The sequence below is a fragment of the Mesorhizobium sp. L103C105A0 genome (assembly GCF_000502215.1).
GTDB lineage: Bacteria > Pseudomonadota > Alphaproteobacteria > Rhizobiales > Rhizobiaceae > Mesorhizobium.
This window is the reverse complement of sequence record NZ_AYXF01000007.1, coordinates 57436-113699: the sequence shown is the minus strand read 5'-3', so window position 1 is coordinate 113699 and position 56264 is coordinate 57436. Positions and strand designations below refer to the sequence as shown.

The following is a 56264-nucleotide window of genomic DNA, read 5'->3' as shown; positions in this document are numbered from 1 at the left end:
TATCCGAGACGTTGGTGGGACAGCACCCCCCTCTGGCCTGCCGGCCATCTCCCCCTCAAGTGGGGAGATCAGATGTCACGCCGGCCTTCGCCAATCACGAACGTCGAAAGAAAGTGCCAGCTACCGAGCTTCCAATCTCCCCGGGAGATGCCCGGCAGGGCAGAGGGGGGCGCGAAGAATCGCTACCCCGGGCAAAATCGGCGGATCACCCCAGCTTCGCGTCGAGCGACACTGCGATGGCCCCCAGTGCCTTCGAAACCGGGCACTCCGCCTTGGCCTTCTCGGCCAGTTCCTTGAACTTCGCCGCATCAATGCCCGGCACCTTGCCGATCAGGGTGATGGCGCTGCCGGTGATGCCGGTGCCGGGCACCAGCGTCACCACCGCCTTGGCGTCGAGCTCGGTGGCGGGCGTGCCGTTCTCGGCCAGGAAATGCGACAGCTGCATGGCGTAGCAGCCGGCGTGTGCCGCCGCGATCAACTCTTCGGGATTGGTGCCGGATTTGCCGCTCTCGTCCTCGAAGCGAGCCTTGAACGAATAGGGCGTGCCCTTCAAGGTGCCGCTCTGGCTGTCGAGCGTGCCCGTGCCCTCCTTCAGATTGCCTTTCCAGACGGCGTTTGCGGTGCGGTCCATAAGATTATCCTTGATTACAGCGACAGCGCCGGCCACGCGGCGTTCCCTCCAACTATAGCGCGGCGGCAGGGGAAGACCACCGCGCTGTTTCGGCCGGATGCGACGCCGGCGAGCCCTGCAAATCTTTTCTGAAAAATGTGCGTGCAAAAATGTCGACTTGCATCGGCGCCGGCCGTCCTGCGAGCGTCCACGGATTCTCGTGGCGGATGGAGATCCAAGATGAACAATCTGTTTTCTGCCCATTGGAACGACGCCGACAAAAGCGCGCGTCTACACGAGATCGAGTGCTCGCGACCTTCCGGCTTCGGCCGGCTGCTTGCTGCGGTCGCTGTGATCGGCATTGCGGTCTGCGTGCTCGACCACGCTGCTGCCGGCAGGGATGCCGCCGGCGCCGTGATCGCATATGCTTCGTCACAGCAAGGGAGCTGGAAATGAAATATGTCTGTCTGGTCTACGGCGAGGAAAAGGACCTCCATGCCATGACGCCGGAGCGTTTGGCCAAGCTCGACGCCGATTCGATGGCCTATGATCGGTCATTGGACCAGCAAGGCAAGCTGATCATCGCGCAGGCGCTGCAATCGGTGAAGACGTCGAAGACGGTGCGGCGGCGCCAAGGCAAGCGGCTGATCACTGACGGTCCGTTTGCCGAAACCAAGGAGCAGTTGCTTGGTTTCGTCATGATCGAAGCCGACACTCTCGAACAGGCGCTGGAGATCGCCGGCAAAATTCCGCTGGCCGAAATCGGCACCGTCGAAGTCAGGGCGATCTACGACGTGCCGGGGTCTTAAACTAGCCCCCGCTCCCTCACACATCTATGCAGGCCGGCGGATCATATCCGCCGCCTTCTCGGCGATCATCACCACTGGCGAGGCGGTGTTGCCGGAGACGATGCGCGGCATGATCGAGGCGTCGACGACGCGCAGGCCCTCGACACCGGTCACGCGCAGGTCCGGGCTGACGACGGCGCGGCCGTCGACACCCATCCTACAGGTGCCGACCGGATGAAAGATGGTCGTCGCGATCGAGCCGATCTGGTGCAGCAGGTCCTCGTCCGACTGGTGGGCGAGACCAGGCAGGATTTCTTCCGGATGGAAGCCGGCAAGAGCCTTGGCGGTCATGATGCCGCGCGCCTGGCGCACCGAACGCAGCGCGATCTCGCGGTCGCGCACCGTCGAGAGATAGTTCAGCCGGATTTCCGGCTGCACCGCCAGGTCGCGGGTCGTGGCGTGCACCGAGCCGACGCTCTCGGGCCGCAGATTGCAGACCGACATGGTGATTGCCGGGAACGGGTGCAGCGGGTCGCCCAGCCGGTCGGTAGACAAGGGCTGGACGTGGTACTCCAGGTCCGGCGTCGCCATCGACGGACCGGATTTCGAGAACATGCCGAACTGGCTCGGCGCCATCGACATCGGTCCCGAGCGGCCAAAGGCATATTGCAGCGCGATCTTCGCCTTGCCGCTCAGGCTGTTGGCTAGCGTGTTGAGCGTCAGCGCCGACGACACTTTGTAGGCAGTGCGGATCTGCAGATGGTCCTGAAGGTTCTCGCCGACATCGGGGCTGGCGTGAACCACATCGATGCCGAGCGCGGCGAGGCGATCCGGCTCGCCGACCCCGGAAAGCTCCAGCAGTTTCGGCGTGTTGATCGAACCGGCGGTCAGCAGCACCTCGCTCCTGGCCTTTGCCTCTATGGCTTGGCCGCCGGCGCGGTAGCGGACGCCGATAGCACGCTTGCCCTCGAGCAGCACTGTCTCGACATGCGCGTTGACGACCAGCCGAAGGTTGGGCCGTCGCAGCGCCGGGCGCAAGAATGCCTTGGCTGTGTTCCAGCGTACGCCCTTGCTCTGGTTGACTTCGAAGAAGCCGGACCCCTCATTGTCGCCGTCATTGAAATCCTCGCGCGGCATGATGCCGAATTCCTTGGCCGCCTCCTGCACCGTGTTCAGGATCGGCCAGGACAGGCGTTGCCGCGCCACTTTCCATTCGCCGCCGGAGCCATGCAGCTTGGTCTTGCCGCCATGATGGTCCTCGGATTTGAGGAAGTAGGGCAGCACATCGTCCCAGCCCCAGCCGACATTGCCCATCTGCCGCCAGCCATCGTAGTCCGCCGCCTGGCCGCGCATGTAGATCATGCCGTTGACCGAGGTGCAGCCGCCCAGCACCTTGCCGCGGGGATAGACCAGCGAGCGGCCGTTCAGGCCGGCTTCGGGGGCAGTCTTCATCATCCAGTCGGTGCGCGGATTGCCGATGCAATAGAGATAGCCGACCGGGATATGCACCCAGTGATAATTGTCGCTGCCGCCGGCCTCAAGCAGCAGCACGCGCGTCGCCGGGTTTTCGCTCAGCCGATTGGCCAGCACGCAGCCCGCCGTGCCTGCGCCGACGATGATGTAGTCGTAGTCGCCATCGAGCCGTTGGGTCATTGCGGTGGTTTACTCGGCGGTGTTCTACTCGGTTCTGCCGCCTGTTCGGCCCAGAACGATCGCAGCGTATCGGCAAGGCCGCAATAGGCGCGATAACGCCTGTTGTAATGGTCCTGCATGGCCGGGTTCGGACGATAGGCGGCGCTTGACCGGGTCATGGCGTCGACGCCGGCCTCATAGTCGGCGAACAGGCCGGCCGCGACCCCGGCGCCGATTGCCGCGCCAAGCGCGCCGGTCTCGCGCGCCTCAGGCACGGTGATCGGCACCCCAAGCCCGTCGGCGAAGATTTGCGGCCAGTGCTCGCTGCGCGAGCCGCCGCCGGATAGCACGGCTCTTTCGAAGCCGACGCCGGCTTTTTTCAAGACTTCGATGTGGCGCCGGTGCTCGAACATCACGCCCTCGAACAATGCGCGCAACAAATGGCCTTCCCCGTGCCAGCCGGCGAGGCCGTAGAAGCCGGCGCGAAACTCCGCCCCTTGCCCGGAGCCGTAGAGAAACGGGTGGAAAATCGGATCGTCCCAGGCCGGCGTCACCGCGCCGACAGCCGCGTTGCAGTGGCCGAACGGATCGTCATGATGGGCACCGCGCTCGACGAATTCGCGCACATACCATTCGAGATTGGCGGCCGATGTAGCGCTGGATTCGATATTGACGAAACGGCTGGGGCCGAAGCGCGCCGCCATGAAAACATCTGGGTCGCCAACCGGCGTAGTGGAGAAGACCTGATTGACCGACCAGGTGCCGGCGATAACAGAGGCTTCGCCGGGGCGCACGACGCCCGCCCCCATGGCGCTGGCGACGACGTCGAAATAGCCTGCGATGACCGGCATGCCTTCCGCCAGTCCGGTCTCTTCAGCCGCTTGCGGGGTGACCGCGCCGGCGATGTCGGCGCTGTCGAGCAATCGAGGCAGTTTGGCCTGCGCATCCTCAATGCCGTAGAGCGCGAGAAGCTCGGAATCATAGACGCCTTCGGGCATGCGGACGAGGCCGCAGCCGGACATGTCGGAGACATCGCTGACACGCTCGCCCGTCAAGCGGAAAGTGATGAAATCCTTGCACAGCATCGCCGTGCCGGTTGCGGCATAAAGGTCGGGCGCATGCTGCTTGACCCAGGCCAGCAAGGTCGGCGTCTGCGCCGGCCACGGCTTTTGCAGGCAGATCGCGTGCAGCGCTTCGGCATTGCGCGCCGCCAGCGTCGACGCCATGCCGGCGGCGCGCGTGTCGAGCGACTGGATGCCGATCAGCGGTTCGCCGGCACGGTCGACCAGATAAAGGCCGTTGCCATGGCCGGCGCAGCCGACGGCGGCGATCTCGCGGGCATCGATGCCGGCCTGCGCAATGCAGGCGCGTATGGCGTCGCGCGCAGCGGCCCACATGCCGCCGAGGTCGCGCTCGACATAGCCCGGCTGCGGCGTGTGCGAACGGCCGGCGACCGCATGCATGGCGAGCTGCCGCCCGGTATGATCGAACAGCACCGCCTTGATGATGGTGTTGCCGGCGTCGAGGCCGAGCAGATAGGCGGCTTGATCAGCCATTGTTGTAGATGTCCCAAGCCTCTTCGCCGCCGGCGTCGTTGTGGATCATCGCCATCAACGCACTCACTACCGCCTTCGGATTGGCATGCTGATAGATGTTGCGGCCATAGACCAGCCCCTTGGCGCCTTGTCTGAGCAGGGCTGACGATTTTGCCAGCACCGTCTTGAGATCGTCCTTGCCGCCGCCACGCACCAGCACCGGCACGCGTGCCGCCTCGACGACGCGGTGGAAATCTTCCGCGTGCTCGGTGGGGTCGGCCTTGATGATGTCGGCGCCCATTTCGGCGGCGAGCCGCACCAGCGTCACGATCTTTTCCGCATCGCCGTCGACCTGATAGCCGCCTCTGATATCGTTGGGCAGCATAACCAGCGGCTCGATCATCAAGGGCATGCCGTATCGCTGGCAGGCGGCGCGGACCTTGGCGATGTTTTCGACGCATTGGCGAAACAGTTCCGGCTCGTCGGGCAGCATGAACAGATTGACGACGACGCAGGCCGCATCCATCTCCAGCGCGCCGATGATCGGCTCGTCATAATTCTGCAGCATCGACCACATCACCCGGTGGCGCTGGGCATTGTAGGGGTTGCCCATGTCGATGCGCATGACCAGCGCCGGCTTGTCCTTGTCTTTCCGCGACTGCAAGAGGTCGGCCTGGCCATAGGTCAGCTGCAACGCGTCGGGCCCTGCCGCGATCAGTGTGTCGATGACCTTCGCCATGTCCTCCAGGCCAACGAGAAACCCCGGTTCATTGCAGACGCCGTGATCGAGCGCCACGTCGAGGCAATTGCCGTTGGTGAACATCCGGTTCATCCGGGCCTTGGTGCTGACTTTCATGTTCTGCTCCTGGGATCGTGCGTTGGTCGAGCATCTCTTGCGAGACGCCGTGATAGGTGTCGAGTTCGGCGATGAGACTTTTTATCTCCTCGTCGCGGTGCGGATCGCTCCAGCCGCGCTCGGCGGCCAGCGCATCGGCGATCCCTTCGATTGATACCATCGAGATGTCGCCGGCAATGGCAAGCGACGTGCGGCGCAAGACAACATCCGAGAGGCAGGTCACGAACTCATGCCGGGCGAGATAGACGATCTCGGCCGCCGTGGTCTCGGTCCTGTCATCGAGCCTGATATCGTCGGGACGCCCGAGGCAGAACAGGATGATGGCGCGCGCGCCGTTGCCGTAGCGATCGGCGAGATAGGCGGCGCGGTTGGCGCTGATCGCGAACTCACCCGCCAGCTCGGCCGCCAACGATGCCGGGGCCGTGGGGAATCCAAGGCCGCCGCCGATCGGTAGCGCCAGCGTGCCGCGGATGCGCTCGCGGCCAAGCTCGGCCAGCACGTCATCGGCCGCCTGTTCGGCGAAGGCGCGGAAGGTCGTCCACTTGCCGCCGATCATGCAGAATTGCGGGATGTCGCCGGCAATGCGGTGTACGGAATGGCCGCGCGATATTCGGCCGGTGAAGGCATGGTCGCTCTTCGGCAGTGGCCGGATGCCGCTATAGGTGAAGACGACGTCGGCGGCATGGACCGGAATGGACGGGAATACCAACCGCGCCGCCGCCAATATGTAGTCGGTCTCGGCCGGTTCGCAGCGCACGCGCCCGGCCTCGCTGACGCGGATGTCCGTCGAGCCGACCAGCACCTTGCCGAGATAGGGAAACATGATGCAGACGCGGCCGTCGGCATTCTCGAAGAAAATCATGTGGCCACTGAGCGCCTGGTACAGCGGCTCGTTGTCGAGGATGAGGTGCGAGCCCTTGGTGCCCTCGACCAGGGGCGCCGCGGGCTTTTCGGAGGCGTCGAGCCGGGCGATCGCCGAATCCAGCCATGCGCCGGTCGCATTGACGATCGCCTTGGCGGTCACGGTGAAGCCTTCACCACCCACCGTATCGGTGAGCTCGAAGGAGGAGCCCGCGCGCGCGATCTCGGCGCGATTGAGCGCGAGGCTGTCGGGCGCCAGGCGTGCGGTATCGAGCAGCAATTCGATGCCGAGCCGTTCGGGGTAGCTGATCCAGGCGTCGTAATAGGTAGCGGAAAAGCGCAGTTTGGGATCGAGCGCCGGCCATTGCGCGAAGGTCGCCCTGGCGCCACGGAAACTGTGGCGCGGCAGCACCCGGCGCTTGCGCGTCGTCCAGTCGTAGAGCGCGAGGCCTGCCTTGATCGCCAGCGCGCCGCGGCTGGAAGGCGTTTCCGAAAAGCCGAGAAAGCCTGCCGCGCCGTTCATCAGCCCGGAGAAGACGGAGCGGATCGGAATTGTCGTCGGCAGCGGCCGCACCATATGCGGCGCATTGGCCAGCAGCGCGTCGCGTTCGCGCAACGATTCCTGCACCAGGCCGAACTCGCCATTCTCGAGATAGCGCAGGCCGCCATGGATCATGCGCGAGGGTGCCGCACTGCAGCCCGAACAGAAATCGTTGCGTTCGACCAGCAGAACTCGGAGACCCTGCAGCGCCAGTTCGCGGAAAACGCCGATGCCGTTTATGCCGCCGCCCATGACGACGACATCGAACGCGCCGTTGCGGCGGATCGTGTCGAGGATGACGGTTCTCTGATCAGGCATGGCTTTGCCGGGCAAGGTTGGGCCGTTCTGCCGTCCGGTGGACGGCAGCTCAACTTGGTTCGGGTTACTGGTGGCGGTCAGGCGTCGAGATTGGTCAGATGGCGGCTGGCGGCCTCACTGATCTGGTTGATCTCCTGTCCCGACAATTTGATGCGGCCGGCCTGCGCGTTTTCCCTGGCTTGCTGCGGGCTGCGCGCGCCGCAGAGTGAGAAGGTGATGCCGGGCTGCTGCAGCGTCCAGGCGATGACCACCTGCGCCTCGCTGGCGCCGTGCGCCTCGGCACTCGGCCTGATCGCTTCCATCAGCGCTGCCACCTTGCGGCGGTTGGCGAGCGAGAAGCGCGGATTGTCCTTGCGCTGGTCGTCGCCGGTAAAGACGCGGTCGGGACCGATCTTGCCCGAGAGCAGACCGAGCGCCAGGGAGGAATAGCTGAGCACCGACACGTTGTTCCCGGCGCAGAAGGGCAAGAGATCCTGTTCCATGTCACGCGCAACCATGCTGTATTCCTGCTGGACCGCATCGAGTTGGCCGGCCGCGAGATAGGCCTTCACATCGGCGACGCTGACATTGCTGGCGCCGATGGAGCGGATCTTGCCCTGGGTCTTGAGGCGGTCGAGCGCTTCCATCGTTTCAGTGACCGGCGTGGTCGGATCCTGCCAGTGGGTGATGTAGTGGTCGATATGGTCGGTGCCGAGGCGGCGCAGGCTCTGCTCGACTTCGTAGACGACAGAGTCGGCACCGAGATAGCGATGCACCGGCGCGCCGTCATAGTCGAAGAAGTGGTTGCCCTTCTTGGTATGCCAGACCAGCCCAAGCTTGGTGGCAAGGACGACCTTGTCACGGCGACCCTTTATCGCCTTGCCGACGATTTCCTCGGACAGCCCCTTGCCGTAGGCCGGCGCGGTGTCGATCAGCGAAACGCCTTCGTCGATCGAGGCGCGGATGGTGTCGATCGACTGCGCCTCGTCGGTGCCGCCCCACATCCAGCCGCCAATGGCCCAGGTGCCAAGGCCGATTGCGGAGGCGGATATTCCCGACGCGCCAATGGTGCGCGTCAACATTTCAGGCGACATTGCGTATGCTCCCCGCATTGCTCAGGACTGCATTGGCCGTCTCTTCGTCGACGACCAGTGATTTGAGATAGTTGCCGCGAAGCGCTGCGCGGATCGGCCAGACCTTTTCGGCGCCGCTAGCGACGCCCATCACCGACCGGCAACGACCGAGCTCCGAAGGCGCCAGCGCCACCAGGCGGTCGTTGGGCGGATAGTCGGCCAGCGTGCCGTCGTCGCGGATCAGATGCGCAAGGAACTCGCCGACTGCGCCGCTGGCGGCGAGTTTTTCGCGGTCGGGATCGAGGCCCGGGTGGAGGTCGTAATAGCTCGACCCCGGCGTCTGGATCGAGCCGACGCCGACCAGCGCGATCGCCGCCTTGCGCGCCAGATCGAAGATTTCGCGCACCGAGGCCATGTCCAGCAGGAGATCGCGCTGCTCGCGGCTTTCGGCAAAGAGCGGCGCATGCAAGAGCATGCTGGTGCCGCCGAGGCGTTCGGCCAGCCGCGTCGCCAGATGGTTGACGTCGGTATAGTGCTTGCCCTGGACGCCGCCGGTCAGCGGCACGACGGTGACGTCGAAGGCGCGCTCGGGCTGCAGGTTTTCGACCAGCGCGCTGATCGCCTTGCCGCCGGTAATGGCGATGACGTCGCCGTCGCGCAAAGTCTCGAGCAACTGGTTGGCCGCCGCGCGCCCCACCTGCTGCAGCGTGCTGTCGGGACTGCCGGCCACGGTCGGCGTCACGATCGCGGCTGCCAGTTGCGCGACCTCGATCAGCTGCTTTTCGATGTCGACGAGGCGCTGGAACGGGCTCTCGACCGCGATCCTCAGCATGCCGAGCTTGCGCCCTTGCGCGATCAGCCGATTGACTTTCGACGCCGAAAGGTTGAGCGCCGCCGCAATGTCGTTCTGCTTCATGCCGTCGACGAAGTGCAGCACCAGAACGGTGTGGATCTGCCGGATCGCCTCGAAATCTTCCCTGCCGTCCGCCATCTCAGCCCCGCGGCTTGTTGAAGTAGTAATCGGCGGTGACCGCCGTCAGCAGAATGGACCCGCGGATGATGTCCTGCCAATAGACGGACACGTCGAGCAGAGCGAGCGAGCTTGAAACGACGGAGAGCAGGATGGTGCCGAGGATGGCGCCGAGAATGGTGCCGGAGCCGCCGGTCAGGCTGGCGCCGCCGATCACCGCGGCGGCGATGACGTTTAGTTCCATGCCGGAGCCGAAGGTCGGCTGGGCCGAGCCGAAACGGGCCATGTAGATCACGCCGGCAAAGCCGCACAGGGTCGAGCAGAGCGTCGTCGTCAGGAACACGACCTTCTTGGTACGGATGCCGGAATAGGCGGCCGCCTTCTCATTGCTGCCGGTGTAGAAGACTTTGCGGAACATCGTCGTGCGGCGCAGCATGAAGTCGGACAGGATGACGAAGACGATGAAGATGATGATGACGACCGGAATGCCGCCAATGGCGCCCTGGCCGATGAATTTGAACTCGGGCGGCAGTGTGTAGAGCCCGAGCGGCCGGCCGCCGGTGCCAAGCAAGCAGAGCCCGCGCGCGATCACCATTACCGCCAGCGAGACGATGAAGTGGTGCAGTCCCACTCGGGTGACGAAGAAGCCCATGAAGGCGCCGATGCCTGCACAGGCCGCTATTGCAATCAATGATGCCAGCCAGGGGTCGACGCCGCCGAGGAAGAGCAGGCCGGCAATGACCATGGCGAGTGCGGTGACCGAGCCGACCGAGAGGTCGATGCCGCCGGAGATCAGCAGGATCGTCATGCCGACCACGACAATGCCTTCGACCGCGAAGGCCATCGCCATCGCCCGCATATTGTCCCAGGTCAGGAAATAGGGCGATGCGAACGACATAATGATAAACAGCACGGCGATGATGAGGATCAGGCCGGTCTCGCGCATCCTGATCAGGCCGCCGAGCCTTTCACCGAACCCGATGCGGGCCGGCGGCGTCACGCTGTCCATGCTTTCCCCCACGATGCTCATGCGGCGCTCCGTTGCCGGCCGTCATCGGCAAGCGATGCCAGGACCATGATGTTTTCTTCGGTCATTTCCGCGCCGGTGACCTCGCCGGTGATGCGTCCCTCGCGTATGATCAGCACCCGGTCGCAGACACCGATCAGTTCCGGCAGTTCCGACGAGATGACCACGATGCCGACGCCGTCGCGCGCCAGCTTGCGCAGGATCCGGTGGATTTCGGCCTTGGCGCCGACATCGACGCCGCGCGTCGGCTCGTCGAGGAAGATCACTTTCGGGTCGACCGACAGCATCTTGGCGATCGCCACCTTCTGCTGGTTGCCACCCGAGAGCGTCGAAACCGGCTGGCCGACATGGCCGCATTTCAGCGACAGCTGCCTGCCGATGGTTTCCGCCCGCTGCTTCTCGCGGCGGTCGTTGATGAGGCCGAAGCGCGTCGAGATCCGATCCACCGCCAGCGCCGAGATGTTGGCGGCGATCGACATGTCGAGGAACAGCCCGTCACCCTTGCGGTCCTCGGAGAGGTAGACGATGCCGGCGGCGATGCTGTCGCCATAATGGGTCAGCGACAGCGGCTTGCCATGCAGGCTGACATTGCCGGTCACCTGACCCTCCAGCCGGCAGATACCCCGAACGATCTCGCTGCGACCGGCGCCGATCAGGCCGCCAATGCCGAGGATTTCGCCCTTGCGCAACTGGAAGCTGATGTCGCGGAAGGTGGTTGCTTCCGAGAGCTTGTTAACCTCGAGCAGGATCTCCTCAGACCGCTCGTCGTCGCGCAGCTTCTCGGGATAGAGGCTGTCGATGACGCGGCCGACCATGGACGCCACCACCTGTTCGGGCGTCGTCGCCGATATGTCGAGCGTGGTGATGTACCGGCCGTCGCGCAGCACCGTGACGCGATCGCAGTATTCGAAGATTTCGGCCATGCGGTGCGAGATGTAGATGACGCCGATGCCTTCGCCGGCAAGCTGGTGGATGATCTCGAACAGTTTCTTGGCCTCGCGCTCGGTCAGCGCTGCCGTCGGCTCGTCGAAGATGAGGATGCGGCAATCGAGCGTCAGCGCCTTGGCGATTTCGACCAGCTGCTGCTGGGAGATCGACAGGCTCCGCGCCATCGCGGTCGGATCGAGGTTGCCAAGTCGCGCCAGGATGGCTGTCGCGCGTTTCTCGAGGTCACGGTAATTCATCAGCAAAGCCTTGCTGGCGTTGGTGATCGACATGAAGATGTTTTCCGCCACCGAGACATCGGGGCAGAGCGCGATCTCCTGATGCACGAAGCCGATGCCGAGCTTTTGCGCCGCCAGCGGCGAGGGGACCGAAACGGAGCGGCCGTCGATCTGGATGTCGCCGCTGTCGGGCGGCAGTATGCCGTCGATCACCTTCATCAACGTCGACTTGCCGGCGCCGTTCTCGCCGGCAATGGCGTGAATTTCGCCGGCGCGCAGCTCGAACCCGACATCGCGCAACGCACGGACAGGGCCGAACGATTTGCTGAGGCCGGATATTTTGAGGAGGGCCGGGATTTCCACTTGTGTGCTCACCTGCTCAGGGAGGGATAAGGCAACCGCGCCGGATGGCGCGATTGCCTGATGGACGCGATTAGCTGGGATCGCGGCCCTGCATGTACTTGTTCAGGTCGAACGAGTCGGCATTCTCCTTGGTGATGACGGCAAAGCCGTTATCGGCGAAGGGGATGCTCATCGGGTTGTGGCCCGACGTCTTGTAGTCGTTGAACGGGTCGATCAGCTCCGGATGCGCCGCCATGAAGGTGGCGACGAAGCCGAGATAACCCTGCATGCCCTGGTTCGGGCTCAGCGCCATGTGGATGTTGCCGGCCTTGATCTGCTCCAGCGTCGCCGGGGTGATGTCGGCGTGCATGATCAGCACCTTGGCCTTGGCTTCGAGAACGGCCGCGACCGCGCCTTCGGCCGAACCGGCTTCCGGAATCCAAAGCGCCTTGAGGTTCGGGTTGGCTTGCAGCATCGAGGCCACCGCCTTGTTGGCGACATTGGCGTCCTGATTGGAGGCCTGGCGTCCGACCAGCTTCATCTTCGGATAGTTCTTGGCGAGATAGTCGATGAAGGCGGTGACGCGCAGATCGTGGTTGCTCTGGCCGGGGTTCTCAAGCACGCCATATTCGGCATCGTCGCCGACCTGCTTGACGATCTCCTCGGCGGCAAACTTGGCTTCCGCCAGATTGTCCGAGGTGATGTAGGAGACGCGCTTGGATTTTGGCGAGTCGGCGGCGAAGGTGACGACGGTGGTGCCGTTCTCGATGGCGCGGTTGATCGGCTCGATGAACGGATCGGCCTGCATCGGGTGAAGCAGCACGCCGGCCGGCTTCTTGATCAGATCCTGTTCGAAGGAAGCGATCTGCTTGGCGATGTCATAGTCCGGCGTGCCCGAAAACACTGTCTTGCAGCCCATCGCCGCAGCCGCCTGCTTGAAGCCCTGATAGACCGGCACCCAATAGGGATGCGCGGAGACCATGACGTTCATTACGTAGGTCTCATCCGGCTTGCACTGAAACTTGCTCTCTGCCGACGCTGGCATCGCCAGGGTCAACGTCATCACGGCGGCGCTCAGCGCGCCCACCAGCCCAATCCTGTTCATTCTCTCCTCCGGGTTCCCCGACGATGAAAGCCTCGTCGCATCAGCTTTGCAAGAAATTTCATAAGATGAAATCTCTGGCGGGGTTGAATACGGCGGGATTTGTGGCATGTCAATGATGGCGAACGAAATATCAGTATGTGAAATATCTTGCAGGTGGAGTGGGGTGGATGCGAAGTCGGCGTTATCGCCAAGCGGTTGCATCATTAGCGCCCGTGACGAGCGACCTGAACACAGGACGTCCGATCTCGGCGTCTGGATGATTAGGGGGCCAGCTCTGTTTTCTCATCAGATACAATTCTTGCGTGTTGAAGCAACGCCGGAGTTCTCCTATCGTCGCCGCAATTTTCGGGGGAATTCGACATGCCTTTCCTGATTGCTATTCTCGGCGTGCTGGGAGCCGGGGCGTTCTGGTGGTATCGCATGAAGGCCATGAACGAAGCTGCGCGCGAGGTCGCCGACGTCGTCGGCCGCGTCCAGGGCAACATAAGGCGCAAGAAGCTGCGCAAGCAGGCGGCGCTGTCGCCGCTGACGGCGATCGACGATCCGGTGGTGGCGGCGGCAACGCTGATCACCGCACTGGCAGCGGAGCACGGCCCGATCCTGCCGAAGCGCGAAACGGTCATCCGCGAGGTGATCTCGCAGATTGCGGACAACCAGAAGAAGACCGATGAAGCCGTCGTCTACGCCAAATGGGCCGCGGCGCAGATCGACGACACGACGATCGTCATCGACAAGCTGGCGCCCTTCCTGCGCGAGCGCCTCGATCCGCATGAGCGCGAAGATCTGCTGCAGATGCTGGATCGTGTTGCCAAGAGCGGCGAGCAGAGTTTCAAGGTCGCCGACCAGCGCATGCTGCGGCTGCGGCAGAAGCTGGGGTTTGAGGTCAACTGAGAACAGCCCGGGCGCATGTCATTCTGGATAGCGAGCGCGGTAGGATCGGCTGCCGCTTACCTTATCGGCTCTACGCCTGCCGGCTATCTGGCGGGGAAACTGCTTAAGGGCATCGATATCCGGGAGCACGGCTCCAAGTCCACCGGTGCGACAAATGTATTGCGCACACTCGGGAAATGGCCAGCATTGGTGGTGCTTCTGGTGGACGTGCTGAAAGGGGCGGCAGCGGTCATCTTTGCCCGTTGGTTTTGTTTCTGGTCTTCCGCAACGCCGCCGTCGGCAATATCTGATATGCCCGTTTGGGCTCCTTGGGTTGTATGCCTGGCCGGACTCGCTGTTTTGCTTGGGCATAGCCGTTCGATCTGGCTGAATTTCACCGGCGGCAAATCGGCTGCGACGGGGTTGGGTGTTTTGTTGGCGATGTCCTGGCCTGTGGGTCTAGGCGCGGCGACGGCATTTGCCGTGGTGTTGGCAGTTTCCCGAATTGTGTCCCTGAGTTCGATGCTGGCGGCGCTCACCGCGATCGCCCTCGTCGGCGGCATGGAACAACCATTGCCCTACCGGTTGCTGGTCATTGCCGGCGGCATCTACGTGATCGTGCGCCACCGCGCCAACATTGCGCGGCTGATGTCAGGAGCCGAGCCGCGTCTATGACAAAGCGGCACTCATTCCCGGCCTAAATCGCCTCACCCTTGAGCAGCCGTGGTGTGCCGTTGGACAACCCCGATGCCTGCCGGATGAAGAACTCCTTCAGCCTGGGCATCCGTTCGACGAGGCCGAGGCCTACGTCGCGGAGCTGGCGCAGCGCGCCGATGTCGTTGGAAAACAGCCGGTTCAGCACATCTGTGGTGACGCCCATCTGCACCGTGTCGAAGCGGCGCCATTGCTGGTAGCGCTCGAGCACGTCGAGCGCGCCGATATCCTGTCCCAAGCGATCGGCCTCGACCACCACTTCGGCAAGGGCCGCCACATCCTTGAAGCCGAGATTGAGGCCCTGGCCGGCGATCGGGTGGATGCCGTGCGCGGCGTCGCCGGCAAGCGCGATGCGCGGGGCGACGAAGGCGCGCGCGATGGTCAGGCCGAGCGGCCAGGCGCGCGGCTTGTCGGTGACGCGGATTTCGCCGAGCTTCAGGCCGAAGCGCAATTCAAGCTCCTGCTCGAAGGCGAGGTCGTCGCCCGAGACCAGCTTTTCGGCATCCTCGGAACGTTCGACCCAGACCAGCGACGAACGGTTGGTGCCGTCCTCGGTCGGCTTGAGCGGCAGCGTTGCAAACGGGCCGGCCGGCAGAAAATGCTCTTCGGCGCGGCCATTGTGCGGGCGCTCATGCGCCACCGTGCAGACGATGCCGGACTGGCCATATTCCCATTTCACCGTCTTGATGCCGGCCATGTCGCGCAATTTGGAATTGACGCCGTCGGCGGCGACCAGCAGCCGCGCCTCAATCGCCGCGCCGTCGGCCAGATGCACGGTGATGCCGGCGCCATTGCCGTCGAACGATGCGACCGCGACACCTTCGATGATGTCGATGCCGAGCTTTTGCGCGCGGCGGCGCAAGGCGCTGTTCAGGTCCTTGTTGGCGACCATGTGGGCGAACGGTTCGCCCGGCGCGACCTCGCCATCGAAGGTGAGAAACACCGGACGCACCGGATCGGCGGTGCGCGAATCGGTGACGATCATCTCGGTGATCGCCTGCGATTGCCCGACGATTTCCTGCCAGACGCCGAGCTGGTCGAGCATGCGGCAGGCGGCGGCGGCGATCGCCGAGGCGCGGCGGTCCTTTTGCCAGACGCCGGCGGGGGCAGCATCAACGACCGCCACGGCGAGGCCCGGCCGCGCCTGTTTCAGCGACACGGCGGCGGCGAGGCCGACATAGCCGGCGCCAGCGACCAGCACGTCGAGCGGGGTTTTTGCGTCCGGGTTGCGGTTCGCCATGTCAATTCCTTTCGAAGTCTCGACCATCCCCGCCCACTGGGGCATTCCGGCCTTGACTGCCCGCCATTCCTGTCGGAAACCGCCATAGCATCTTACGGCGAGGTCACGAAGCATGACGGCGGCCATGGACGAGCTTCTCAGCATTCTCGACCTCGAGCAGCTGGAACACAATCTGTACCGTGGTCGCAGCCCCAAGCTCGACTGGCAGCGCGTTTTCGGCGGCCAGACCATCGCCCAGGCGCTGGTCGCCGCGCAGCGCACCGTCGAGCCCGAGCGCCACGTGCATTCGCTGCACGGCTATTTCATGCGGCCCGGCGACACCAAGGTGCCGATCGTCTACGAGGTCGACCGCATCCGCGATGGCGGCTCCTTCGCCACGCGGCGCGTGGTGGCGATCCAGCACGGCCAGGCGATCTTTTCGCTGGAAGCCTCGTTCCAGCAGGACGAGGTTGGCCTTGAGCATCAGCTGCCGATGCCGCGCGACGTGCCGCCGCCCGACAGCCTGTTGTCGCAGCGCGAATTGCTGGGCAAGTTCGGCGAGGCGGTGCCGGACGGCATCAAGCGCTACTGGGAGCGTGACCGGCCGATCGAGATGAAGCCGGTGATGCTGAAGCATTACACCAGCCGCGAAAAGCTGGAGCCGCAGCAGAACATCTGGATCCGCACCACCGGCCCGGTGCCGGCCGACCGCGGCATCCAGGCGGCGGTGCTTGCCTACCTCTCCGACATGACGCTGCTCGACACCTCGACCTTTGCGCACGGCCGCGCCATTTTCGACCGCGACATCCAGGCGGCGAGCCTCGACCATGCGATGTGGTTCCATCGCAGCCATCCGCTCGATGACTGGATCCTGTACACGCAGGACAGCCCGTCGACGCAGGGGTCGCGCGGCTTCACCCGCGGCTCGCTGTTTGCCCGCGACGGCACGCTGATCGCCTCGGTTGCCCAAGAAGGCCTGATCCGGCTGAAGCGGCCGCCTGCGGAATAGGCATTTTCGAAAGATTGCCTACTTTTTAATCAGTGACTGTCCGTTGACAGTGCGCACCGTGGCGCCGGGAGTCGAGCGATCCGTTTGTTTACAATGAGTTAACACCCTGCTTCGGCAACTGGCACGGAGCTTGAATCCTGTTGGGCACTCTCCGGGCTTTTTGGGATCGGTGAAGGTGTGCAAACGCGGGGGACCGCAACAGCAAAGGGTGAAACCTTATGAAAATCGTGATGGCAATCATCAAGCCGTTCAAGCTCGACGAGGTGCGCGAAGCGCTCACCGCCGTCGGCATCCAGGGCCTGACCGTCACCGAAGTCAAAGGCTACGGGCGTCAGAAGGGACACACGGAAATCTATCGCGGGGCGGAATACGCGGTCAGTTTCCTGCCGAAAATCAAGATCGAAGTCGCGGTTAGCACAGACCTGGTCGACAAGGCCGTCGAAGCCATCACGGCGGCGGCCAAGACCGGCCAGATCGGCGACGGCAAGATCTTCGTCTTCGGCATCGATCAGGCGGTGCGCATCCGTACCGGCGAAACAGACACCGACGCACTTTGAGCGGCGAGCACGTATTCCAATGGAGAGTTCAATGAATATACCTTCCACCTTGAAGTCAGTGGCGCGCTCCGCGCTGCTGGGCTCCTTAGCGCTCGGAGCATTGGGCACGGTTGCTGCCTTCGCGCAGGAGGCGGCTCCCGCCGTCGCGGCGGCAGCGCCAGCAGCGCCGGCTTTTACCGTCGACAAGGGCGACACCACGTGGATGATGATTTCCACCGTGCTGGTGCTGTTGATGACCATTCCCGGCCTTGCGCTTTTCTACGGCGGCCTGGTTCGTACCAAGAACATGCTGTCGGTGCTGATGCAGGTCTTCACCATCACCAGCGTGGTCATGATCATCTGGGTCTTCTACGGCTACAGCCTCGCCTTCACCCCGGGCAACGCCTTCGTCGGCGGCCTTTCGAAGATGTTTCTCTCCGGCGTCAACGTATCGACGCTTTCGGAAACCTTCAGCAAGGGCGTCGCCATTCCTGAACTGGTGTTCGTCGTCTTCCAGATGACCTTCGCCTGCATCACGCCCGCCCTGATCGTCGGCGCATTCGCCGAACGCGTCAAATTCTCCGCCTTGATCCTTTTCGTTATCCTATGGGTGACGTTAATCTACTTCCCGATCGCGCACATGGTCTGGTTCTGGGGCGGCCCGAGCGCCTATGCCGACCCGTCCGGCCTGATCTTCAGCTTCGGCGCCATCGACTTCGCCGGCGGCACGGTCGTTCACATCAATGCGGGCATTGCCGGTCTCGTCGGCGCGCTGATGATCGGCAAGCGCATCGGCTACAAGAAGGACATCATGGCGCCGCACTCGATGACCCTGACCATGGTCGGCGCTTCATTGCTGTGGGTCGGCTGGTTCGGCTTCAACGCCGGTTCGAACCTCGAAGCGAACGCCTATGCGGTGCTGGCGATGATCAACACCTTCGTCGCCACGGCGGCGGCGGCAGTGGCCTGGATCGTGCTTGAATCGCTGCTGCGCGGCAAAGCCTCCATGCTCGGCGCTGTTTCGGGCGCGGTCACCGGCCTCGTCGCGATTACGCCGGCTGCAGGTTTTGCCGGCCCGATGGGCGCTATCGTGCTTGGCATCGTTGCCACCTTCGTCTGCTACTTCTTCGTCTCGGTGGTGAAGAACACGTTCGACTATGATGACAGCCTCGATGTCTTCGGCGTCCACTGCGTCGGTGGCATCATCGGTGCGCTAGGCACTGGCATTCTGGTCAATCCCGCCCTCGGCGGCGCCGGCATCGTCGACTATTCGACGGCCGACTTCGCCGCCGGCTATGCCGGCACGGCCACGCAGCTCCTGGCGCAGGGCAAGGGCGTCCTGGTAACCCTGCTGTGGTCGGGCATCGGCAGCGCCATCCTCTACAAGGTCGTCGACTTGATCATCGGTCTGCGTCCGACAGCCGACGCCGAGCGCGAAGGCCTCGACCTGACTTCGCATGGCGAAGCGGCCTACCACTCGTAAGCCTTGCGGGGCGGCCTCGGCCGCCCCGCATTCTCCCATCCCGTCGTGACGCTCCCGAAAGGAGTTCACGCTTTGAGGCCCGGGTCATTCCGGGCCTTTCTTTTTGGCAACCGTGCTGGCAGGCCACGGTCCCTGCGCAATCACGTTCTAGTGATGGCCGCCGGCGGGGAGACGTCGACCGGATTGGTTCCGAACTGTTGAGACTGCCTACAGTGGAGTGAGCAAGATCGTGGCTCTGGGTGCGTATAGTTAATGCGGCCTTAACCTTCCCCCCGATAGTCTGACATCCGAATCTGCCGGAGTGCGTCATGCGCCCGGCCAGTCCATGACAGACGGGGAACGAAGCATGCGTTCAGGGGCTTCAGCACCGCTCGCGCTGACCGATACGGGGCACGGCATCCAGGCATTCGCGCGGCGCCAGGTCGGGCGGCTGGTCGGCGCCGGCCTGTTTGCGCTGGTCGCCTTTGGCGTCGCGGCGCTGGCGACCTGGAACGTCGCCGATCCCAGCTTCTCGCACGCCACCGCCAACATCGTCACCAACGCCATGGGTTATGCGGGCGCGGTATTCTCCGACCTCGCCATGCAGTTCTTCGGCCTTGCCGCGGTCGCCGCCCTGGTGCCGGCGGTGATCTGGGGCTTTCTCCTGTTTTCGGCGCGCGGCGTCGACAGGCTGCCGAAGCGCGGCCTTGCGTGGTTCGGCTTCGCGCTGCTCGCGGCGGCGATGGCCGGCTGCGTGGTGCCGCCCAAGACGTGGCCGTTGCCGACCGGCCTCGGCGGTGTGTTCGGCGACATGGTGCTCAATATTCCGGGCGTGGTCATTGGCGGCTACCCGACCGGCATCGTTGCCAGCATCATTGCCATTGTGCTCATTGCGCCGGCGCTGTGGCTGTTTGCCTATGGCTCGGCGCTGATTGCGCGCAAGAACGGCTTTGCCGTCATGGAGCGCACCGCGGAGCCCGATCCCCGAGAGGACGACCTGCTCTTCGACGAAGACGAGGACGAGGGCGACGAGGGGATACTGGCGCTCGGCGCCGTTACCCACTGGTGGCTGTCTTTCCGCGCCTGGATGCATCGCCGGGCTGTGCGCCGCCAGCAGGAGCGCGACGAGTTCGAGCCGGAGATGGAGCAGCGCTCCACCGCATGGCGCCGCGCCGCCGAACGGGTCGAATCGGCGGAATTCGCCGAAGCGCGGATGAGCCCGGATGGCCGCGCCCGCGTCGAGCCGGAATTCTTCGCCGCCATGGTCAATGACCGCAGCGTTTCCGTCGATCCGGACGATGACGACGTCCTCGATGCCGGTTTCGACAATGGCGACGAGGAGGTCGAACTCGACGACGAGCCGGTCCCGCGCCGTGCCGCGCCGAACGCCAAGGTGCAAAACTTCCGGTCAGATGCGGCGACCCGCGTCGCCGCACCTGCGCCGCGTCCCGCTCCCGGCGCGCGCGTCCAGCGCGAGGCGCAGACCTCGCTGATCGGCTCGGAAACATTCGAAATGCCGTCGCTGCATTTCCTGTCGGAGCCGAAGAACGTGGTGCGCGACGCCAGCCTGTCCAAGGACGCGCTGGAGCAGAATGCGCGCCTGCTCGAAGGCGTTCTGGAGGATTTCGGCGTCAAGGGCGAGATTATCGCGGTACGGCCCGGCCCGGTGGTCACGCTCTATGAGTTGGAGCCGGCGCCCGGCATCAAATCGTCGCGCGTCATCGGCCTGTCCGACGACATCGCCCGCTCGATGAGCGCCATTGCCTGCCGCGTCGCCGTGGTGCCCGGCCGCAACGCCATCGGCATCGAATTGCCGAATGCCAAGCGCGAGACCGTCTATCTCCGGGAGATCCTGGCCAGCCGCGATTTCGAGACGACCAAGTCCAAGCTGGCGCTGGCGCTGGGCAAGACCATCAATGGCGAGGCGGTGATCGTCGACATCGCCAAGATGCCGCATGTGCTGGTCGCCGGCACCACCGGCTCCGGCAAGTCCGTCGCCATCAACACCATGATCCTGTCGCTGCTCTACAAGCTGACGCCGCAGGACTGCCGGCTGATCATGATCGACCCGAAGATGCTCGAACTCTCCGTCTATGACGGCATCCCGCACCTGCTGACCCCGGTGGTCACCGACCCGAAGAAGGCCGTGGTGGCGTTGAAGTGGACGGTGCGCGAGATGGAGGACCGCTACCGCAAGATGTCCAAGGTCGGCGTGCGCAACATCGACGGCTTCAACGCGCGCGTGCAGTTGGCTGAAAAGAAGGGCGAAAAAATCTCGCGCACCGTGCAGACCGGCTTCGACCGCCAGACCGGCGAGGCGATCTACGAGACCGAGAACCTCGATCTCGAGCCGATGCCCTACATCGTCGTCATCATCGACGAGATGGCCGATTTGATGATGGTCGCCGGCAAGGACATCGAAGGCGCGGTGCAGCGCCTGGCACAGATGGCGCGCGCGGCCGGCATCCATGTCATCATGGCGACGCAGCGTCCGTCGGTCGACGTCATCACCGGCACCATCAAGGCCAATTTCCCGACCCGTATCTCCTTTCAGGTGACGTCGAAGATCGACAGCCGCACCATTCTGGGCGAGCAGGGCGCCGAGCAGCTGCTCGGCATGGGCGACATGCTGTACATGGCCGGCGGCGGCCGCATCCAGCGCGTGCACGGCCCGTTCGTCGCCGACGACGAGGTCGAGAAGATCGTCGCCCATCTGAAGCTGCAGGGCGTGCCCGAATATCTCGACGCCATCACCGAGGATGACGGCGAGGACGATGACGAGCCGTCGGGCAAGGGCGGCGCTGGTGGTGGCGGCAACAGCAATTTCGAGGATTCCGACGATCCCTACGACCAGGCGGTCTCGGTCGTGCTGCGCGACGGCAAGGCGTCGACCAGCTATATCCAGCGCCGGCTCGGCATCGGCTACAACCGCGCCGCCTCGATCATCGAGAAGATGGAGAAGGAAGGCATTGTCGGCCCGGCCAACCATGCCGGCAAACGCGAAATCCTGGTGCCGACCGAGGACGACAAGTTCTGATCAGCCGATACGGCCCGGCGGCAACCTTGAACCTTTTGGCGCGTTACAGCGACTGAGCGCTGTCCGGCCCGCCAAACTTAAGTCTAACTGGGGGTCCACGGACTGCAACGAGACACACACCACACGAGAGTGACCGGCATGAAAAACGATCTTTCCGCGATCAGCGATTTCGCTCCAAACCGTCGCCGGTTGCTCGGCCTTGGCCTGATGCTTGCCGGCGCCGCGGCCATCAACGTCGTGCCGGGGTTCCAGCTCTTGGCCTCGGCGCAGGCGGCGGTGCCGCCGACGGCGCAAAAGATCGCCGACCATTTCTCCTCGGTCAAATCGATGAGCGGCGAGTTCGTCCAGTTCGGCCCCAACAACCAGCAGACCGGCGGCAAGTTCTTCCTTGAGCGGCCAGGCAAGATTCGCTTCAATTATGACGGCAAGTCGAATTTCCGGGTGATTTCCGACGGCAAGTCGGTGGTCATCCTTAACAAGCGGCTGAAAACGTCCGATCTCTATCCGTTGTCGAAGACACCGCTGAAGCTGTTGCTCGACACCAAGATCGACCTCTCGGGCGGTCGCGTCAAATCGATCAAGGAAGAGAGCGACCTCACCACCATCCAGCTTGCCGACAAGTCGGTGTTCGGCAATTCGAAGATCACCATGATGTTCGATCCGAAATCCTATGATCTGCGCCAGTGGACCATCACCGACGCGCAGGGCAAGGACACCACGGTGATGATCTACAACACCAAGGAAGGCGTCAGCTTCCCTGCGGATACGTTCGCCATCGACTATACGGCGAACCGCGAGCTGAACACCAACCACCGCTAGATCCGGTGAGGCCGGCCTGCAAATGGCGATCTCCTGCGCTTCCGGTGCTCACGTGGTTTAAGTACGCTCCGCTCCGGTTCTCGGAGACCGCCATTCGACTCGGCCTGACCTGAATCAGGGCCGCCGCCCGCAAAGGCTGGCTTGTTTTTGTGGCGCTCGGCTGGCAGTAGATCGGCGACCTTGTTCGGATCGCCGCATGCCCTTCTCCATCGCCACCTGGAACATCAATTCCGTGCGCCTGCGCATGCCGATCGTCGAGCGGCTGCTGACGGAGCAGGCGCCCGATGTGCTTTGCCTGCAGGAGACGAAGGTTCCCGACGAGCTGTTTCCGGAAAAGGCGTTCCGCAAGGCCGGCTACGAGCACATCGCATTCCATGGCCAGAAGGGCTATCACGGCGTTGCGACGGTGGCGCGGCGGCCGATCGAGATTGTCGAGAAACGGCGCTTCTGCGAGATCGATGACAGCCGGCATCTGTCGGTCAAGGTGCAGGCCGGCGGCAAGGCAATCCTGGTCCACAATTTCTATGTGCCGGCCGGCGGCGACGAGCCCGATCCGGAGATCAACCGCAAGTTCCGCCACAAGCTCGATTTCGTTGCCGAGATGAACGCCATCCACGCCGCGCATGACGAGGTGTCGGCTTCGATCCTGGTCGGCGACCTCAACATCGCGCCGCAGGAGCACGATGTCTGGTCGCACAAGCAATTGCTCAACGTCGTCAGCCACACGCCGGTCGAGACGCAAAATTTCGACGCGATGCGGATCGCCGGCGACTGGGTCGACCTGATGCGGCTCGACGTGCCGCCAGAGCAGAAGCTCTACACCTGGTGGAGCTATCGCGCGCGGGACTGGGAAGCCTCGAACCGCGGCCGCCGGCTCGACCATGTCTGGTCGTCACCGAACCTGGTGCCGAGCTTTGCCGGCTATGAGATCCTGCGAGAGGCGCGTGGCTGGGAGCGGCCCTCGGACCATGTGCCGGTGATTGCGCGGTTCGACCTGGATTAGGCGTGCCGATATTCAGGTGAGGCCGGCCTGCAATGGCCGATACCTGCGCTTCCGGTGCGTACTTTGAGTACGCTCCGCTCCGGTTCTCGGTATCAGCCATTTTCGACTCGGCCTGACCTGAATCTCGACACACCCAAGCGTGAGCGCGGTCGCGGGGACCTACCCGCCAAACCTTGGGGCCAACTTCTCGATGCGGGCGATCATGGCCTGAAAATCATCGAGGATTCGCTGGTGCAGTTTCACCGCCACTTCGGGATATTCCTCCAGGATGCGGCGAAACATCTTGCGGCTCAACCTTATCACTTCCGAATCGGTCTCGGCCGAGGCGCTGGTCAGCCGTCTTGAGTCGGCGATCAGCGCCAGTTCGCTGAGGATCGTGCCGGGGCCGGCGGTGCCGATCGGGATGCGGTCGCCGTCATGCTCGCGGTAGAGCACGATGCGGCCACTGACCACGATATAGGCTGAGTCGGCTTCGTCATCCTCGCGGTACAGCTTGCGGTCGGCCTGCAGATGGGTGGCTTCGGCGCCGAAGGCGAGCAGGCGCAGCTGTTCCTGCGTGAAACCCTCAAAGAGCTTCACGGCGGACAGGATGCGGATGTCGTCATCCAGCGCCATCTCTAGCTGCGTCCCCGAACGGTCAGTCCAATCCCTCCCTTAGAGCGCCGCGTGTCCAATTGGAGGCGCAAAGGACGCTCTAACACTTCAATCTGCGCAGCGGGCCGATCCAGGCTCCCCCAGCCGGATCCTCCCCGAAACAGTCCCGCCCCGACCGCTTATTGAACAATGAAAAGTTTAAGGAACCAGCTTGTAGCCGCCGCTTTCTGTCACAAGAATTTCAGCATTGGAAGGATCGCGCTCGATCTTCTGGCGCAGCCGGTAGACGTGAGTTTCCAGCGTGTGCGTGGTGACGCCGGAATTGTAGCCCCACACTTCCTCGAGCAGGACGTCGCGCGTCACCACCTTCTGGTCGGCTCGATAGAGATATTTGATGATCGAGGCTTCCTTCTCGGTCAGCCGCACCTTGCCGCCGCGCTGGTCGATCAGAAGCTTCTGGCTGGGCTTGAACGTGTAGGGCCCGACCGAAAAGGTGGCGTCCTCGCTCTGCTCGTGCTGGCGCAGTTGTGCGCGTATGCGGGCGAGCAGCACGGCGAAGCGGAACGGCTTGGTGACATAGTCGTTGGCGCCGGCCTCGAGGCCCAGAATTGTGTCGGAATCGGTATCGTGGCCGGTCAGCATGATGATCGGCGCCTTGTAGCCGCCCTTGCGCAGGATCTTCACCGCCTCGCGGCCATCCATGTCGGGCAGCCCGACGTCCATGATGAGCAGGTCGATGAGCCCGCCGCGCGCCGCGGCGACGCCTTTGGCGGCGGTCGCTTCCTGCAAGACGTCGAATTCTTCGTAAAGGGCCAGTTGCTCGACGAGGGTTCCGCGCAGGTCGTCATCGTCGTCAACGATCAGAATGGTACGTGATGTCATGGATCAATCCATTGTTTTGAAAAGAATTTTCAGTTGACCGCCCCCCATTTATGCGGAAGCTGACCGGCGCAACAGTCCGATCACAGTGATTTGTTCCGTGACACGATCATACAAGAAAAAACGCGATCGCAATGCAGCCGGCGCAATTTTGCCGAAAGGGCTGCGTGTGCTGGTGGTTCGGGCGAGGCCGGGCAACCCCAGCCAGGGGATATTGCAGGCCGGCAGCAAGGTGTTTGCCTGCGCGCTCGGACGCGGCGGCATCTCAGCCAACAAGCGCGAAGGCGACGGTGCGACGCCGCTTGGCGAGATGCGGATTTTGTCAGGATATTTTCGGGGCGATCATTTCGCGGCCGGCCGCAAAACCCGGCTGGCGATGGCGCCGATCGGCGCCGATCTCGGCTGGTGCGAGGTGCCGGACGACCGCAACTACAACCGGCCGGTGAAAATCCCCTATGGCGCCAGCCATGAGCGAATGCGGCGCGACGACCGCCTCTATGACGCCTGCCTGGTGCTCGACTGGAACATGGCGCCGCGCCGGCGCGGCCGTGGCAGCGCCATCTTCTTCCATCTGGCGCGCCCAGGCTTCAGACCGACGCAAGGCTGCGTGGCGGTGACAGCGCGGACAATGGCGCGGCTGTTGCCGCTGGTGTCGGACCGGACGGTGGTGAGGGTGGTGAGGTAGGGAGTAGGGAGTAGGGAGTAGGGAGTAGGGAGTAGGGAGTAGGGAGTAGGGAGTAGGGAGTAGGGAGTAGGGAGTAGGGAGTAGGGAGTAGGATGGTCTCGGCGTCGTTTCAATCCTTCACTACTCACTACTCACTACTCACTACTCACTACTCCCTACTCACCATTGCCTAACGCCTTCTCGGCTTCTGCCACCCAGTGTCCAGCAATCCAAGCCGGCCGAGTTCCCGGTCCACGGCCCGCGTCACGTCCTTGCGCTGCGCGCCGACGTCGCGCAGTTGGCGATCCGACAGATCCTCCACGTCCTGGCGCGGCAGGTTGATGGCGACTTTCGCCTGGCGAAGCCAGTCCGTTACGGCATGCAACCAGTTCGAGCGAGCTGCTGGCGAGTTCAAAACGAAGATGGACATGATGCGCTCCCGTGTTCCGCCGGATATCAAATCCGGCTTGATGGTGTTTCGATGGATGCATCATGCCGCATTGAAATCCATGAGAGAAACGAGTAGTTCTTTTCGGATCGTCAAGTTTTATTTGAGGATACCTTGATGTCCCGTCTGTTGCCCGGAACGCGCGCGCTGAGGACTCTGGAAGCCGCCGCCCGCCACCTCAATTTCACCCGCGCTGCCGACGAGCTCGGGCTGACGCCGGCGGCGGTCAGCCACCAGATCAAGGAAATCGAGGATCAGCTCGGGCTGGTGCTGTTCACGCGAACCAGTCGTACCATCCGGTTGACCGAGGCAGGTACGGTGCTGTTCGAGGCCTCGATCGATGCGCTCGACCTGCTCAACCGGGCGGTGTCGCGGGCGCGCAAGCTGACGCGCGGCACGGCATTGCTGAAGGTAACGCTCGACGCGCAGTTCGCGTCAAAATGGCTGATGCGGCGCGTCGACGATTTTCGCAAACTTCAGCCCAGTATCGAGCTGAGGTTCGACATCGGCTACGAAGTGCGCGATTTCGAACTCGACGACGTCGATGTCGGCATCCGGTTCGGGATCGGCAAGTATCCGGGGCTTCGCGCCCATCGCCTGTTCGACAACATCCTCATTCCGGTGTGCAGCCCGAGCCTGCTGACCTCCGGCCCGCCGCTGCGCGAACCGCGCGACCTCTTCAACCACACGCTTGCCCATATCGAATGGTCGCGCCAAGGCGTGACATGGCCGAACTGGCGCATGTGGATGGCGGCGGCCGGCATCAACGATTTCGACGACAGCCGGACTATCGTGTTTGGAACCTCTACCGATGCCGTGCAGGCGGCGCTCGACGGCAATGCCGTGGCGCTCGCCGAGTTCGCCATGGTGGCAAACGACCTTTCCCAGGGAAGGCTGGTGCAGCCCTTTGAACTCGGTCTGCGCGTGGGGCCGGAGTTCGGCTACTTCCTGGTCTATCCCGAGAGCACTGCCAACGATCCGCGCATCATCGCTTTCCGCGAATGGATCCTCGACGAAGTCGCCAGGACGCAGACCTGACGACTTCTGCAGGCCTCAGCCGGCGACCGGCGTCCCGAACCAGCCGATCACCGCGCCGATGATCAACAGCACGCCGAGCCAGTGGCCGCCGTCGATCAGGGTCAGGTCCCAGCCGAAATTCTCATAGCGATGGTTGGCCGTCAGCGTCGTGGCGACGAAACCCAGCCAGAGGACGAAGCCGAAGACCAGCCCTGCGACAAGGACCGGCTCGCCGCCCGTCATCGCGCCGACGACCAAGGCCAAGACCAGCGCCATGATCAGCTCGGCGATGAAGGAGATGATGAAGGGCAATATTGATTTCTTTGACGTTGACGGATCGATCCTGGCCGCCCTCATCCAAGGCTTGCTGAGGACCGTGTACCAGACCGCGCCAAACAGCCACGCCGCGACGGCCGCGACAACCACCGCCAGCCAGTTCACCACTGAAAAATCCATAAAGTCCTCCCCTCAAGCAAGCCGCCCAAAGCCTGACGGTTCTGGGATAACGACATGCGTATTCTTCAAATCAATGCGCGATGGAACGCCTGTTCGGCAATGCCGTCAAGCGAAGCGCCACACCGTGGTGCGCTTGACCAGGGCGTCCTCCAGCGCCCGCGTCACCGCCACTTCGTAGACTGCGAGCGGCTCCAGTCCCGCCTTCGGCATGTAGGAGCGGCCCGGATCGCCGACGAGGATGTCAGCGCCGCGCGCCTTCAGTGTCGAAAACCACGGCATCAGCGTGTCGGCGAAGGATTTTTCGTAGAAGACGTCGCCCGCCAGTACCACGTCCCAGCCGGCGTCGGTGCCGATGCAGTCCGTGCCGCAAAAGTCGATGGCAACGCCATTGGCCTCTGCGTTGAGGCGGATCGCCGTTTCGCAGAACGGGTCGATGTCGGCGGCGATCACGTGCGCCGCACCCGCCTTGGCGGCGGCGACGGCGACAAGGCCGGAGCCGGAGGCGAAGTCGAGCACGCGTTTGCCCCGCACATCCGACGAATTGTCCAGCACGTAACGGGCAAGGCCCTGACCGCCGGCCCAGGCAAAGGCCCAGAACGGCGGCGGCAGGCCGATTTCGATCAGCTCGTTCTCCGTGCGCTGCCAGAGGTCATGCGCTTCGTCGGCAAGATTGAGGACAATCTCCGGCACATGCGGCGGCGACATAAGCGCCGTGTTGTCGAGAATGAACTTTTTCGCGCTGTTCGGCGTGAGGGCCGTCACGGAGCCGGCGTCAGGCCGCCCATGCGGCAGACTTCCTTCCATTCGGCCGGCGTCACCGGCTGTACGGAAAGCCGTCCAAGCCGCACCAGAGCCATCTCGGCGAGTTTCGGATTGGCCTTGACCTGTTCCAGCGTCGGCGGGTTCGGCACATCCTTGAAGGCTCGGATGTCGACGCATTCCCAGCGCGGATCGTCGGTGCTGGTATCCTGATGGGCAAGCGCGCAGACCTCGGCAATGCCGACGACGTTCAGCCCCTCATTGGAGTGATAGAAGAAGCCGAGATCGCCGATCTGCATCGCCTTCATGTTGTTGCGCGCTGCATAGTTGCGCACGCCGTCCCACTGCGTGCCGGCCTTGCCCTTGGCCTTCAGCGCCTCGAAGGAGAAGACCGAAGGTTCGGATTTGAACAGCCAGTAGTTCATGTCTTTGCTCCAACTACTATTTTTGCGCAATTCCGGACGGAAAACCGTTACACACTTTTCCTGGGATCGCTCTAGGCGCCGCCGGAACTAACTAGCCGCCGGCTTGTTGAAGGTCCAGTTCCACTGGCGGATTTCGACACTTTCGAACAGCCCGGCCTTGGCGTAGGGGTCGGCAGCCGACAGCGCCTGCGCACCGGCGAGGTCGGGCGCTTCCACGACGACGAGGCTGCCATTGGGCTTGCCCTCGGCGTCGAGGAACGGGCCGGCAAAGGCCAGTTTGTTGTCGGCGTTCAGGCGTTCGAGAAAGGCGACGTGGACCGGCCGCGTATCGACCCGCACCTGCAGGCTGCCCGGCTTGTCCTTGCAAATCAACGCAAACAGCATTTTTAAAACTCCGTTTTGGGATTGCGACAACAGCTCGCTTGAACTGCCGAAATCGCGGTTTTGCTTTTATGCTGGCTTCGGGTCAATGCCAAATGACGATCTCTCGACGCATTGAATCTCCGCTATGGCTCAAGCCAAGGCGTTGAAATAGTTGACAGTCCTGGGTTGATGAAAATCACAAACGCAACCCGCTTCGCCGAAAGAGTGGACGAAGGCGACAGGCTGCGTCGCGCACCACAACAGCGCACCAGCTTTGCTTGCCGCCGCCTATAAATCCACTACCGAGTATTTCGTAAATTCAAAAATAATCAATTTTCGATACGCAACACTCCAGCAAGTCAATTGTGAAATGGGCTGGTCTGCTCAGAACGCCTGAATAGAGGTCGCAATGGAGAGCATCGCGCGCAACACGACGGTTCGGATCGACGACGTCGCGCTTGCTTTCACGGCCGGCATGGGGACCGAGCGTGTTCTCGTCTCTGCAATCATTCCTTGCCTGAACGAGGAACTGACGCTCGGCATTTGCATTCGCAAAGCCTTCAATGCCTTCTCGATGCGCGGCATCAAGGGGGAAGTCGTCGTTGGCGACAATGGATCCGCGGACAAGTCGGTGGAGATTGCGCAAAAGCTGGGAGCGCGGGTCGTTCATCAGCCGGTAAAGGGCTATGGCGCGGCAATCAGTGCCGCGGTCGAAGCGGCCGAAGGCAAATATCTCATCATGGCGGATGCCGATGATTCCTACGATTGGAGCCAGCTCGGCGATTTCGTCGATGCGTTGGAACAGGGTGCGGAACTTGTGATGGGCGACCGGTTCGCCGGCGGGATCCAGCCGGGCGCCATGCCATCGTTGCATCGCTACCTCGGCAATCCTGTCCTTTCCACCATCGCTCGCTGTTTGCACAACTCTCCGGTCCGCGACTTCCATTGCGGCATGCGCGGTTTCACGCGCGAGGCATTTCTAAAAATCGGCGCGCGCTCGCCAGGGATGGAATTCGCTTCGGAAATGATCATCAATGCGCATCGCGCCGGGCTCGCCATTCGTGAAGTGCCGATCAAGCTCTACCCCGACAAGCGCAACCGCGCGCCGCATCTGCGTTCCTTCCGGGACGGTTGGCGACATCTGCGGCTGATCATAGCCCATGCGCCCGATACCATGTATCTCGTGCCTGGGCTGACCTTGTTGATCGCTGGCATTGCCGGCCTTGCCGTTCTCGCGGCTGGGCCTGTTCGCATCGGCGGATGGTACTTTGGAATTCACTTCGTCGCGCTTTCGGCCATGGCGACGTTGATTGGCCTTTCAGCGATCCTGTTCGGTATGCTGGCAAAGGTGGCAATCGCCATCTACCACCCGGTCTACAGCGGTCGAATTGTGCCATGGCTGACGCGCGGCCGGCCTTTGGAATGGCTGGTTTTTTCCGGTGGCGTACTCGCGGCAACCGGCTTCGCGGCCGATGGTTCACTCGCGCTACATTGGATTCTTATTGGCGGCCCCATGGAGCAATCGGTGCACCTGACCTTTGTAGTCACCACCATCTGCGTGGCCGGCATGTCGATGGTGCTGTCCGGCTTCGTGCTCAAATTGCTGCTTGATACGTTGAGTAGCAGACGTGAGCTCTAGCCCTCCAGCAGCCTTGCGAGCGGAAATTCAAGCGGCAAGCGGCTCGGCCGCAAAGCCTTTTCTGTCGGTTGTCATGCCGGTCCATGACGGGGCGGCATGGATTGGAGCGACACTTGACTCGCTTGCTGCAGAGCCGAGCGATGGCCTGGAGATAATCATCATCGACAGCAGCCCGACAAACGCTACTTCCGCCATTGTCGAGCGATTTCTCCACCGGTCGGCCTTCCGGCTGCTGCGGCGAAAGGATCTAGCGCCCTGGCAGGCGAAGACCAATCTGGGCGTTGAGCTGGCCGCCGCCGACTATGTCTGCATACTCCACCAAGACGACCTTTGGTTGCCCGGGCGCATCGAGGCCACGCGACGCTGGCTCGAGGACCTGCCCGAAGCAGCGCTTCACTTGGCCCCGACTGCGATCGTCGACCGCCACGGCCGGGGAATGGGATGCTGGAACTGTCCCTTGCCGAGCGACAAGGTGCTCGAATCCGACTTCTTGCTGGAACGGCTTCTCGTACAGAATTTCGTGTCCGTGCCTGCTCCGATATTTCGTCGGAATGCGTGGCTGGCATGCGGGGGTATGGATGAGAGGCTCTGGTATACAGCTGATTGGGATATATGGGCGAAGCTCGCCGTTGCCGGACCCGTCATTTATCACCAGGAGATAACCACGGCCTTCCGGGTTCATGGCGATTCGCTGACCGTAACCGGATCGCGCGATGCGAACGAATTCCGTTCGCAAATGCAGACTGTCCTGGAGCGCCATTTGGACCGGCTTTCGGCGCGCAGCCGGCGCCGGATCGAATCTGCTGCTCGGGCATCGATCAGCGTTAATGTGTCGCTGGCGGCTGCGTCAGCCGGCGACTTGAAGGCCTTGCTTCGAGCCGCTCGTATTATGCTGTCGCTCGGGCCGACGGGATTGAGGCGCTATTTGCGCGATTCGCGGCTGCGTGAGCGTGTCATGTGCCGGCTTCGCGCGAAACTGACAGGAGCTTTCTGAGGCAATGTCCAGCTCTGTCAGGATCGCCGACATCCCAGTGGACCAGAGCGAAAGACCGCTTCTGGAACGGGGATGGCGGTACATTGTGGTGGGAGCGATATGCGCAATTGCGCACAATGTCATCATGATTACGGTCGATCAGCTGGGCAGGCACTACCTGCTGGGCATCATGATTTCATTCCTGGCGGTGACGCCGACCGGCTACGCTCTGCACAGCTGGTTCACCTTCGGCAAACCGCTACGCTTCAAGGCATTTGCGCGTTTTGCGGCAGGCGTGGCTGCGGCCTACCCGATCTCGGTAGCCATGATGGTGCTTCTCTGTTCCTGGCTTGGCCTTGGTGTTGCGATTGCGTCTCCGATCGCCACCGTCGCATTGCTCATCTGGAACGTTGTCGTTGCGCACCTGGCGATCTTGTCACGGTTCAATCTGCGGCCCGCCACCGCGCCGACGGCATCGTCTCGCCCAGCCACACAGCAATTTGCGGGAAACGAGGAATAAGAATGTTACCGCCAGGTCAGATCATACGCAGGGCTCTTGGCCGCCATTTCAAGCCGGTCGGAGACGTCTACCGTCGTGTTTTCGTCAATCTCAATGTAATCGCGGATTTTCTCGATCGCGAATTGCCGAACGGCGCGAAGGTTTTGGATATCGGCGGCGGCGATGGAGCGCTCGTCGACCGGCTGCTCGATCAGCGCCCCGACCTGAGGATTACGATGTGCGATCTCGCCCCTTCGATCGGTGCGTTTCTAAGCAACGCAAATCGGGCGAAGGTCGAACTTCTGCCCGCGACGGACCTTTCCAGCGTGCAAGGGTCTTACGATGTCGTCACGATTTCCGACGTCATTCATCATGTACCGGTGGATCGGCGCGAGGCGTTCTTCAAATCGCTGGCCAACAGTTGCGAACGCTGGGCCTGCCGGAAGATCATCCTCAAGGACATCGAGCCTGGTGGAATACGCGCCACCTTGTCGCTTCTTGCGGACCGGCACATTACCGGAGACAAGCATGTCGTCTTGTTTTCGCGTTCGGACTTCGCGGCCATGGCAAAGCGGCATTTCCCGACGGCAAAGAGAGTATCGGCATCACCGGACCGGCCGAATTATTGTGAACTGCTCAGCTGGTAGCAGATGGGTGGATCCCGGCGTGTCACGGGCGGTAAGCGCGGATCAACGACACGCTATTTGGTCGCGATGGTGCTGAGCATGCTGGCGATCCGGTGACTCTCCGGGCGATCGACCAGAAATTTATCGATAAACTTCAACGGGAATGTCAGCGTCAGGATTGCGGCTTTCGCTATCATGTAGCGGGTTCGGTTCTCTCGACCGATAACGACGCCGATATATTCCGAAAGGATGTTGACGATCGCGCTTGTCGGTCCTTGATGCGTCTGGACCTCCACCCTTGCGAACCGCTGCAGAAGCTGCTCGATCCCATCCTTTGTGAAGTTGCAGTAGTGGGCGGGATAGCCGTGATAGGGGAACAAGAAAGGGTTGATGCAGAGCAGCGTTCCGCCCGGCTTCAGGACACGGAACACTTCATCGACGACCGCTGCCGGATTGGGAACATGCTCGATCACGCTGTCCAGAATGACGACGTCAATGGAATCGCTCGCAAGCGGCGTGTGCTCGACATTAGCAACCAGATCGACGTTCGGGGTGGGGAACAGGTCAATGTTGAGGACATCGGGGCGGACGCGCCGTGCGCCGGAGCCGAACTCCACGACCATCGAGCCCTGAGGTATCGACGCAAGAAACGAATTCAGCGTGTCGTGAGGTGAATATTCGCTGGTGATGACCTGCTTCAGCGAATTGTACATTCGGGCGCGCGTGCTGGTACCGTCATACGCCTCTTCATGGAAGCTAGCGTCGAAGCCCTCCCTCACCGGCGACTCGACAAAGAACGGAACGCCTTTGTGCACGGGATAGGCGGCAGGGCAAGATTCGCAGGTCAGGGCAGCCGGGCTTGTGCCAAGCCTGGAATAGCAGACTGGGCAGACGAGGCCCGATGCCATCTTGGGTTGTAGCACGCGATGTCCTTTCAAGCCTCCGCATTGTCGCAGAGGCAGGTTGCCGTGTCTGAACGTAACGCTTCTTAGCAAGCAAAAGGCTAACAGCGGCTAAAGTCCGCTACGTATAGACAGGCTGGAGCGGAGCGCTGCAAGAATCCGAAGCGCGACGGCTTCAGTTCCGCACAGTGTCGGAAAATTAACTGCGGTGGAACCATGCTTCGCCAAGCGGCCTGCCGGCCTCGAAGTTGTTGTCTGAGGATGAAGGGCGTTGTGCCCAGCGAGGCAGCACGCCTGGCGTTGGTCTGCCTGGGCACGATCGAGGGGGTTGTCTTGAATACGCAGGAGCCGGGACCAAACAAGCTGTTCGCTCTCGGGCAGCGCCCAACAACAACTTTTCTGCATATCCTGATCGCACTCAAGATCATCTTGCTGTTCGTTCTGGCTTGGAACATCCGCTTCGTCATGGATGAATTCGTCCAACTCGGATGGGCGAAATATTTCTCCAACGGCCTGTTCGATACGATCTGGCATCCCAAGGCGGTCGGCTATGCGGCTTTTTATGAGATTGCTCATCTGATCGGCTGGAGTGCCACGTCGATTCTGCTTGCTGGCCGCATGCAGACTGCATTGCTGGCCTGCGGGACGATCTCTTTGATCTACGCATGCGCTCGCGCTCTGGGCGAGGATCGCGTGCGCGCTTTGACGATCGTCCTCGTTCTCCTGTGCTTTTCGAATTTCATGGAGCGCATCTTTCGTACCATCGCCGAACCGCCGGCAGTGTTCTTCGCCGTGGCGGCGTTGCTGGTTGTCCTGCGCGCACCTGGGTTGAGGGCAAGGCAGCTTGTTGCCGCCGGCATGCTAAGTGGCCTTGCCTTCGTCATCACTCAGAAATCGGTCTACTTCAACGTTGCGCTCGGCATCGGCCTTGTTGCTGACGCAGCCTTGATGAGACGCTACGCAACAGGGGCGGTTCGCGGAGGGTGGCTCGTGCTTGGATGGGCCGTTCCGATAATCGTCTATTGCTTGATCTTCGGTGGAGGAGCCCCTGTTCTCGCGGCCAAAAACCTTATACTTGGCCCGGTCGAGATTGCGACGCGTGGAGGCGGTGACTATGGGGGACTGAGGCAGTTCGTGTTACAGACACTGGCGCGGAACGCCCTTCTTTACGGGATCTGTTTCTCCGGTATGGCCCTGTCACTGATGCGGATCATGAAACTCGATGGTCGAAGGCGAATTGCGCTGATCTTTTCACTCGTCATCACGGTGCTGGTATTCACGCACGACCAGCCCTGGCCTTATGTCTTCATCATGGCGTTGCCGTTCGTTGCGCTCTGGTCGTTGGAGCTTCTCGACAGCACCGCAACCCACGCGCGCTACCGGGTTCCTGTCCTCGCGGTGCTGATCACAGCCATCGCCATGAGCTACGCGAGCAATGTCGTTTACCTACGCCTCAACAATCAGACCCAGCTTGAACTGGTCTCGCGCGCGGAATCTTTGCTCGCACCGGATGAGAAGTATTTCGACGGCATCGCCATGCTGCCCAATCGACAGGAGCCCTCCACACTCTGGCTCGACCAGCATTATGTCTTGAAAACATTGCAGGAAGGCAGGCAATCGGAAGCCTACAAAGTTCTCTCGGATTCCCCGCCCAAGATGGTCCTCTGGTCATATCGCATGGATTTGATCGATACCGTCATCGCGCCTCTCATCCGCGACAGCTACGTCCAGATCGCTCCCAACATCAGAATGGCTGGTCGTCGCCTCTATTCCGGTCGTCCGGTCGTTTTCAAGGTGCCTGTCGCCGGACGATACAGCCTGTACACGACCAGCGGGGAGCTTGCAGACGGCGAGGTCGAGATAAACGGCACCTCGCATTCTTCGCCCCTATCCTTGGAGGCAGGTACCAGCGACGTTGTCCTGCGCAACGGTCCAGCCGAGGCACTGCTGCTGCCGGAAGGTGACTATGAAAACCGCATCGTGCCTGGCGGGGACAATGCCGAGCTGTTCACGGGAGTTTACAATTAAATACCGGTTTCGGTCTTCAGCGGCCGGGTCATCAATGCCGTGACAGCCTGCCGAATGGTGATCGTGCCGTCCAGTATCGCCGACACCGCAGCGATGATCGGCGCGTCGATGTCGCGCTCGGTGGCGATGCGGGCGGCGATCGCCGCCGTCGGCACGCCTTCGGCGAGCGGCAGTCCGGCCAAGGGCTTGCCTTGCCCCAGCGCCAGCCCATAGGCGAAATTGCGCGACTGGGCCGAAGAGCAGGTGAGCAAAAGGTCGCCGAGGCCGGAAAGCCCCATCAGCGTCTCCGGCTTGGCGCCGAAGGATGCCCCGATGCGGCGCAGTTCGACGAAGCCGCGTGTCACCATGGCGGCCTGCGCGCTGGCGCCGAGCCCAGCGCCGGTGACGGCGCCAGCGGCAATGGCGAAGACATTCTTCAAAGCGCCACCAATCTCGACGCCGATCAAATCGTCGCTGGAATAGCAGCGCAGATTCTGCGCCGAAAAGCGCGCGGCAAGCTCGGCCGCCAAGGCGTCGTCGGGGGCAGCAACCACGACAGCGGTCGGCAGACCCCTGGCCACATCGGCGGCAAAGCTCGGACCGGACAAGGCCGAAACCGGAGTTTCGGGCAGGATCTCACCAACGATCGCCGACAGCAGCGCGCCGGTGTCGCGCTCGATGCCTTTGGCGCAGAGAACCAGCGGGATGCCTTTCGGCATATGGGGCTTTGCCGTCGTCAGCATGGCGCGCAGCGCCTGCGCCGGCGCCACGGCCAGCGCGCAATCGGCATCGGTCAGGGCCGTGCCGATATCGCTCGTCGCCGCAATGCCTGTTTCAATGGCGATGCCGGGGAGATAACGCGGGTTCTCGCCGCGGCGGATCGCGGAAACAGTCTCTTCGTCGCGGGCGTAGAGCCGGACATCGTGACCGGCGCGCAGCATCGCCAGCGCCAGCGCCGTGCCCCAGGCGCCGCCGCCGAGCACGGCGACGCGCCAGCCGGTTCTGTCCCTGCCGCTTGTGTTGCCGGCGCTCATGCTTTTGCTCCGCGCCGGCCGGAGCCGACCATCGGGGCCGAAATGCTGTCCAGCGGCCAGCGCGAACGCGGCACGAAATCGAAGCCGTTCTCTTGAGACAGGCCTGCCCGCAACCGCTCGATGCCGGCCCAGGCGATCATCGCCGCGTTGTCGGTGCACAGTTTGAGCGGCGGCGCGACAAAGGCGAAGCCGGCCTCGGCGCACTGCTTCTGCAGCGTCGCCTTGATCGCTCTGTTGGCGGCGACGCCACCGGCAACGACCAGCGCCGGCTCGGCCTTGTCCGGAAATTCGTCGCGGAAGCGGGCCAGCGCGCGGGCCACGCGGTCGCCAAGTACGTCGGCTACCGCCGCCTGGAACGAAGCGCAGATGTCGGCGACATCCTGCTCGCTTAGCGGCTGGATGGCGGTCGCCGCCTGGCGCACGGCGGTCTTGAGGCCGGAGAAGGAGAAATCGGGCTGCGCCGAGCCCCTCATCGGCCGCGGAAAGGCAAAGCGCGTCGCATCGCCCGACATTGCCGCCTTTTCGACGTTCGGGCCGCCGGGATAGGGCAGGCCGAGCATTTTGGCCGTCTTGTCGAAAGCTTCGCCGAGCGCGTCGTCGATGGTCGTAGCCCAGCGCTGGTAGTCGCCGACGCCGCGCACGGCGACGATCTGGGTGTGGCCGCCGGAAACCAGCAGCAGCAAATAGGGAAAGTCGAGCCCGTCGGTCAGCCTTGCGGTCAGTGCGTGGCCTTCGAGATGGTTGATGGCGATCAGCGGCTTGCCGGCGGCCGCTGCAATCGCCTTGGCCGTCATCAGGCCGACGATCAGCCCGCCGACCAGGCCGGGGCCCGCAGTGGCGGCAATGGCGTCGATGTCGGCCAGGGCTACGCCCGAATCCGCAAGAGCGGCCTCGACAATGCCGTCCAGCGCCTCGACATGGGCGCGCGCGGCGATCTCCGGCACGACGCCGCCGAAGGCGGCGTGCTCCTCGATCTGGCTGAGCACGATGTTGGACGCAATCACCGGCACGGAATCGCCGTCCAGCGTCACCACGCTGGCGGCGGTCTCGTCGCAACTCGTCTCAATGCCCAGAACGCGGATCAATTCGTCGCTATCTCCAGAGATTGTGTCGCCGGACTTTCCTAGTTAGTAGAGGCGGGCCTCGCTAGGGAGAGCGCCGGCAACGCAAAGCCAGCCGGGGGTTATCACGGACCGCGCGCCATGCAAACTTTGAAAATCGGAACACGCGGCAGCCCGCTGGCGCTCGCCCAGGCGCATGAAACGCAGGCGCGGCTGATGGAAGCGCACGGCATGCCGGCGGAAGCCTTCGAGGTCGTCGTCATTTCGACCAGCGGCGACCGCATCCAGGACCGGCCGCTGTCGGAAGCCGGCGGCAAGGGCCTGTTCACCAAGGAAATCGAAGAGGCGCTGCTGGCCGGCACGATCGATATCGCCGTGCATTCCTCCAAGGATATGCCGACAGTGCTGCCGGACGGGCTGGAGCTGTCCGCCTTCCTGCCGCGCGAGGATGCGCGGGACGCCTTCATCGGAAAGGCGGTGAAGCGCATTGTTGATTTGCCGCAAGGCGCCAAGGTCGGGTCGTCTTCGCTCAGGCGCCAGGCGCTGATCCGGCGCATGCGGCCGGACCTAGACGTGGTCATGTTCCGCGGCAATGTGCAGACCAGGCTGCGCAAGCTGGAGGAAGGCGTCGCCGAAGGCACGATCCTCGCCTATGCCGGGCTGAAGCGGCTCGGGCTCGGCCATGTCGTCACCGATCTGATGCCGCTCGATGCCTTTCCGCCGGCGCCGGGACAAGGCGCAATCGGCATCGAAACCCGCATCGGCGACGGCGAGGTCGAAAAGATGCTGGTGGCCATCCATGATGTGCCGACAGGCCAGGCGCTGGCCTGTGAGCGCGCCTTCCTGGCGGCGCTCGACGGCTCCTGCCGCACGCCGATCGCCGGCTATGCGACGATCTCGGGCGGCAGGCTGGTTTTCGCCGGGCTGATCATTTCGCCCGATGGCACGCAATCGCATGAGGTCAAAGCCGAAGGCTTGGCGCTGGATGCCGCTGACATCGGCACGGACGCGGCCAGGATGGTGCGGGTCAAAGCGGGCGAAACCTTCTTCGACGGCTGGGTCTGATATGCGTGTCCTGGTGACGCGGCCGCAACCTGGGGCGTCGCGAACCATGCGGCGGCTGCAGGAATTGGGATTTGAGCCGCTCCTTCTGCCGCTGACCGAAACGGTGACACTGCGGGTTGGCGCCGATGCTGCGAGCGACAATGCCGTGGCCGTCGCTGTGACCAGCGCAAATGCGGTGCGGCATGCGCCGAAAGAACTCATTCGTGCGCTCGCCGCCTTGCCTTGCCATGCCGTCGGACGCAGGACGGCTGAAGCGGCACGTTCGACAGGGTTCTTGTCGGTCAGCGAAGGGGCGGGCGACGCCGAGCGGCTGGCCGAGGCGATTGCTGCCGGCCTTTCCGGCAAGGCGGTCGTCTATCTCACAGGGCGCGTGCGGTTTCCGGCATTCGAGGCGCGGCTGCGAAAGGCCGGCGTCGAGGTCCGCACCGTCGAAACCTACGACACGATTTCGCTCGATTATTCCGATGCTGAAATCCGTACACGCCTGTCCGATCAGGCGGTCGACGCGGTGCTGCTCTATTCAGCCAAGGCGGCGGCAGCGTTGCAGGCCTTGGCCCGCCGGGCGGAACTGCGCGATCTCTTTGAAAACATGCAGGCTTTTGCGCTCTCCGAGCGCGTGGCAGCGGCGTTTGACAATGCCGCCGGCAAAAAAATACGCATTGCGCGGGAACCGCAGGAGGAGGCGCTGCTTGAGCTGTTGCACCGCGGCGACTGAGCGCCGTGTCATCACGCCGCCCCTTTTCACCTGATGATGATGTGCTAGACCATTTTTCAAACCATCACGCGCCGTCGGGCGCCCAGACGAAGCAGGATTGCGGAGCCCAGGCATGGTCAAGACGCCGAAGATGCGACATTCGAAAAGCCGCCGCGAGCCGGTGACCATCGAACTCGAACCCGGCGCTGTCTCGCGCATTGCCGATGCGGATGCCGCCAAGACGGATGTCGCCAACTCGGACGACGTTGGGGCCCCGGCAGAATCGGTTGCGGCCGAGGATGCGGCTGCCATGGCCAATGCGCAGCCGGAGACGCCTGACGAGCCCGTTCATGCCGATCAAGCCGATCTCGAGCCGTGGGAGCACTCCGACGCCGCGGCGCAGGCCGCTCCCGAAAGCGCCGATGCCAAGGCGTCCACCCAGGCGGAGCAGCCTTACCCCACCGCTTCGGATGCGCCACCGCGCGCCAGAACCTCCGACTACAGTTTCGAGGATGCCTCGCCCAAGCCGGGTGCACCCAAGGAAACCCCAAGGACAGCCGGGAACCAGCCCATGGCCGCGCAACCGAAGCGCACGAGCGGCATTGCCGCCGGCATCATCGGCGGTGTCATCGCGCTGGCTGCCGCCGGCGGGCTGCAGTTTGCCGGCGTGCTTGGCGCTCCGGGCTCAGGGGCGGGCACGGTCTCGCTCGACGGCGTCAATGGCGAGATCGCTTCGCTGAAGCGCGAAATCGCCGACCTCAGGGAAGCCAGCGGCAATGGCGCCGCAACGGCCAAGGTCGACGGGCTGTCTTCGGCGCTGGATCAGGTCAAGGCCGATGTCGCATCGCTGAAATCGGCGGTCGAAAGGGGCGGCGCCGGCGACAATGCCGGGCTTGCCTCGCTTGGCGACAAGGTCAAGCAGATCGAGACCGCGGTCGCCGCCCTTGGCCAGGCCGGTGGTGCAGCGCCCGTCGATCTCGCGCCGCTCAATGAAAGACTGGCGGGCCTCGACGCGCTGGTGAAATCGGCCGGCGAGGCAGCCAAGGCGCAGGAAGGCAAGATCGCCGCGCTGGAGCAGTCGGTGACGCAACTCGCCGGCAAGGTCGATGCGCAGGCCTCGCAGCCAAAGATCGCGATGGCCATCGCCGCTTCGGCCTTGAAGGCGGCGCTTGACCGCGGCGCGCCGTTCGCCGCCGAGTTGGAGACCTTCGCAGCGATCTCGCCCGATGCACCGCAGATTGCGGCGCTGCGCCCCTACGCTGAAAAGGGCGTCCCAACCCGCACCGAGATCGCCGGCGAGGCCGACGCCGCGGCCAATGCGATGGTCGCGGCGGCGACGCCGGTCGATGAAAATGCCGGCTTCTTCCAGAACCTTTTGTCGAGCGCCGAATCGCTGGTCAAGGTTCGGCCGATCGGCGCCGTCGAAGGCGCCGGCGCGCCGGAAACCGTGGCGCGCATCGAAGTGGCGGTCAATCAGGGCGACTACGCCAAGGCGCTCAGCGAATACGCAACGCTGCCGGATGCGGTCAAGGCCGCCGGCGCCGACTTTGCCGGCAAACTGAAGGCGCGCATCGACGTCGAGACGCAGGTCGACGCGCTGATTGCAGGTGCGATGAAGGCATGAGGACGACACGATGATCCGCATTCTCATCTTTCTCGGCGCCGTCTTCGCGCTCGGTCTTGGCTTTGCCTGGCTGGCCGATCGTCCCGGCGAGATGGTCGTCACCTTCAACGGTTACCAATACCAGGTCAGCCTGATGGTGGCTGCGGTGGCGATCGTTGCCGTCGTCGCAGCGGTGATGATCGTCTGGTGGCTGATCAAGTCGCTTTGGAACAGCCCATACACGATCTCGCGCTATTTCCGCGTCCGCCGCCGCGACCGTGGCTATCAGGCGCTGTCGACCGGCATGATCGCAGCCGGCGCCGGCGATGGCGCGCTGGCCCGCAAGAAGTCCAAGGAAGCCGCCAAACTGATCCGCTCCGACCAGGAGCCGCTGATCCAGCTGCTCGAAGCGCAAGCCTCGCTGCTCGAAGGCGACCATGAGGGCGCGCGCGAAAAATTCGAGGCGATGCTCGACGATCCCGAAATGCGGCTGCTTGGCCTGCGCGGGCTCTATCTCGAAGCCGAGCGGCTCGGCGACCGCAACGCGGCGCGTCACTATGCCGGGCGCGCCGCTTCCGTCGCGCCGCAACTGGCTTGGGCCGCCGAATCGACGCTGGAGGATCTGACCGGGCGCGGCGACTGGGACGGCGCGCTGAAGCTGGTGGAGGCGCAGAAGTCGACCAGGCAGATCGAACGCGACGCCGCCAATCGCCGCCGCGCCGTGCTGTTGACCGCCAAGGCGCAGGCGCTGACCGACAGCGACCCCAATGCAGCCAAGACAGCGGCACTCGAGGCCAACAAGCTCGCGCCCGATTTCGCACCGGCCGCGGTTGCAGCCGCCAATCTTCTGTTCAAACAGAACGATGTGCGCAAAGGCTCGAAGATCCTTGAGGCAGCCTGGAAGGCGGAGCCGCATCCCGAGATCGCCGAGCTCTACACCCATGCAAGGCCGGGAGATGCCGTGGTCGATCGTCTCAACCGGGCGAAGAAGCTGCAGGAGCTGAAGCGCAACAATGCCGAATCGTCGATGACGGTGGCGCGCGCCGCGCTCGATGCGCAGGATTTTTCCACCGCCCGCCGGGAGGCGGAAGCGGCGATCCGCATGGATCGCCGGGAAGGCGCTTACCTGCTGCTGGCCGATATCGAGGAGGCAGAGACCGGCGACCAGGGCAAGATCAGGCAATTGCTGTCCAAGGCGGTCAGGGCGCCGCGCGATAGATCGGAAGAGCACACGTCTGNGACGCTTTCGCCTGGCGCGCACCGATGGAGCGGCTGGGTCAGCTCATCGACAGCCATGAAGACGAAGCCGATGTGCCGGTGCTTGCGGCACCCGCCAAGCCGGCAAAGGAAGCCGAAGTGATCGATCATCCCGCCGTTGCCAAGACGATCAGCGAGGCGCCGACCGAGCCGAAGCCCGCTGTGGGCGATGACCAGGTCACGCCGGTCACCGCCGCCGCTTTCGCCGCAATACCAAACGACGCCGAACCCGTCGAACCTGCCGAGGAACTGGCGCGGCTGCCCGACGACCCCGGCGTCGACCCCGATGACGAAGCGGAGAAGTCACCGCGCCGCTTCCGCCTGTTTTGATCCCTGAAGCATGATCCCAAAAAGTGGATACCGGTTTTTGGAAAAGATCATGCTCCAATAATGTGAAGTGAGCACCATGTTCGAACGCGTCCTGGCCTTTCTGAAAGACCTGCCCTCCGGGGCTGGGGCTCGCGCCAATGCGGACGATCCGCGCGTTGCGGCGTCGGCTTTGCTCTATCATGTGATGAATGCCGACGGCGTGCGCCAGGATGTCGAGTGGGAGCGGTTCAAGCAGGTGCTGGCGCAGAGCTATTCGATCAGCGGCGACGAACTCGATGCACTGGCTGCCGCCGGCGAGCGCGCCGACAATGAGGCGATCGACCTCTATGCCTTCACCAGCGTCTTGAAGCGCCATCTCGACGCCGAGGCGCGCAAGGCTTTCATCGGCCTGATGTGGGAAATCGTCTATGCCGATGGCGAACTGCACGAGTTGGAGGACAACACCGTCTGGCGCGTCGCCGAACTGATCGGCGTCGAGCGCCACGACCGCGTCGAGGCGCGCCGCAAGGCGGCGGCCGCCGCGCCCGGCGCCAGCGGAACGTCGAGCGACGAATAGGATTCCGCCTTTCCATGCCGCCCAGACCGAGCTCGAAACCAAAAATCCTGATCGTGCTGCATCAGGAGACTTCGAGCCCCGGCCGGGTTGGCCACATGCTGCTCGAGGAAGGTTTCGACCTCGACATCCGCCGGCCGCCTCTCGGCGACAGCCTGCCGGAGACGCTGGAGGGACACGCCGGCGCCGTGGTGTTCGGCGGGCCGATGAGCGCCAATGACGAAGATGAGTTCGTCCGCCGCGAGACCAACTGGCTCAATGTTCCGCTAAAGGAGAACCGGCCCTTCCTCGGCATCTGCCTTGGCGCGCAGATGCTGGCCAATCATCTCGGCGGCAAGGTCGAGGGGCATGGCGAGGGGCTGGTNGAGATCGGCTGGTATCCGCTGAAGCCGACCGAGGCCGGCAAGAAACTGCTGCCTTGGCCCGACATGGTCTACCAGTTTCACCGCGAAGGCTTTTCGCTGCCCAGGGATGCGACGCTGCTGGCGACGGCGGAAACCTACCCCAACCAGGCTTTTCGCTATGGCGACAATGCCTGGGGCATCCAGTTCCATGGCGAACTGACCCGGTTGATGATGCAGCGCTGGGTGGTGCGCGGCGCGCACCGTTTCGAATTGCCCGGCGCGCAGCCCGGCCGCGACCATCTCGGCGGCCGGCTGATCTGGGATATGCACCTCAAGCGCTGGCTGAGCGAATTTTTGAGCCTGATCTTCGGCAAGCCTACTGAGGGATAGAGCAAAATCCAACTACTCTGAACGGCCGAGCTTGCCAAAGACGACTTACCTCTGGGAGGCGTGTACGATGGATCCGGGACCTTAGCCCGTTCCCGCAGATTTGGATTGCGCCCCAAACACTCCGATGGATCGAAAAACTCCGTGGCGCATTTAAGCTTCGGCTAATAACGGCCCCAGGAGAGAACCAATGAAGAAGACGCTGCTCATTTTGAGCCTACTCATTCCGCTCGCGGCATGCTCCCGCACCGAACAAGGCGCTGCCGTCGGTGGTTTGGGTGGCGCAGCTGTAGGCGCAGCAGTGGCCGGCGACCCGGTAAAAGGGGCGGTTGTTGGCGGGGCGGTCGGAGCGCTGGCCGGGGCGGTCATCGGGCACGCCAGCGAAGCCGGCCAGTGCAGATATCGCGGTCGGAACGGTCGAGTTTACGTTGCTCAGTGCCCGGACGGCTACTGATCTCAAAGGCGCGTGATCTCTTTCGATCACGCGCCTGCTCGGGGTAGGATAACTGAATGGCATATAACAGCAAAAGACTGCTGGCTTTCTGGTTAGCCGTTGTCAGCGCTGTCGCGATAAACGCCGAACTTTCGACCGCGGCCTTGGCCGCACCTGTAGAAGCGAAGACGATTGCCGATCACTTCTCATCGGTAAAGTCCATGTCCGGGGACTTTGTCCAGTCGGGCCCAAGAGCGGAAAGGACCAAAGGGAAATTTTTCCTCCAGCGGCCGGGCAAGATCCGGTTCAACTATGCAGGCCAATCAGGGGTCAGCGTAATTGCAGATGGAAAATCCTTGGTGGTCTATAACAAGAAGCTCAAGACATCGCGGCTTTATGCTCTCTCGAAGACGCCGCTCAAGCTGCTCCTCGACAATCAGGTCGACTTTTCCGGCAATCGCCTCAAAAGTATCAGGGACGATGGCGCCCAGGTGATCATCAGGCTGGCCGACAAGTCGGCCTTCGGCAATTCGAATATCACTATGGTGTTTGACAGGGAATCGCTCGATCTACGCAGATGGACCCTGACTGACGAGAGGGGCCTTACCTCGACAGTCACCATATCCAACGTGAAGCAGGGCGTTCGCGCTCCTGCGGGCACCTTCACTATCGACTATGCTGCAAACCGTGAATTCAACACCAAAACGAAATAGTCGGCAGCGCCACGAACTGCCCGTGTAACACTACTCGGCGGCCGTCTCGGACGGCACCTCTGCCGGTGCCGAAGACTCGGCCTCGGCATGCGGCTTGCGCCGTGAGAACAGCGACCTGAGCGTGACGTAGAACACCGGCGTCAGGAACAGGCCGACGAAAGTGACGCCCAGCATGCCGGAGAACACCGCGGTGCCGAGCGACTGGCGCATTTCCGCGCCCGGGCCCGTCGCGATCATCAGCGGCACGACGCCGAGGATGAACGAGAAGGCGGTCATCAGGATCGGCCGCAGCCTGAGCCGGCAGGCTTCGACGGCAGCCTCGGCGGCCGACAGGCCGCGTTCCTGGGCCTGCCGCGCGAACTCGACGATCAGGATCGCGTTCTTGGCGGCAAGCCCGATCAGCACGATGAGGCCGATCTGCACGAGGATGTTGTTGTCCAGCCCTCGGAACGACACGCCGAGCAACGCCGCGAGCACGCCGAGCGGCACCACCAGCACGATGGCGAACGGCAGCACCCAGCTTTCATATTGCGCCGCCAGCGCCAGGAACACGAACAGCACCGACAGTCCGAAGATATAGACAGCGGCATTGCCGGTGTTACGCTCCTGATAGGCGAGTTCGGTCCATTCGTAGGAGGTACCGGCCGGCAACGTCTGTGCCGTGATCGCTTCCATCTTGGCAAGCGCATCGCCGGTGGAAACGCCGGGCGCGGCGTTGCCCTGCAGCGGCACCGAGACGTACATGTTGTAGCGCTGGACCAGCGCCGGGCCGGTGACGTCGCGGATCTCGATCAACGTGCCCAGCGGAACCAGCGCGCCGGTCGCCGAGCGCACCTTCAGTTTCAAGATGTCGGCGCGATCGAGGCGGAACGCCTGGTCGGCCTGCGCGCGCACCTGGTAGACGCGCCCGAAAGCGTTGAAGTCGTTGACGTAGGCGGTGCCCAGATTGATCGACAGCGTCTCGAAGATGTTGGGGATCGGCACGTTCAGGATGCGCGCCTTGTCGCGATCGATCGCCAGGAAGAATTGCGGGCTGGACGCGGAGAAAGTGGTGAACACGCCGGTCAGCCCCGCCGTCTTGTTGGCCTTGCCGGCAATTTCATAGGCAAGCGCCAATATCTGCCGCATGTCGGCGCTGTTGCGCTCCTGGATCTGCAGCTTGAAGCCGCCGGCATTGCCGACGCCGCGGATCGGCGGCGGCGGCAGTGCGATTATGAAGGCTTCCTTGATGCTTTGCAGGCTGCCGAACAGATTGCCGATGACCTGGGTCGCCGACTGGCCGGCTTCCAGTCGCTCGTCAAACGGCTTGAACCTGGCGAAGATCACGCCCGCGTTGCTGGCGTTGGTGAAGGTCGCGCCGGAGAAGCCGGCGAAGGCGACCGCGTAGTCGACGCCCGGTGTTTTCTGGATGATCTGCGACGCCTGCTGGATGACGGCATCGGTCCGCGATAGCGAGGCGCCGTCCGGCAACTGGACGACGACGATCGCATAGCCCTGGTCGAGCGACGGAATGAAACCGCGCGGCACCGTCTGAACCATATAGACCGTGGCGTAGATGAGGGCCGCGAAAACGGCCAGCGTGGCGGCGATCGCTATTCGCGAGCCGACCAGCACGCGCACGATGCTCGAATACCAATGGGCGACCTTGTCGAAGCCCCGATTGAAGCCGTCGGCGAGCGCCCGTCCGAACCGCGCCAGGAAAAAGCGCGGCGGCGCCGCAGCAGTGTGGTGCGGCTTGAACAGCAGCGCGGCCAAGGCCGGCGAGAGCGTCAGCGAATTGAATGCCGAGATCGCCGTCGACACCGCGATGGTGATCGCAAACTGCAGGTAGAACTGCCCGGAAATGCCGGGAATGAAGGCTGTCGGCACGAACACCGCTATCAGCACCAGCGAGATCGCGATGACCGCCGTTCCGACTTCGTCCATGGTCAGATGCGACGCCGGATTGGGCGCCAGCCCGCTGGCGATATTGCGCTCGACGTTCTCGACCACGACGATCGCATCGTCGACGACGATGCCGATGGCCAGCACGAGGCCGAACAGCGTCAGCATGTTGAGGGAGAAGCCGGCGGCGTAAAGCACCGCCAGCGTGCCGATCAGCGACACGGGGATCGCCACGATCGGCACGATCGCCATCCGCCACGATTGCAGGAAGACGATGATGACGATGATGACCAGCACCATCGCCTCGAGGATCGTCTTGTAGACCTCCTGGATCGACTCGGCGACGAACTCGGTCGGATTGTAGACGATGTCGTAGCTCAACCCCTTCGGGAAGTCCTGGGAAAGCTCCTTCATCTTGTCCTGGATCTCCGCGGCTGCGGCGAGCGCATTGGTGCCTGGCCGCTGGAAGATGGCGAGCGCCACCGCCGGTTTGCCGTTGAGATAGGAGTTGGTGACGTAATCCTTGGCGCCGAGCTCGATGCGCGCCACGTCCTGCAGCTGGATCAGGCGGCCGTCTTCGGCCGATTTGACGATCACGTATCGGAAGTCGCGTGCGTCGTTGAAGCGGCCTTGCGTGGTGACCGTGTACTGGAACGCCGTGCCGGTATTGGTCGGCGGCGCGCCGATGGAGCCGCCCGACACCTGGACGTTCTGGTCGCGCAGCGCCTGCACCACATCGCCCGAGGTCATCCCCAGGGCGGACAGTTTTTCCGGATCGAGCCAGATGCGCAGCGAATATTCGCGTTCGCCAAAGATGATGAGGTCGCCGACGCCGTCCAACCTGAGCAGTATGTCGCGCACCCGCGAGCGGGCGTAGTTCGAGACGTAGAGCTGGTCGTAGGTATTGTCGGGCGACAGCATGTGCACGACCATCATCAGGTCGGGCGAGCTCTTGATGGTGGTGATGCCGAGGCGGCGGACTTCTTCGGGCAGGCGCGGCTCGGCGACCGACACGCGGTTCTGTACCAGCACCTGCGCCTGGTCGAGATCGGTGCCTAGCTTGAAGGTGATGGTCAGCGCCATCGCCCCGTCGCCGGACGAATAGGACGACATGTAAAGCATGCCCTCGACGCCGTTGATCTCCTGCTCGATCGGCGTTGCCACCGTCGCTGCGACCGTCTCGGCGTCGGCGCCCGGGTACTGGGCGCGAACGACGATGGTCGGCGGCGCGATCTCGGGATATTGCGCGATCGGCAGCTGGGTATAAGCAATCCCGCCGAGGATCAGGAGGACGATCGAAACCACCGATGCGAAGATCGGACGGTCGACGAAGAAATGGGCGAACCTCATTGCTGCAACCCGGCGGTCTCGACCTTGGGCGGCAACGTCACCATCTCGACTTTCACCTTGGTGCCGGGCCTGGCGTGCATCAGCCCGTTGACGATGATCGTCTCGTCGCCGGTCAGGCCCGCGCGGATCACCCGGTAGCCGTCGAGAAGCGGGCCGGTGCGCACGGGCTTCGCCGACACCATCCCGGCCTCATCCACCAGGTACACGATGCGGCGATCCTGATCGGCGCCGACCGCCTCGTCGGGCACCAGGACGCCGCTATGCGGCAGCGACCCCGGCACGTTGATGCGCCCGAACATGCCTGGCTGGAGAACGCCGTCGGCGTTGGCAAACCTTGCACGCACCCGCATGGTGCCGGTCGCGTTGTCGATCCGGTTCTCGGCAAAATCGAGCTTGCCCTTGAATACCGCCTCCGCGCGGTCGGCGACGCGAACCACCACCTCGAGCCCGCCGGCGCCTTCCTGCATGCTGCCGCCGCGCTCCTTCGCGTCGCGGGCGTAGCTGAAATACAGGCGCTCATCGACGTCGAAATAGAAGTCGATCGGATCGCGTGTGACGATAGTCGTCAGCAAGGTGGAATCCGGCTGCACGAGGTTGCCGACCGACACCAGCCGGCGGTCGATGCGGCCGGACAAGGGCGCCTTGATCTCGGTGAACTCCAGGTTCAGGTTGGCCGTCGTCAGCGCAGCCGTCGCGCCTTGCATCTGCGCCTGCGCCGAAAGGTATTCCCGCCGACGGTCGTCGACCGTCGCGGCCGAGATATTGCCGGTCTTGGCGAGTTCATCGGCGCGATCCAGCTGCATCTTGGAGAATTCGAGCAGGGACTTGGCGACGTCTACTTGCGACTTGGCGGCATCGTAGGCCGCCTGGTACGGACGCTGGTCGATGGTGAAGAGCAGGTCGCCCTTGTTGACCAGTGCGCCGTCCTGGAAGCTGATCTTGTCCAGATAGCCGCTGACGCGCGAACGGATGGCGACCTCGTCGACGGCTTCGAAGCGCCCGACGAACTCGTCGTCTTCGACGATTTCACGCACCACCGGCTTGGCCGCCGTCACCACCGGCAGTTGCTGGTCCTGCGCAAACGCGTTGCTGCTGAAAGCCATGCCGAGCAGGAATGCCACTGGGACGGCGGAGCGGGCCAGCCAGCCGACCGATCGGCTGGGTCGCCCGCTTGCGTCGCGATGCGATTGCCGATTCCCTGAAGTGTCCATTTGCGTCCCCGCTAGCTGGACCCGGAGGTCGGGTGGTTCTCTTCTATATTTAAGGTTTCTCGTCGAGACCAGAGCACTGCAGTATTGTGCATGGCAACATAATCATTTTCCATATGGACTGAAATGTCCACCCTGTGGCTGCCCCGCCTTCTGGCTAGTTCGCCCAGAACCGGCCCATCCGCTTCCGGCCCATCTCAGCCGTCATCGGCGCAAGCTGATTTGGACCGAGCGCCGGATCCTGCGGCTTACTCGATCAGTTGCGGCTGTTGAGATGCCGCACCCTTCGCAGTTGCGGAAACAGCACCGCCCACAGTCCGGCGACGGCAATCGCACCGACGCCGCCGATCACCACCGCCGGCACGGTGCCGATCAGCGCCGCCATGGTGCCGGCGCGGAACTCGCCGACTTCGTTGGAGGCGCCGACGAAGACCTGGTTGACGGCGTTGACGCGGCCGCGCACCTCGTCGGGTGTCCACAGCTGGATCAGCGTCTCCCTGATATAGACGCTGAACATGTCGGTGGCGCCGAGGCCGGCAAGGGCCAGGATCGACAGCCAGGTGATGGTCGAGACGCCGAACAGCACGGTGAAGGCGCCGAACCCGGCGACGAAGCCGAGCATGATCTTGCCGGCACTGTCGCGCAGCGGGTGCCCGGCAAGCCAGACCGCGACACAGATGGCGCCGATGCCGGGCGCCGAGCGCAGCAGGCCGAGGCCCCACGGGCCGAGTTCCAGAATATCGCGGGCATAGACCGGCAGCAGCGCCGAGGCACCGGACAGAAGCACGGCGAAGAGGTCGAGCGAGATGGCGCCCAGGACGATCTTCTCGCTCCAGATGTATCGGAAGCCGGCAAACAGCGTCTCCATCGTCGGCTTGTCGGTGGCGCTCTGCTGGGCCGGTTTCGGAATGGTGAAGATCAGCAGACCGGCCACCAGCATCAGCACGGAGGCAACGGCGTAAGCGGCTTCGGCCGAGACGCCATAGAGCAGGCCGCCGGCGACCGGGCCGACAATGGTCGCCGTTTGCCAGGCGGACGAGTTCCAGGCGATCGCATTGCCGAAATCTTCCGGCGGAACAAGGTTGGCGAACAGCGACGACGAGGCCGGCCCATAAAAAGCGCGCGCCAGGCCGAACATAGCCAGCACGATGAAGATCGGCAGCGGGCTGACGAGACCGCGCAGCGTGAAGTACAACAGGACAAGCGCACAACCTGCCTCGACTACCGTCGCCAGCGCCATGATCAGGCGGCGGCCGAAACGGTCGGCGACAACGCCGGTGACCAGCACCAGCAGCAGCGACGGCAGGAACTGGACGATGCCGACAATGCCGAGATCGAAGGGATCGCGCGTCAGATCATAGATCTGCCAGCCGACGGCGACGGACACGATCATGGTGGCGAAGGTGGTCAGGAAACGCGCCGCCCAATAGCTCAGGAAGGAGCGATGGCGGAAGGCGGCGTAACGCCGGTCAGGCGGTGTATGGGAATGGGATGTCATGGATACAGGCCCCGTTGCTTGCATTGGCCGGCGGGGCACTTCCCGGAAATGGGCGCTGTTCCGGCCAATGAAACTTATCAAAGTTCGGGGCGCGTATGCGTGAAAATCGGGCCCGGATCAAGCGGTTTTCAAGCCGCTCGCCCGATTGCACGCGGACGTTACTGCCTCAGCGCGGCGGAAATGGCGTCGAGGCCGCCCTGTAATTCCGCCTCTTTCGGCCAGCCGAAACCGACGCGGAAGAAGCGCTTGGGCATATCAAACCAGTGGCCGGGACCGACATAGGTGCCGTGGTTTTCCAAGAGATTGACGTAGAAACGGTCGAGGTCGAAGTCTGGACTGACAACGAGCCTTGGAAATCCGACGACGCCGCCTTGTGGCCGCACCCAGTCGACCAGCGGCTCGCGGTCGATCCAGGCTTGCACGATGTCGCGGCGTTTCGCCATCTCGGGCAGCAGCGCGCCCAAGAAAGCGTCGCGGCGCCCCAGCATGCCGCGCGCAATGCCTTCGTCGATGACGCTGCCGCAAATGCCGATCTGCTCCTTGGCGGCGAGGAAGCGCTCCTGCAGTTCGGCATCGCTGGTGATCAGCCAGCCAATGCGGATGCCGGGAATGCCGAAGGCTTTCGACAGCGACGAGACGCTGATCGCTTTGGGGCTGAGAGAAGCCGCCGCCGGCAGGCGCTGTCCATAGGAGAGGTCGCGATAGGTCTCGTCGACCAGCAGATGGCAGCCGCTCGCTTCGGCCAGCGCAATCAGCGCGTCGAGATCGGCCCGGCCCATCATCGTGCCGGTCGGGTTGTGCGGGCAGGTGACGCTGATCAGCTTGGTGTTCGGTTGCATGCTGGCGGCGACGCGGCCGAAATCGATGGCAAAGCCTGCGTCGAAATCGAGATCGACATAGGAGATGGCGCAGCCGATCGCCTTGGGGGTCTCGATGTTGGTGGCGTAGTTCGGCCGGACGACGACAAGGTGGTCGCGCTCCGACAGAAGCGAGGTCGAAATGATGAAGAGCGCGCCCGCCGCACCGGCGGTCACAAGAACATCGTCAGGCGAAATGCCGGAATCCTGCGCCGCGATCAGCGCCCGCAACTCCTTGTCGCCGCGATGCTCGCCGTAGAACAGCGTGAGATCCGGCAGCGACAGGCCGACGTCGGAGAGTTTCTGATCGGCGATCGAGCTTTCGGAGAGATTGAACCGAATGCGATCGTAGCCGTATTCCTCCGGCGCCTCTTTCTCGATCACCATTCTGGCGTAGTTCATGGCTGCTCCCCCAAAGTCCTGACACTCAGAGGTACAAGCCATAAAAGCACGAAGCCTGCCAAGGCTCATTCGCCGGCAGGCTTCTGTTCCAGTCGTCCAAACGATTGGCTCAGGGCCGAGGCGCTGATCCCACTCAGGCCGGAACTTTGGCCTTCCGGCCCTTGGCTTTCGCCGGCGCGGCAACTGCGGCCTTGCGGCCGAGGCCGATCGACTTGGCCAGCTCGGAGCGCGACGCCGCGTAGTTGGGGGCAACCATCGGATAGTCGGCCGGCAGGCCCCATTTGGTACGATAGGCTTCCGGCGTCAGGTTGAAATGGACGCCGAGATGGCGCTTCAGCGATTTGAATTTTTTGCCGTCCTCGAGGCAGATGATGTAGTCCGGCGTCACCGACCGCTTGGGATTGACGGCCGGGATCTGCGGCGCCGCCACTGGGGCCGGCGGCTGGCTGAGCCCTCCGATCGACGCCGCAACGCTGGCGATGAGATCGCTCAGGCCGGCAACGGGCAAGCGGTTCTTCTCGACGTAAGCGGACACGATATGGGCGGTAAGCTCGAGCAGGTCGATGTCCTTGTCAGAGTCGTTGCTGTCGTCGGCCAATTTATCTCTCCGTCGCTAGGGGGGTGGCGGAAACTCCCAGAGCGGTCCCAGCGGAGCCGGAAATCCGCTCTAGTCATTTGTCTTGCCGCATATGTGCGGTTGCGCCAGATGATTCCATCCGGTGCCACCGATCTAATCGCCAAATCTGCGTAACGCAATGACTTCGTATCGCGCCACACGTCATTTTGAACAACTATACTGAATTTTAATACTATCAGACGATCAGCGCCTTGTCGCGCCATAGTCGAAAACCGCCCTCGAAAGCACGCGTATTGTCGCCGCGCCTGGATGTGGCGGGCAATTCATCCAGTCTGTCGACATTGCCGCCGCCGATGACGACATAATCGGGCTGCAGCGCCGCACGCAGCCGCCCGACGACGTCGAAAACGTATTTGCGCCATTTTTTCTTGCCGTATTTCTCCAGGCCGCGCTCGCCGACATAATCTTCGAAACTGCCGCCCTTGCGGTACGGCAGATGCGCCAGTTCCATCGGCTGGCCGACATTGTTGAGGATCATCGCCGCGCCCAGGCCGGTGCCGAGGCCGAGGAACAGCATGCGCCCGCCATCGTAGCTGCCGATCGCCTGCAGCAGCGCGTCGTTGACGACCTTGACCGGCTTGCCGAAGGCGGCGGCAAAATCGTAGCCGTCCCAGCCCTTGCCGAGATTGGCGGGATCGAGCGAAGGCCTGTTGTGCTTGACCGGGCCGGGATAGCCCATCGAGATCACGTCATAGGCCAGCCCTTCGGCCAGCGTCTTCACCGTGGCGACCATCTGCTGCGGTGTCAGGTCCGGTCCGGAATCGGCTCGGCGCATCTCGCCGCCTGCGCTGGTGAGGATTTTCACATGCGAGCCGCCGACATCGATCGTCAGCACGATCGGTTCGGCCTTGGCCTTCGCGGGCCTGGCTGCCTTGGCCATGTCGTTTCCTCCGCTCACTTGGCGCATTCCCCCGTTTCAGGGAACGGGGGAATGCTCCAACTCTTTGTTTTTACGCAATTCCGGACGGAAAAACCGCTCGCACCCTTCCTGAATTGCTCAACTCGGATTGATCCAGCCGTTGGGCGGCCCGAAGCTGGCCATGGCGTCGGCCGGCCCCCAGGTCTTCGGCTCATACATATGCGGCGGCGTGGTGTCGCCGAGCACCGGGCCGACGATGCGCCAGGCAAGCTCGCTGGCATCCTGGCGGGTGAACAATTGGCCATTGCCGTTCATGGCATCGCCGATCAGCCGCTCATAGGGCGGCATGTCGCCCTTCGAATCGTCGAGCGCGGTGAGCTCGACCTGCTCGCCGACCATGTCGTCGCCGGGTGCCTTGCGTTGCGCGCCGATCGAGATCGCCACCTGCGGGTCGATGCGGAAGCGCACGTAATTGGCGTCGCTGGGCTTGATCGGATCGAAGACGTCCAGCGGCGGCCGCTTCAGCCGCACGATCACTTCGGTCACATGCACCGGCATGTTCTTGCCGGTGCGGATGAAGAAGGGCACGTCCTGCCAGCGCCAGGTGTCGACCATGAAGCGCACCGCGGCAAAGGTTTCGACCGGCGAGTTCGGCTTCACGCCGGGTTCAGCGAGATAGCCTGTGAACTGGCCGCGCACGACGTCGTCCTTGGTCAGCGTGCGGATGGCGCGCAGCACCTGCACCTTCTCGTCGATCAGATCGTCGGCCGAGCGGCCGACCGGCGGTTCCATGGCGAGCAGCAAAAGGATGTTGAGCAGATGGTTCTCGATCACATCGCGGATAGCGCCGACATCGTCATAGAATTTGCCACGGCCTTCGACGCCGAAGTCCTCGGCCATGGTGATCTGTACGCTTTCGACGAAGTTGCGGTTCCAGATCGGCTCGAGAAAGGAATTGGCAAAGCGGAAATAGAGCAGGTTCTGGATCGCCTCCTTGCCGAGATAGTGGTCGATGCGGAAGATCGACTGCTCTTCGAACACCAGATGCAGCACGCGGTTCAGCCAGCGCGCCGATTGGAGATCGTGGCCGAACGGCTTTTCCACCATCAGCCGCGCGCCATGCGCGGTACCGGATTGCTCCAGCCCCTGGACGACGGTCTCGAACATGGTCGGCGGCACCGCCATATAGTGCAGAGGCCGCTGCGCCGAGCCGAGCGCCGTCTTCAGCTTCTCGAAGGTCGCGCCGTCGCGGTAGTCGCCGCTGACATAGCGCAGCAGATTGGCGAATTTGGCGAAGATCTTTTCGTCGATCTTGCCGAGCGCGTTGACGATGCCGTCGCGGGCCCGCGCCTGCAATTGGTTGATGTCCCAGGCATCGAAGGCGACGCCGATCACCGGCTCGGCCAGCGTCCCCTTGGCTACCATCTGGTAGAGGGCCGGAAATATCTTCTTGTGGGCAAGGTCGCCGGTTGCTCCGAAGAGCACCAGCGTGTCGGACCGTTCCGGGCTCATCTTGCGCGTCTCCCCTGCGGCCTTCACTTGCCGGCCTTCGGCTTTTCGACATGGCCGCCAAAGGCATAGCGCATGGCCGACAGCAGCTTGTCGGCGAATTCGGATTCGCCCTGCGAGGAGAAGCGGTCGAACAAAGCCGAGGACAGAACCGGCGCCGGCACGCCGGTGTCGATCGCCGCCTTCAGCGTCCAGCGTCCTTCGCCGGAATCGGAGACGCGGCCGCCGAACTGGGCCAATGCCGGGTCGCTCTTCAGTGCGCCGGCGGTGAGGTCGAGCAGCCACGAGCCGATCACACTGCCATGGCGCCAGACCTCGGCCACTTGCGGCAGGTCGATGTCGAACTGATAGTATTGCGGGTTTTCCAAAGGGCTGGTCTCGGCGTCCGCCGTGCGCTGTCTTTTGCCGGCATTGGCCGATTTCAGGATGTTCATGCCTTCGGCGTAGGCGGCCATGACGCCATATTCGATGCCGTTGTGGATCATCTTGACGAAATGGCCGGCGCCGCTCGGTCCGCAATGCAGGTAGCCAAAGGGTGCGGTTCCCCCCGCCTTGTCGGGCGTGGCGCCGGCATCGGCGCCAGGCGCCAGCGTGGCGAAGATCGGATCGAGGTGTTTGACCGCCGTATCGGGGCCGCCGATCATCAGGCAATAGCCGCGCTCCAAGCCCCAAACGCCGCCGCTGGTGCCGACATCGACATAGTGCAGGCCCTTGGCCGCGAGTTCGGCCGCCTGGTCGACCGCGTCGTGATAATAGGAATTGCCGCCGTCGATGATGATGTCGCCGGCTTCCATCAATGCTGCCACCTGGTCGGCGATCTTGCCGGTGATCGCCGCTGGCAGCATCAGCCAGGCGCTGCGCGGCTT

The 56264-nt window shown here is 63.3% G+C and carries 53 protein-coding genes and 1 pseudogene (1 of these 54 running past the window's edge); 25 read left to right on the top strand and 29 right to left on the bottom strand.

The annotated features are described in order from the left end of the window. Positions 1 to 205 precede the first annotated feature (205 nt). Positions 206 to 631, bottom strand: a complete 426-nt coding sequence (locus X727_RS144595; protein ID WP_023807689.1) for an OsmC family protein — start codon at positions 629 to 631, stop codon at positions 206 to 208. A 219-nt stretch (positions 632 to 850) separates the two neighbouring features. Between X727_RS144595 and X727_RS144600 the strand changes: the two genes are divergently transcribed. Further along, positions 851 to 1066 (top strand): hypothetical protein, encoded by a 216-nt coding sequence (locus X727_RS144600; RefSeq protein ID WP_023834681.1) that lies wholly within the window; start codon positions 851 to 853, stop codon positions 1064 to 1066. Further along, positions 1063 to 1419, top strand: coding sequence for a YciI family protein (locus X727_RS144605; protein ID WP_023670506.1), 357 nt, complete (start codon positions 1063 to 1065; stop codon positions 1417 to 1419). The genes X727_RS144600 and X727_RS144605 overlap by 4 nt, the downstream gene beginning before the upstream one ends. 24 nt (positions 1420 to 1443) lie before the next feature. Here X727_RS144605 and X727_RS144610 read toward each other — a convergent pair whose 3' ends face one another. The 9 genes from X727_RS144610 to X727_RS144650 form a co-directional block, all read right to left on the bottom strand. Then, positions 1444 to 3051 carry a GMC family oxidoreductase N-terminal domain-containing protein gene (locus X727_RS144610; RefSeq protein WP_023834680.1) on the bottom strand — a complete coding sequence of 536 codons (1608 nt, stop codon included), beginning with the start codon at positions 3049 to 3051 and terminating at the stop codon, positions 1444 to 1446. Then, a complete protein-coding gene (locus X727_RS144615; RefSeq protein ID WP_023834679.1) occupies positions 3048 to 4586 on the bottom strand; it encodes an FGGY-family carbohydrate kinase in 1539 nt (512 codons plus the stop codon). The genes X727_RS144610 and X727_RS144615 overlap by 4 nt, the downstream gene beginning before the upstream one ends. Continuing rightward, positions 4579 to 5421 carry a class I fructose-bisphosphate aldolase gene (locus tag X727_RS144620; protein WP_023687718.1) on the bottom strand — a complete coding sequence of 281 codons (843 nt, stop codon included), beginning with the start codon at positions 5419 to 5421 and terminating at the stop codon, positions 4579 to 4581. Before X727_RS144620 ends, X727_RS144615 begins: the two co-directional genes overlap by 8 nt. Beyond that, on the bottom strand, positions 5333 to 7141 hold the full coding sequence (locus X727_RS144625) for a glycerol-3-phosphate dehydrogenase/oxidase (RefSeq protein WP_023745401.1): 1809 nt from the start codon (positions 7139 to 7141) through the stop codon (positions 5333 to 5335). Before X727_RS144625 ends, X727_RS144620 begins: the two co-directional genes overlap by 89 nt. Before the next feature lie 77 nt (positions 7142 to 7218). Beyond that, complete coding sequence (locus tag X727_RS144630) at positions 7219 to 8214, bottom strand: aldo/keto reductase (RefSeq protein WP_023834678.1); 996 nt, start codon at positions 8212 to 8214, stop codon at positions 7219 to 7221. Further along, positions 8204 to 9184 carry a sugar-binding transcriptional regulator gene (locus X727_RS144635; RefSeq protein ID WP_023736785.1) on the bottom strand — a complete coding sequence of 327 codons (981 nt, stop codon included), beginning with the start codon at positions 9182 to 9184 and terminating at the stop codon, positions 8204 to 8206. Before X727_RS144635 ends, X727_RS144630 begins: the two co-directional genes overlap by 11 nt. 1 nt (position 9185) lies before the next feature. Beyond that, positions 9186 to 10172, bottom strand: coding sequence for an ABC transporter permease (locus X727_RS144640; RefSeq protein ID WP_031204466.1), 987 nt, complete (start codon positions 10170 to 10172; stop codon positions 9186 to 9188). A gap of 17 nt (positions 10173 to 10189) precedes the next feature. Continuing rightward, on the bottom strand, positions 10190 to 11716 hold the full coding sequence (locus tag X727_RS144645) for a sugar ABC transporter ATP-binding protein (protein ID WP_023745398.1): 1527 nt from the start codon (positions 11714 to 11716) through the stop codon (positions 10190 to 10192). Positions 11717 to 11786: 70 nt separating this feature from the next. Next, positions 11787 to 12758 carry a substrate-binding domain-containing protein gene (locus X727_RS144650; RefSeq protein WP_050587426.1) on the bottom strand — a complete coding sequence of 324 codons (972 nt, stop codon included), beginning with the start codon at positions 12756 to 12758 and terminating at the stop codon, positions 11787 to 11789. 402 nt (positions 12759 to 13160) lie between these two features. On the opposite strand from X727_RS144650, the gene X727_RS144655 reads away from it, so the two are divergent. Next, positions 13161 to 13691 (top strand): hypothetical protein, encoded by a 531-nt coding sequence (locus X727_RS144655; RefSeq protein ID WP_023670503.1) that lies wholly within the window; start codon positions 13161 to 13163, stop codon positions 13689 to 13691. Positions 13692 to 13706: 15 nt separating this feature from the next. Then, positions 13707 to 14345 carry a glycerol-3-phosphate 1-O-acyltransferase PlsY gene (gene plsY / locus X727_RS0134305; protein WP_031204464.1) on the top strand — a complete coding sequence of 213 codons (639 nt, stop codon included), beginning with the start codon at positions 13707 to 13709 and terminating at the stop codon, positions 14343 to 14345. 22 nt (positions 14346 to 14367) lie between these two features. Here plsY and X727_RS144660 read toward each other — a convergent pair whose 3' ends face one another. Further along, on the bottom strand, positions 14368 to 15624 hold the full coding sequence (locus X727_RS144660) for a ubiquinone biosynthesis hydroxylase (RefSeq protein WP_023834677.1): 1257 nt from the start codon (positions 15622 to 15624) through the stop codon (positions 14368 to 14370). Positions 15625 to 15736: 112 nt separating this feature from the next. Between X727_RS144660 and tesB the strand changes: the two genes are divergently transcribed. From tesB to xth, 6 genes are all read left to right on the top strand, one after another. Next, positions 15737 to 16612 (top strand): acyl-CoA thioesterase II, encoded by an 876-nt coding sequence (tesB, locus tag X727_RS144665; RefSeq protein WP_023683895.1) that lies wholly within the window; start codon positions 15737 to 15739, stop codon positions 16610 to 16612. A 218-nt stretch (positions 16613 to 16830) separates the two neighbouring features. Further along, positions 16831 to 17169: a P-II family nitrogen regulator gene (locus X727_RS144670; RefSeq protein WP_023670499.1), complete on the top strand. Its 339-nt coding sequence runs from the start codon at positions 16831 to 16833 to the stop codon at positions 17167 to 17169. A gap of 31 nt (positions 17170 to 17200) precedes the next feature. Further along, the gene (locus tag X727_RS144675) at positions 17201 to 18631 is read left to right on the top strand and encodes an ammonium transporter (RefSeq protein WP_023670498.1); all 1431 of its coding nucleotides are present in this window, start codon (positions 17201 to 17203) and stop codon (positions 18629 to 18631) included. A gap of 346 nt (positions 18632 to 18977) precedes the next feature. Continuing rightward, positions 18978 to 21647, top strand: a complete 2670-nt coding sequence (locus X727_RS144680; RefSeq protein ID WP_023834676.1) for a DNA translocase FtsK — start codon at positions 18978 to 18980, stop codon at positions 21645 to 21647. Positions 21648 to 21785: 138 nt separating this feature from the next. Next, positions 21786 to 22466, top strand: coding sequence for an outer membrane lipoprotein carrier protein LolA (locus X727_RS144685; RefSeq protein ID WP_023834675.1), 681 nt, complete (start codon positions 21786 to 21788; stop codon positions 22464 to 22466). Positions 22467 to 22662: 196 nt separating this feature from the next. Then, positions 22663 to 23469, top strand: a complete 807-nt coding sequence (xth, locus tag X727_RS144690; RefSeq protein WP_023698380.1) for an exodeoxyribonuclease III — start codon at positions 22663 to 22665, stop codon at positions 23467 to 23469. 159 nt (positions 23470 to 23628) lie between these two features. Here the strand turns inward: xth and X727_RS144695 are convergent, their stop codons facing one another. After that, entirely contained in the window at positions 23629 to 24084 is a 456-nt protein-coding gene (locus X727_RS144695) for a cyclic nucleotide-binding domain-containing protein (RefSeq protein ID WP_023670494.1), read from the bottom strand. Between the two features lie 177 nt (positions 24085 to 24261). Then, the gene (locus X727_RS144700; protein WP_023670493.1) at positions 24262 to 24945 is read right to left on the bottom strand and encodes a response regulator transcription factor; all 684 of its coding nucleotides are present in this window, start codon (positions 24943 to 24945) and stop codon (positions 24262 to 24264) included. A 145-nt stretch (positions 24946 to 25090) separates the two neighbouring features. Between X727_RS144700 and X727_RS144705 the strand changes: the two genes are divergently transcribed. Further along, positions 25091 to 25627 (top strand): L,D-transpeptidase, encoded by a 537-nt coding sequence (locus tag X727_RS144705; protein ID WP_196815010.1) that lies wholly within the window; start codon positions 25091 to 25093, stop codon positions 25625 to 25627. Positions 25628 to 25796: 169 nt separating this feature from the next. Here the strand turns inward: X727_RS144705 and X727_RS144710 are convergent, their stop codons facing one another. Further along, complete coding sequence (locus X727_RS144710; RefSeq protein ID WP_023670491.1) at positions 25797 to 26036, bottom strand: hypothetical protein; 240 nt, start codon at positions 26034 to 26036, stop codon at positions 25797 to 25799. A gap of 135 nt (positions 26037 to 26171) precedes the next feature. Here X727_RS144710 and gcvA point away from each other — a divergent pair, with 135 nt between their 5' ends. Further along, the gene (gcvA, locus tag X727_RS144715; protein ID WP_023806426.1) at positions 26172 to 27092 is read left to right on the top strand and encodes a transcriptional regulator GcvA; all 921 of its coding nucleotides are present in this window, start codon (positions 26172 to 26174) and stop codon (positions 27090 to 27092) included. Between the two features lie 15 nt (positions 27093 to 27107). Here gcvA and X727_RS144720 read toward each other — a convergent pair whose 3' ends face one another. The 4 genes from X727_RS144720 to X727_RS144735 all read right to left on the bottom strand — a co-directional run bounded on the left by X727_RS144720 (position 27108) and on the right by X727_RS144735 (position 29095). Continuing rightward, a complete protein-coding gene (locus X727_RS144720; protein ID WP_023694478.1) occupies positions 27108 to 27527 on the bottom strand; it encodes a DUF1761 domain-containing protein in 420 nt (139 codons plus the stop codon). Positions 27528 to 27632: 105 nt separating this feature from the next. Then, the gene (locus X727_RS144725; RefSeq protein WP_196815008.1) at positions 27633 to 28331 is read right to left on the bottom strand and encodes a methyltransferase; all 699 of its coding nucleotides are present in this window, start codon (positions 28329 to 28331) and stop codon (positions 27633 to 27635) included. Next, positions 28286 to 28711: an EVE domain-containing protein gene (locus X727_RS144730; RefSeq protein ID WP_023826897.1), complete on the bottom strand. Its 426-nt coding sequence runs from the start codon at positions 28709 to 28711 to the stop codon at positions 28286 to 28288. Before X727_RS144730 ends, X727_RS144725 begins: the two co-directional genes overlap by 46 nt. 87 nt (positions 28712 to 28798) lie before the next feature. Continuing rightward, entirely contained in the window at positions 28799 to 29095 is a 297-nt protein-coding gene (locus X727_RS144735; protein ID WP_023687732.1) for a YciI-like protein, read from the bottom strand. A gap of 388 nt (positions 29096 to 29483) precedes the next feature. Between X727_RS144735 and X727_RS144740 the strand changes: the two genes are divergently transcribed. The 4 genes from X727_RS144740 to X727_RS144755 are packed head-to-tail and all read left to right on the top strand — an operon-like array spanning position 29484 to position 32832. Further along, positions 29484 to 30713 carry a glycosyltransferase family 2 protein gene (locus X727_RS144740; protein WP_023745397.1) on the top strand — a complete coding sequence of 410 codons (1230 nt, stop codon included), beginning with the start codon at positions 29484 to 29486 and terminating at the stop codon, positions 30711 to 30713. After that, entirely contained in the window at positions 30703 to 31707 is a 1005-nt protein-coding gene (locus tag X727_RS144745; RefSeq protein ID WP_245274191.1) for a glycosyltransferase, read from the top strand. Before X727_RS144740 ends, X727_RS144745 begins: the two co-directional genes overlap by 11 nt. 4 nt (positions 31708 to 31711) lie before the next feature. Further along, positions 31712 to 32206 carry a GtrA family protein gene (locus X727_RS144750; RefSeq protein WP_081726168.1) on the top strand — a complete coding sequence of 165 codons (495 nt, stop codon included), beginning with the start codon at positions 31712 to 31714 and terminating at the stop codon, positions 32204 to 32206. Positions 32207 to 32208: 2 nt separating this feature from the next. Continuing rightward, positions 32209 to 32832, top strand: coding sequence for a class I SAM-dependent methyltransferase (locus X727_RS144755; RefSeq protein ID WP_023745395.1), 624 nt, complete (start codon positions 32209 to 32211; stop codon positions 32830 to 32832). 53 nt (positions 32833 to 32885) lie between these two features. On the opposite strand, the gene X727_RS144760 is transcribed toward X727_RS144755, so the two are convergent. After that, positions 32886 to 33734: a methyltransferase domain-containing protein gene (locus X727_RS144760; RefSeq protein ID WP_155923597.1), complete on the bottom strand. Its 849-nt coding sequence runs from the start codon at positions 33732 to 33734 to the stop codon at positions 32886 to 32888. Positions 33735 to 33974: 240 nt separating this feature from the next. On the opposite strand from X727_RS144760, the gene X727_RS144765 reads away from it, so the two are divergent. Beyond that, positions 33975 to 35741: a hypothetical protein gene (locus tag X727_RS144765; RefSeq protein ID WP_023745394.1), complete on the top strand. Its 1767-nt coding sequence runs from the start codon at positions 33975 to 33977 to the stop codon at positions 35739 to 35741. Here the strand turns inward: X727_RS144765 and X727_RS144770 are convergent. Beyond that, entirely contained in the window at positions 35738 to 36754 is a 1017-nt protein-coding gene (locus X727_RS144770; protein WP_023745393.1) for an NAD(P)H-dependent glycerol-3-phosphate dehydrogenase, read from the bottom strand. The two genes, X727_RS144765 and X727_RS144770, sit on opposite strands and share 4 nt — an antisense overlap. Further along, a complete protein-coding gene (gene tsaD / locus X727_RS144775) occupies positions 36751 to 37836 on the bottom strand; it encodes a tRNA (adenosine(37)-N6)-threonylcarbamoyltransferase complex transferase subunit TsaD (RefSeq protein WP_196815009.1) in 1086 nt (361 codons plus the stop codon). Before tsaD ends, X727_RS144770 begins: the two co-directional genes overlap by 4 nt. Positions 37837 to 37956: 120 nt before the next feature. Between tsaD and hemC the strand changes: the two genes are divergently transcribed. The 8 genes and pseudogenes from hemC (at position 37957) to X727_RS144810 (ending at position 45194) form a co-directional block, all read left to right on the top strand. Continuing rightward, the gene (hemC, locus tag X727_RS144780; protein WP_023834671.1) at positions 37957 to 38880 is read left to right on the top strand and encodes a hydroxymethylbilane synthase; all 924 of its coding nucleotides are present in this window, start codon (positions 37957 to 37959) and stop codon (positions 38878 to 38880) included. Position 38881: 1 nt separating this feature from the next. Continuing rightward, the gene (locus X727_RS144785; RefSeq protein WP_023745391.1) at positions 38882 to 39595 is read left to right on the top strand and encodes a uroporphyrinogen-III synthase; all 714 of its coding nucleotides are present in this window, start codon (positions 38882 to 38884) and stop codon (positions 39593 to 39595) included. Positions 39596 to 39707: 112 nt separating this feature from the next. Continuing rightward, a complete protein-coding gene (locus X727_RS144790) occupies positions 39708 to 41198 on the top strand; it encodes a COG4223 family protein (RefSeq protein WP_023745390.1) in 1491 nt (496 codons plus the stop codon). A gap of 10 nt (positions 41199 to 41208) precedes the next feature. Then, positions 41209 to 42764: pseudogene (locus tag X727_RS01000000164930) on the top strand (heme biosynthesis protein HemY). A 76-nt stretch (positions 42765 to 42840) separates the two neighbouring features. Next, complete coding sequence (locus X727_RS144795) at positions 42841 to 43320, top strand: TerB family tellurite resistance protein (RefSeq protein WP_023698391.1); 480 nt, start codon at positions 42841 to 42843, stop codon at positions 43318 to 43320. A 14-nt stretch (positions 43321 to 43334) separates the two neighbouring features. Next, positions 43335 to 44051: a glutamine amidotransferase gene (locus tag X727_RS144800; protein WP_023834670.1), complete on the top strand. Its 717-nt coding sequence runs from the start codon at positions 43335 to 43337 to the stop codon at positions 44049 to 44051. A 187-nt stretch (positions 44052 to 44238) separates the two neighbouring features. After that, positions 44239 to 44502: a YMGG-like glycine zipper-containing protein gene (locus X727_RS144805; protein WP_023670477.1), complete on the top strand. Its 264-nt coding sequence runs from the start codon at positions 44239 to 44241 to the stop codon at positions 44500 to 44502. Between the two features lie 56 nt (positions 44503 to 44558). Next, positions 44559 to 45194: an outer membrane lipoprotein carrier protein LolA gene (locus X727_RS144810; protein ID WP_023745389.1), complete on the top strand. Its 636-nt coding sequence runs from the start codon at positions 44559 to 44561 to the stop codon at positions 45192 to 45194. Positions 45195 to 45224: 30 nt separating this feature from the next. Here the strand turns inward: X727_RS144810 and X727_RS144815 are convergent, their stop codons facing one another. The 8 genes from X727_RS144815 to gnd all read right to left on the bottom strand — a co-directional run. Next, positions 45225 to 48428 carry a multidrug efflux RND transporter permease subunit gene (locus tag X727_RS144815; RefSeq protein WP_023745388.1) on the bottom strand — a complete coding sequence of 1068 codons (3204 nt, stop codon included), beginning with the start codon at positions 48426 to 48428 and terminating at the stop codon, positions 45225 to 45227. Further along, the gene (locus X727_RS144820; RefSeq protein ID WP_023687741.1) at positions 48425 to 49531 is read right to left on the bottom strand and encodes an efflux RND transporter periplasmic adaptor subunit; all 1107 of its coding nucleotides are present in this window, start codon (positions 49529 to 49531) and stop codon (positions 48425 to 48427) included. The genes X727_RS144815 and X727_RS144820 overlap by 4 nt, the downstream gene beginning before the upstream one ends. Positions 49532 to 49892: 361 nt before the next feature. Further along, on the bottom strand, positions 49893 to 51134 hold the full coding sequence (locus tag X727_RS144825) for an MFS transporter (protein WP_023670472.1): 1242 nt from the start codon (positions 51132 to 51134) through the stop codon (positions 49893 to 49895). A gap of 158 nt (positions 51135 to 51292) precedes the next feature. Beyond that, positions 51293 to 52393, bottom strand: a complete 1101-nt coding sequence (locus tag X727_RS144830) for a pyridoxal phosphate-dependent aminotransferase (RefSeq protein ID WP_023670471.1) — start codon at positions 52391 to 52393, stop codon at positions 51293 to 51295. Positions 52394 to 52526: 133 nt separating this feature from the next. Next, complete coding sequence (locus X727_RS144835; protein ID WP_023687743.1) at positions 52527 to 52991, bottom strand: MucR family transcriptional regulator; 465 nt, start codon at positions 52989 to 52991, stop codon at positions 52527 to 52529. A 214-nt stretch (positions 52992 to 53205) separates the two neighbouring features. Continuing rightward, positions 53206 to 53910 (bottom strand): ROK family protein, encoded by a 705-nt coding sequence (locus X727_RS144840; RefSeq protein ID WP_023807698.1) that lies wholly within the window; start codon positions 53908 to 53910, stop codon positions 53206 to 53208. A gap of 117 nt (positions 53911 to 54027) precedes the next feature. Beyond that, on the bottom strand, positions 54028 to 55401 hold the full coding sequence (gene zwf / locus X727_RS144845) for a glucose-6-phosphate dehydrogenase (protein ID WP_023834669.1): 1374 nt from the start codon (positions 55399 to 55401) through the stop codon (positions 54028 to 54030). A gap of 23 nt (positions 55402 to 55424) precedes the next feature. Then, positions 55425 to 56264, bottom strand: partial view of a phosphogluconate dehydrogenase (NAD(+)-dependent, decarboxylating) gene (gene gnd / locus X727_RS144850; RefSeq protein WP_023834668.1) — the 3' portion only. It continues 174 nt past the right edge of the window; the window shows 840 of its 1014 coding nt (coding positions 175-1014); its start codon lies beyond the right edge, outside the window; the stop codon is at positions 55425 to 55427.

What these genes read in the sequence shown, in the direction of transcription:
- X727_RS144595 (WP_023807689.1), bottom strand. Translation starts at nt 631, where the DNA reads ATGGACCGCACCGCAAACGCCGTCTGGAAAGGCAATCTGAAGGAGGGC.
- X727_RS144600 (WP_023834681.1), top strand. Translation starts at nt 851, where the DNA reads ATGAACAATCTGTTTTCTGCCCATTGGAACGACGCCGACAAAAGCGCG.
- X727_RS144605 (WP_023670506.1), top strand. Translation starts at nt 1,063, where the DNA reads ATGAAATATGTCTGTCTGGTCTACGGCGAGGAAAAGGACCTCCATGCC.
- X727_RS144610 (WP_023834680.1), bottom strand. Translation starts at nt 3,051, where the DNA reads ATGACCCAACGGCTCGATGGCGACTACGACTACATCATCGTCGGCGCA.
- X727_RS144615 (WP_023834679.1), bottom strand. Translation starts at nt 4,586, where the DNA reads ATGGCTGATCAAGCCGCCTATCTGCTCGGCCTCGACGCCGGCAACACC.
- X727_RS144620 (WP_023687718.1), bottom strand. Translation starts at nt 5,421, where the DNA reads ATGAAAGTCAGCACCAAGGCCCGGATGAACCGGATGTTCACCAACGGC.
- X727_RS144625 (WP_023745401.1), bottom strand. Translation starts at nt 7,141, where the DNA reads ATGCCTGATCAGAGAACCGTCATCCTCGACACGATCCGCCGCAACGGC.
- X727_RS144630 (WP_023834678.1), bottom strand. Translation starts at nt 8,214, where the DNA reads ATGTCGCCTGAAATGTTGACGCGCACCATTGGCGCGTCGGGAATATCC.
- X727_RS144635 (WP_023736785.1), bottom strand. Translation starts at nt 9,184, where the DNA reads ATGGCGGACGGCAGGGAAGATTTCGAGGCGATCCGGCAGATCCACACC.
- X727_RS144640 (WP_031204466.1), bottom strand. Translation starts at nt 10,172, where the DNA reads ATGGACAGCGTGACGCCGCCGGCCCGCATCGGGTTCGGTGAAAGGCTC.
- X727_RS144650 (WP_050587426.1), bottom strand. Translation starts at nt 12,758, where the DNA reads ATGACGTTGACCCTGGCGATGCCAGCGTCGGCAGAGAGCAAGTTTCAG.
- X727_RS144655 (WP_023670503.1), top strand. Translation starts at nt 13,161, where the DNA reads ATGCCTTTCCTGATTGCTATTCTCGGCGTGCTGGGAGCCGGGGCGTTC.
- plsY (WP_031204464.1), top strand. Translation starts at nt 13,707, where the DNA reads ATGTCATTCTGGATAGCGAGCGCGGTAGGATCGGCTGCCGCTTACCTT.
- X727_RS144660 (WP_023834677.1), bottom strand. Translation starts at nt 15,624, where the DNA reads ATGGCGAACCGCAACCCGGACGCAAAAACCCCGCTCGACGTGCTGGTC.
- tesB (WP_023683895.1), top strand. Translation starts at nt 15,737, where the DNA reads ATGACGGCGGCCATGGACGAGCTTCTCAGCATTCTCGACCTCGAGCAG.
- X727_RS144670 (WP_023670499.1), top strand. Translation starts at nt 16,831, where the DNA reads ATGAAAATCGTGATGGCAATCATCAAGCCGTTCAAGCTCGACGAGGTG.
- X727_RS144675 (WP_023670498.1), top strand. Translation starts at nt 17,201, where the DNA reads ATGAATATACCTTCCACCTTGAAGTCAGTGGCGCGCTCCGCGCTGCTG.
- X727_RS144680 (WP_023834676.1), top strand. Translation starts at nt 18,978, where the DNA reads ATGCGTTCAGGGGCTTCAGCACCGCTCGCGCTGACCGATACGGGGCAC.
- X727_RS144685 (WP_023834675.1), top strand. Translation starts at nt 21,786, where the DNA reads ATGAAAAACGATCTTTCCGCGATCAGCGATTTCGCTCCAAACCGTCGC.
- xth (WP_023698380.1), top strand. Translation starts at nt 22,663, where the DNA reads ATGCCCTTCTCCATCGCCACCTGGAACATCAATTCCGTGCGCCTGCGC.
- X727_RS144695 (WP_023670494.1), bottom strand. Translation starts at nt 24,084, where the DNA reads ATGGCGCTGGATGACGACATCCGCATCCTGTCCGCCGTGAAGCTCTTT.
- X727_RS144700 (WP_023670493.1), bottom strand. Translation starts at nt 24,945, where the DNA reads ATGACATCACGTACCATTCTGATCGTTGACGACGATGACGACCTGCGC.
- X727_RS144710 (WP_023670491.1), bottom strand. Translation starts at nt 26,036, where the DNA reads ATGTCCATCTTCGTTTTGAACTCGCCAGCAGCTCGCTCGAACTGGTTG.
- gcvA (WP_023806426.1), top strand. Translation starts at nt 26,172, where the DNA reads ATGTCCCGTCTGTTGCCCGGAACGCGCGCGCTGAGGACTCTGGAAGCC.
- X727_RS144720 (WP_023694478.1), bottom strand. Translation starts at nt 27,527, where the DNA reads ATGGATTTTTCAGTGGTGAACTGGCTGGCGGTGGTTGTCGCGGCCGTC.
- X727_RS144725 (WP_196815008.1), bottom strand. Translation starts at nt 28,331, where the DNA reads ATGGAAGGAAGTCTGCCGCATGGGCGGCCTGACGCCGGCTCCGTGACG.
- X727_RS144730 (WP_023826897.1), bottom strand. Translation starts at nt 28,711, where the DNA reads ATGAACTACTGGCTGTTCAAATCCGAACCTTCGGTCTTCTCCTTCGAG.
- X727_RS144735 (WP_023687732.1), bottom strand. Translation starts at nt 29,095, where the DNA reads ATGCTGTTTGCGTTGATTTGCAAGGACAAGCCGGGCAGCCTGCAGGTG.
- X727_RS144740 (WP_023745397.1), top strand. Translation starts at nt 29,484, where the DNA reads ATGGAGAGCATCGCGCGCAACACGACGGTTCGGATCGACGACGTCGCG.
- X727_RS144750 (WP_081726168.1), top strand. Translation starts at nt 31,712, where the DNA reads ATGTCCAGCTCTGTCAGGATCGCCGACATCCCAGTGGACCAGAGCGAA.
- X727_RS144755 (WP_023745395.1), top strand. Translation starts at nt 32,209, where the DNA reads ATGTTACCGCCAGGTCAGATCATACGCAGGGCTCTTGGCCGCCATTTC.
- X727_RS144765 (WP_023745394.1), top strand. Translation starts at nt 33,975, where the DNA reads ATGAAGGGCGTTGTGCCCAGCGAGGCAGCACGCCTGGCGTTGGTCTGC.
- X727_RS144770 (WP_023745393.1), bottom strand. Translation starts at nt 36,754, where the DNA reads ATGAGCGCCGGCAACACAAGCGGCAGGGACAGAACCGGCTGGCGCGTC.
- hemC (WP_023834671.1), top strand. Translation starts at nt 37,957, where the DNA reads ATGCAAACTTTGAAAATCGGAACACGCGGCAGCCCGCTGGCGCTCGCC.
- X727_RS144785 (WP_023745391.1), top strand. Translation starts at nt 38,882, where the DNA reads ATGCGTGTCCTGGTGACGCGGCCGCAACCTGGGGCGTCGCGAACCATG.
- X727_RS144790 (WP_023745390.1), top strand. Translation starts at nt 39,708, where the DNA reads ATGGTCAAGACGCCGAAGATGCGACATTCGAAAAGCCGCCGCGAGCCG.
- X727_RS144795 (WP_023698391.1), top strand. Translation starts at nt 42,841, where the DNA reads ATGTTCGAACGCGTCCTGGCCTTTCTGAAAGACCTGCCCTCCGGGGCT.
- X727_RS144805 (WP_023670477.1), top strand. Translation starts at nt 44,239, where the DNA reads ATGAAGAAGACGCTGCTCATTTTGAGCCTACTCATTCCGCTCGCGGCA.
- X727_RS144810 (WP_023745389.1), top strand. Translation starts at nt 44,559, where the DNA reads ATGGCATATAACAGCAAAAGACTGCTGGCTTTCTGGTTAGCCGTTGTC.
- X727_RS144815 (WP_023745388.1), bottom strand. Translation starts at nt 48,428, where the DNA reads ATGAGGTTCGCCCATTTCTTCGTCGACCGTCCGATCTTCGCATCGGTG.
- X727_RS144820 (WP_023687741.1), bottom strand. Translation starts at nt 49,531, where the DNA reads ATGGCTTTCAGCAGCAACGCGTTTGCGCAGGACCAGCAACTGCCGGTG.
- X727_RS144825 (WP_023670472.1), bottom strand. Translation starts at nt 51,134, where the DNA reads ATGACATCCCATTCCCATACACCGCCTGACCGGCGTTACGCCGCCTTC.
- X727_RS144830 (WP_023670471.1), bottom strand. Translation starts at nt 52,393, where the DNA reads ATGAACTACGCCAGAATGGTGATCGAGAAAGAGGCGCCGGAGGAATAC.
- X727_RS144840 (WP_023807698.1), bottom strand. Translation starts at nt 53,910, where the DNA reads ATGGCCAAGGCAGCCAGGCCCGCGAAGGCCAAGGCCGAACCGATCGTG.
- zwf (WP_023834669.1), bottom strand. Translation starts at nt 55,401, where the DNA reads ATGAGCCCGGAACGGTCCGACACGCTGGTGCTCTTCGGAGCAACCGGC.